Origin of the sequence: Pseudomonas sp. B3G-3 (assembly GCF_028640915.1) — a bacterium.
GTDB classification, from domain to species: domain Bacteria; phylum Pseudomonadota; class Gammaproteobacteria; order Pseudomonadales; family Pseudomonadaceae; genus Aquipseudomonas; species Aquipseudomonas chlororaphis_I.
Map to the genome: position 1 here is coordinate 1 of NZ_JAQZAB010000074.1, position 53,940 is coordinate 53,940.

The 53,940-nt window shown below is 63.1% G+C and carries 59 protein-coding genes (1 of these 59 only partly in view); 23 read left to right on the top strand and 36 right to left on the bottom strand.

Annotated features, from left to right (window positions below):
• The 6 genes from PVZ80_RS08085 to PVZ80_RS08110 all read left to right on the top strand — a co-directional run.
• The coding region (locus PVZ80_RS08085; RefSeq protein ID WP_273863645.1) for a pyocin S6 family toxin immunity protein at positions 1-302 on the top strand (302 nt) is incomplete at its 5' end.
• 515 nt (positions 303-817) lie between these two features.
• Entirely contained in the window at positions 818-1,246 is a 429-nt protein-coding gene (locus PVZ80_RS08090; RefSeq protein ID WP_200877291.1) for a PAAR domain-containing protein, read from the top strand.
• Positions 1,243-1,818 (top strand): PAAR domain-containing protein, encoded by a 576-nt coding sequence (locus tag PVZ80_RS08095; protein ID WP_268746784.1) that lies wholly within the window; start codon positions 1,243-1,245, stop codon positions 1,816-1,818. Before PVZ80_RS08090 ends, PVZ80_RS08095 begins: the two co-directional genes overlap by 4 nt.
• On the top strand, positions 1,815-2,516 hold the full coding sequence (locus PVZ80_RS08100; protein ID WP_038631977.1) for a VRR-NUC domain-containing protein: 702 nt from the start codon (positions 1,815-1,817) through the stop codon (positions 2,514-2,516). Before PVZ80_RS08095 ends, PVZ80_RS08100 begins: the two co-directional genes overlap by 4 nt.
• A 15-nt stretch (positions 2,517-2,531) precedes the next feature.
• On the top strand, positions 2,532-3,620 hold the full coding sequence (locus tag PVZ80_RS08105; protein WP_038631978.1) for a DUF3396 domain-containing protein: 1,089 nt from the start codon (positions 2,532-2,534) through the stop codon (positions 3,618-3,620).
• A gap of 101 nt (positions 3,621-3,721) precedes the next feature.
• Positions 3,722-4,132: a hypothetical protein gene (locus tag PVZ80_RS08110; RefSeq protein ID WP_051673133.1), complete on the top strand. Its 411-nt coding sequence runs from the start codon at positions 3,722-3,724 to the stop codon at positions 4,130-4,132.
• Between the two features lie 422 nt (positions 4,133-4,554).
• Here PVZ80_RS08110 and PVZ80_RS08115 read toward each other — a convergent pair whose 3' ends face one another.
• From PVZ80_RS08115 to PVZ80_RS08125, 3 genes are all read right to left on the bottom strand, one after another.
• The gene (locus PVZ80_RS08115; protein ID WP_038631973.1) at positions 4,555-5,052 is read right to left on the bottom strand and encodes an RES family NAD+ phosphorylase; all 498 of its coding nucleotides are present in this window, start codon (positions 5,050-5,052) and stop codon (positions 4,555-4,557) included.
• Positions 5,052-5,648, bottom strand: coding sequence for a type II RES/Xre toxin-antitoxin system antitoxin (parS, locus tag PVZ80_RS08120; RefSeq protein ID WP_038636553.1), 597 nt, complete (start codon positions 5,646-5,648; stop codon positions 5,052-5,054). The genes PVZ80_RS08115 and parS overlap by 1 nt, the downstream gene beginning before the upstream one ends.
• A 126-nt stretch (positions 5,649-5,774) precedes the next feature.
• Positions 5,775-6,089: a hypothetical protein gene (locus PVZ80_RS08125; protein ID WP_016704588.1), complete on the bottom strand. Its 315-nt coding sequence runs from the start codon at positions 6,087-6,089 to the stop codon at positions 5,775-5,777.
• 341 nt (positions 6,090-6,430) lie between these two features.
• Between PVZ80_RS08125 and PVZ80_RS08130 the strand changes: the two genes are divergently transcribed.
• Positions 6,431-7,264 carry a DeoR/GlpR family DNA-binding transcription regulator gene (locus PVZ80_RS08130; RefSeq protein WP_007931857.1) on the top strand — a complete coding sequence of 278 codons (834 nt, stop codon included), beginning with the start codon at positions 6,431-6,433 and terminating at the stop codon, positions 7,262-7,264.
• A 21-nt stretch (positions 7,265-7,285) separates the two neighbouring features.
• On the opposite strand, the gene PVZ80_RS08135 is transcribed toward PVZ80_RS08130, so the two are convergent.
• From PVZ80_RS08135 to ltnD, 6 genes are all read right to left on the bottom strand, one after another.
• The gene (locus PVZ80_RS08135; RefSeq protein WP_009048635.1) at positions 7,286-7,699 is read right to left on the bottom strand and encodes a hypothetical protein; all 414 of its coding nucleotides are present in this window, start codon (positions 7,697-7,699) and stop codon (positions 7,286-7,288) included.
• Positions 7,700-7,864: 165 nt separating this feature from the next.
• Positions 7,865-8,647, bottom strand: coding sequence for a 2-oxo-tetronate isomerase (otnI, locus tag PVZ80_RS08140; protein ID WP_038631970.1), 783 nt, complete (start codon positions 8,645-8,647; stop codon positions 7,865-7,867).
• A 19-nt stretch (positions 8,648-8,666) separates the two neighbouring features.
• The gene (locus tag PVZ80_RS08145) at positions 8,667-10,127 is read right to left on the bottom strand and encodes a GntP family transporter (RefSeq protein ID WP_009048633.1); all 1,461 of its coding nucleotides are present in this window, start codon (positions 10,125-10,127) and stop codon (positions 8,667-8,669) included.
• Between the two features lie 191 nt (positions 10,128-10,318).
• A complete protein-coding gene (gene otnC, locus PVZ80_RS08150) occupies positions 10,319-10,966 on the bottom strand; it encodes a 3-oxo-tetronate 4-phosphate decarboxylase (protein WP_038631967.1) in 648 nt (215 codons plus the stop codon).
• Entirely contained in the window at positions 10,963-12,255 is a 1,293-nt protein-coding gene (gene otnK / locus PVZ80_RS08155; protein ID WP_038631966.1) for a 3-oxo-tetronate kinase, read from the bottom strand. The genes otnC and otnK overlap by 4 nt, the downstream gene beginning before the upstream one ends.
• A gap of 10 nt (positions 12,256-12,265) precedes the next feature.
• Positions 12,266-13,171: an L-threonate dehydrogenase gene (gene ltnD, locus PVZ80_RS08160; RefSeq protein WP_009048630.1), complete on the bottom strand. Its 906-nt coding sequence runs from the start codon at positions 13,169-13,171 to the stop codon at positions 12,266-12,268.
• A gap of 480 nt (positions 13,172-13,651) precedes the next feature.
• Here ltnD and PVZ80_RS08165 point away from each other — a divergent pair, with 480 nt between their 5' ends.
• The gene (locus PVZ80_RS08165) at positions 13,652-14,005 is read left to right on the top strand and encodes a hypothetical protein (RefSeq protein ID WP_009048629.1); all 354 of its coding nucleotides are present in this window, start codon (positions 13,652-13,654) and stop codon (positions 14,003-14,005) included.
• Positions 14,006-14,064: 59 nt separating this feature from the next.
• Here the strand turns inward: PVZ80_RS08165 and PVZ80_RS08170 are convergent, their stop codons facing one another.
• The 4 genes from PVZ80_RS08170 to PVZ80_RS08185 form a co-directional block, all read right to left on the bottom strand.
• Entirely contained in the window at positions 14,065-15,102 is a 1,038-nt protein-coding gene (locus PVZ80_RS08170) for a hypothetical protein (RefSeq protein ID WP_053268863.1), read from the bottom strand.
• On the bottom strand, positions 15,099-16,088 hold the full coding sequence (locus tag PVZ80_RS08175) for a DUF2157 domain-containing protein (RefSeq protein ID WP_273863646.1): 990 nt from the start codon (positions 16,086-16,088) through the stop codon (positions 15,099-15,101). Before PVZ80_RS08175 ends, PVZ80_RS08170 begins: the two co-directional genes overlap by 4 nt.
• Positions 16,089-16,309: 221 nt before the next feature.
• A complete protein-coding gene (locus tag PVZ80_RS08180; RefSeq protein WP_009048626.1) occupies positions 16,310-16,582 on the bottom strand; it encodes a DUF4242 domain-containing protein in 273 nt (90 codons plus the stop codon).
• A gap of 61 nt (positions 16,583-16,643) precedes the next feature.
• Positions 16,644-16,925: a DUF3303 domain-containing protein gene (locus tag PVZ80_RS08185; RefSeq protein WP_016704577.1), complete on the bottom strand. Its 282-nt coding sequence runs from the start codon at positions 16,923-16,925 to the stop codon at positions 16,644-16,646.
• A gap of 340 nt (positions 16,926-17,265) precedes the next feature.
• Between PVZ80_RS08185 and PVZ80_RS08190 the strand changes: the two genes are divergently transcribed.
• Positions 17,266-17,751, top strand: a complete 486-nt coding sequence (locus PVZ80_RS08190; RefSeq protein WP_009048623.1) for an adenosine-specific kinase — start codon at positions 17,266-17,268, stop codon at positions 17,749-17,751.
• 16 nt (positions 17,752-17,767) lie between these two features.
• Here the strand turns inward: PVZ80_RS08190 and PVZ80_RS08195 are convergent, their stop codons facing one another.
• Positions 17,768-17,959 carry a hypothetical protein gene (locus tag PVZ80_RS08195; protein WP_273863647.1) on the bottom strand — a complete coding sequence of 64 codons (192 nt, stop codon included), beginning with the start codon at positions 17,957-17,959 and terminating at the stop codon, positions 17,768-17,770.
• A 101-nt stretch (positions 17,960-18,060) separates the two neighbouring features.
• On the bottom strand, positions 18,061-18,606 hold the full coding sequence (gene thpR, locus PVZ80_RS08200; protein ID WP_273863648.1) for an RNA 2',3'-cyclic phosphodiesterase: 546 nt from the start codon (positions 18,604-18,606) through the stop codon (positions 18,061-18,063).
• A gap of 216 nt (positions 18,607-18,822) precedes the next feature.
• Here thpR and PVZ80_RS08205 point away from each other — a divergent pair, with 216 nt between their 5' ends.
• Complete coding sequence (locus tag PVZ80_RS08205; protein WP_124338188.1) at positions 18,823-19,935, top strand: endonuclease/exonuclease/phosphatase family protein; 1,113 nt, start codon at positions 18,823-18,825, stop codon at positions 19,933-19,935.
• A gap of 45 nt (positions 19,936-19,980) precedes the next feature.
• Here PVZ80_RS08205 and PVZ80_RS08210 read toward each other — a convergent pair whose 3' ends face one another.
• A complete protein-coding gene (locus tag PVZ80_RS08210) occupies positions 19,981-20,679 on the bottom strand; it encodes an alpha/beta hydrolase (protein ID WP_124340044.1) in 699 nt (232 codons plus the stop codon).
• A gap of 171 nt (positions 20,680-20,850) precedes the next feature.
• Here PVZ80_RS08210 and PVZ80_RS08215 point away from each other — a divergent pair, with 171 nt between their 5' ends.
• Positions 20,851-21,792: a helix-turn-helix transcriptional regulator gene (locus PVZ80_RS08215; RefSeq protein WP_273863649.1), complete on the top strand. Its 942-nt coding sequence runs from the start codon at positions 20,851-20,853 to the stop codon at positions 21,790-21,792.
• Positions 21,793-21,821: 29 nt separating this feature from the next.
• Here the strand turns inward: PVZ80_RS08215 and PVZ80_RS08220 are convergent, their stop codons facing one another.
• A complete protein-coding gene (locus tag PVZ80_RS08220) occupies positions 21,822-23,024 on the bottom strand; it encodes a PrpF domain-containing protein (protein ID WP_273863650.1) in 1,203 nt (400 codons plus the stop codon).
• Between the two features lie 233 nt (positions 23,025-23,257).
• On the opposite strand from PVZ80_RS08220, the gene PVZ80_RS08225 reads away from it, so the two are divergent.
• Positions 23,258-23,611 (top strand): DUF3302 domain-containing protein, encoded by a 354-nt coding sequence (locus tag PVZ80_RS08225; protein WP_016704572.1) that lies wholly within the window; start codon positions 23,258-23,260, stop codon positions 23,609-23,611.
• Positions 23,612-23,614: 3 nt separating this feature from the next.
• Complete coding sequence (locus PVZ80_RS08230) at positions 23,615-24,574, top strand: HlyD family secretion protein (protein WP_009048615.1); 960 nt, start codon at positions 23,615-23,617, stop codon at positions 24,572-24,574.
• Positions 24,575-24,584: 10 nt separating this feature from the next.
• On the opposite strand, the gene PVZ80_RS08235 is transcribed toward PVZ80_RS08230, so the two are convergent.
• Complete coding sequence (locus PVZ80_RS08235; protein WP_273863667.1) at positions 24,585-24,761, bottom strand: hypothetical protein; 177 nt, start codon at positions 24,759-24,761, stop codon at positions 24,585-24,587.
• On the opposite strand from PVZ80_RS08235, the gene PVZ80_RS08240 reads away from it, so the two are divergent.
• On the top strand, positions 24,727-25,209 hold the full coding sequence (locus tag PVZ80_RS08240; RefSeq protein WP_081363224.1) for a GNAT family N-acetyltransferase: 483 nt from the start codon (positions 24,727-24,729) through the stop codon (positions 25,207-25,209). The genes PVZ80_RS08235 and PVZ80_RS08240 overlap by 35 nt on opposite strands.
• Positions 25,210-25,369: 160 nt before the next feature.
• Positions 25,370-25,981, top strand: a complete 612-nt coding sequence (locus tag PVZ80_RS08245) for a LysE family translocator (RefSeq protein WP_198918745.1) — start codon at positions 25,370-25,372, stop codon at positions 25,979-25,981.
• Positions 25,982-26,072: 91 nt separating this feature from the next.
• Here the strand turns inward: PVZ80_RS08245 and PVZ80_RS08250 are convergent, their stop codons facing one another.
• The 7 genes from PVZ80_RS08250 to PVZ80_RS08280 form a co-directional block, all read right to left on the bottom strand.
• Positions 26,073-26,546, bottom strand: a complete 474-nt coding sequence (locus PVZ80_RS08250) for a GNAT family N-acetyltransferase (protein WP_233146644.1) — start codon at positions 26,544-26,546, stop codon at positions 26,073-26,075.
• A gap of 303 nt (positions 26,547-26,849) precedes the next feature.
• Entirely contained in the window at positions 26,850-27,362 is a 513-nt protein-coding gene (locus PVZ80_RS08255; RefSeq protein ID WP_038631947.1) for a hypothetical protein, read from the bottom strand.
• A gap of 878 nt (positions 27,363-28,240) precedes the next feature.
• A complete protein-coding gene (locus tag PVZ80_RS08260) occupies positions 28,241-28,861 on the bottom strand; it encodes a LysE family translocator (RefSeq protein WP_009048606.1) in 621 nt (206 codons plus the stop codon).
• Positions 28,862-28,977: 116 nt separating this feature from the next.
• A complete protein-coding gene (locus PVZ80_RS08265; protein WP_273863651.1) occupies positions 28,978-31,227 on the bottom strand; it encodes a xanthine dehydrogenase family protein molybdopterin-binding subunit in 2,250 nt (749 codons plus the stop codon).
• On the bottom strand, positions 31,224-32,219 hold the full coding sequence (locus PVZ80_RS08270; RefSeq protein WP_273863652.1) for an FAD binding domain-containing protein: 996 nt from the start codon (positions 32,217-32,219) through the stop codon (positions 31,224-31,226). The genes PVZ80_RS08265 and PVZ80_RS08270 overlap by 4 nt, the downstream gene beginning before the upstream one ends.
• 4 nt (positions 32,220-32,223) lie before the next feature.
• Positions 32,224-32,874, bottom strand: a complete 651-nt coding sequence (locus PVZ80_RS08275; protein WP_038631939.1) for a 2Fe-2S iron-sulfur cluster-binding protein — start codon at positions 32,872-32,874, stop codon at positions 32,224-32,226.
• Between the two features lie 67 nt (positions 32,875-32,941).
• Positions 32,942-33,856, bottom strand: a complete 915-nt coding sequence (locus PVZ80_RS08280) for a helix-turn-helix domain-containing protein (protein ID WP_101282311.1) — start codon at positions 33,854-33,856, stop codon at positions 32,942-32,944.
• Positions 33,857-34,007: 151 nt separating this feature from the next.
• Between PVZ80_RS08280 and PVZ80_RS08285 the strand changes: the two genes are divergently transcribed.
• Positions 34,008-35,036: a sterol desaturase family protein gene (locus PVZ80_RS08285; protein WP_273863653.1), complete on the top strand. Its 1,029-nt coding sequence runs from the start codon at positions 34,008-34,010 to the stop codon at positions 35,034-35,036.
• A 13-nt stretch (positions 35,037-35,049) separates the two neighbouring features.
• On the opposite strand, the gene PVZ80_RS08290 is transcribed toward PVZ80_RS08285, so the two are convergent.
• The 3 genes from PVZ80_RS08290 to PVZ80_RS08300 form a co-directional block, all read right to left on the bottom strand.
• Positions 35,050-35,442, bottom strand: a complete 393-nt coding sequence (locus PVZ80_RS08290) for a GFA family protein (RefSeq protein WP_273863654.1) — start codon at positions 35,440-35,442, stop codon at positions 35,050-35,052.
• Between the two features lie 51 nt (positions 35,443-35,493).
• Positions 35,494-37,233 carry a SulP family inorganic anion transporter gene (locus PVZ80_RS08295; protein ID WP_273863655.1) on the bottom strand — a complete coding sequence of 580 codons (1,740 nt, stop codon included), beginning with the start codon at positions 37,231-37,233 and terminating at the stop codon, positions 35,494-35,496.
• A gap of 361 nt (positions 37,234-37,594) precedes the next feature.
• Positions 37,595-38,077: a cupin domain-containing protein gene (locus PVZ80_RS08300; protein WP_101282309.1), complete on the bottom strand. Its 483-nt coding sequence runs from the start codon at positions 38,075-38,077 to the stop codon at positions 37,595-37,597.
• A 300-nt stretch (positions 38,078-38,377) separates the two neighbouring features.
• On the opposite strand from PVZ80_RS08300, the gene PVZ80_RS08305 reads away from it, so the two are divergent.
• The gene (locus tag PVZ80_RS08305) at positions 38,378-40,504 is read left to right on the top strand and encodes a TonB-dependent receptor family protein (RefSeq protein ID WP_101282308.1); all 2,127 of its coding nucleotides are present in this window, start codon (positions 38,378-38,380) and stop codon (positions 40,502-40,504) included.
• Between the two features lie 75 nt (positions 40,505-40,579).
• Here PVZ80_RS08305 and PVZ80_RS08310 read toward each other — a convergent pair whose 3' ends face one another.
• Entirely contained in the window at positions 40,580-40,738 is a 159-nt protein-coding gene (locus tag PVZ80_RS08310) for a DUF2986 domain-containing protein (protein ID WP_009048596.1), read from the bottom strand.
• 207 nt (positions 40,739-40,945) lie between these two features.
• Positions 40,946-42,031 carry a DUF3616 domain-containing protein gene (locus PVZ80_RS08315; protein WP_041989507.1) on the bottom strand — a complete coding sequence of 362 codons (1,086 nt, stop codon included), beginning with the start codon at positions 42,029-42,031 and terminating at the stop codon, positions 40,946-40,948.
• A gap of 647 nt (positions 42,032-42,678) precedes the next feature.
• Here PVZ80_RS08315 and PVZ80_RS08320 point away from each other — a divergent pair.
• From PVZ80_RS08320 to PVZ80_RS08335, 4 genes are all read left to right on the top strand, one after another.
• Positions 42,679-43,236 (top strand): hypothetical protein, encoded by a 558-nt coding sequence (locus PVZ80_RS08320; RefSeq protein ID WP_273863656.1) that lies wholly within the window; start codon positions 42,679-42,681, stop codon positions 43,234-43,236.
• A 50-nt stretch (positions 43,237-43,286) separates the two neighbouring features.
• Entirely contained in the window at positions 43,287-43,961 is a 675-nt protein-coding gene (locus tag PVZ80_RS08325) for a MarC family NAAT transporter (RefSeq protein WP_038631927.1), read from the top strand.
• 134 nt (positions 43,962-44,095) lie between these two features.
• Entirely contained in the window at positions 44,096-45,562 is a 1,467-nt protein-coding gene (locus tag PVZ80_RS08330; RefSeq protein ID WP_273863657.1) for a DUF3300 domain-containing protein, read from the top strand.
• Positions 45,563-45,588: 26 nt separating this feature from the next.
• On the top strand, positions 45,589-46,479 hold the full coding sequence (locus PVZ80_RS08335; RefSeq protein ID WP_038631924.1) for a DUF2950 domain-containing protein: 891 nt from the start codon (positions 45,589-45,591) through the stop codon (positions 46,477-46,479).
• Positions 46,480-46,565: 86 nt separating this feature from the next.
• Here PVZ80_RS08335 and PVZ80_RS08340 read toward each other — a convergent pair whose 3' ends face one another.
• Together PVZ80_RS08340 and PVZ80_RS08345 are read right to left on the bottom strand one after the other, a co-directional pair.
• Entirely contained in the window at positions 46,566-47,465 is a 900-nt protein-coding gene (locus PVZ80_RS08340) for a DMT family transporter (RefSeq protein ID WP_273863658.1), read from the bottom strand.
• 152 nt (positions 47,466-47,617) lie between these two features.
• Positions 47,618-48,697, bottom strand: a complete 1,080-nt coding sequence (locus PVZ80_RS08345) for an SDR family oxidoreductase (RefSeq protein WP_273863659.1) — start codon at positions 48,695-48,697, stop codon at positions 47,618-47,620.
• Positions 48,698-48,771: 74 nt separating this feature from the next.
• On the opposite strand from PVZ80_RS08345, the gene PVZ80_RS08350 reads away from it, so the two are divergent.
• Positions 48,772-49,161, top strand: a complete 390-nt coding sequence (locus PVZ80_RS08350) for a MerR family transcriptional regulator (protein ID WP_273863660.1) — start codon at positions 48,772-48,774, stop codon at positions 49,159-49,161.
• An 84-nt stretch (positions 49,162-49,245) separates the two neighbouring features.
• Here the strand turns inward: PVZ80_RS08350 and PVZ80_RS08355 are convergent, their stop codons facing one another.
• Positions 49,246-49,941 (bottom strand): tRNA (adenine(22)-N(1))-methyltransferase, encoded by a 696-nt coding sequence (locus PVZ80_RS08355; RefSeq protein ID WP_124354920.1) that lies wholly within the window; start codon positions 49,939-49,941, stop codon positions 49,246-49,248.
• Between the two features lie 382 nt (positions 49,942-50,323).
• Here PVZ80_RS08355 and PVZ80_RS08360 point away from each other — a divergent pair, with 382 nt between their 5' ends.
• Positions 50,324-51,364: an alpha/beta fold hydrolase gene (locus tag PVZ80_RS08360; RefSeq protein ID WP_273863661.1), complete on the top strand. Its 1,041-nt coding sequence runs from the start codon at positions 50,324-50,326 to the stop codon at positions 51,362-51,364.
• A 93-nt stretch (positions 51,365-51,457) separates the two neighbouring features.
• Here PVZ80_RS08360 and PVZ80_RS08365 read toward each other — a convergent pair whose 3' ends face one another.
• From PVZ80_RS08365 to PVZ80_RS08375, 3 genes are all read right to left on the bottom strand, one after another.
• Positions 51,458-51,910 (bottom strand): hypothetical protein, encoded by a 453-nt coding sequence (locus PVZ80_RS08365; RefSeq protein WP_016704540.1) that lies wholly within the window; start codon positions 51,908-51,910, stop codon positions 51,458-51,460.
• A 104-nt stretch (positions 51,911-52,014) separates the two neighbouring features.
• Complete coding sequence (locus PVZ80_RS08370) at positions 52,015-52,371, bottom strand: copper-binding protein (RefSeq protein WP_257374004.1); 357 nt, start codon at positions 52,369-52,371, stop codon at positions 52,015-52,017.
• On the bottom strand, positions 52,368-53,940 hold the final stretch of the coding sequence (locus tag PVZ80_RS08375) for an efflux RND transporter permease subunit (RefSeq protein WP_273863662.1). 1,583 nt of this gene lie beyond the right edge of the window; 1,573 of the gene's 3,156 nt are visible here — the last part of the coding sequence; the start codon falls outside the window, past its right edge; the stop codon is at positions 52,368-52,370. Before PVZ80_RS08375 ends, PVZ80_RS08370 begins: the two co-directional genes overlap by 4 nt.

The following is a 53,940-nucleotide window of genomic DNA, read 5'->3' on the forward strand; positions in this document are numbered from 1 at the left end:
AGCGAATTCTTTTTCATGAAGATCAAGAGCGTCTTTCCCGGTATTCCGTGAAGAACCTTATGTTTTTATGTGTCGCAGGCTTTTTCCCCGATGGTCACGAAAATGAATGTGTGCAATTTGAACTGGACGTAGCACCGGAATTCAATCAGGCCGTACTTGATCGGGTCGGCTGGAGCTCCCTCGAAGAGGGCGTAAGACATGGCGTTGTAGCGTTAACCGCAACGCAAGTCAGGCAGATTGAAAGTGTGCTTGGGCAACCCATACCGAGTGATCTGGATATCTGCATTAGCGTTTTTGCCTAGAAATCGGGATACGGCCTATGCACCTGCACCTCACCGGCTTTTTACCTGATGGCTTTGATGACACTCATTAAAATATGAGTTGGACGTTGCTGCAGAACTTGAACAGAAGGTCATGGATATTTTGGGCTGGCATCCCCCTCATCCAGGCCTCTTTCTGGTACTGGACGTGACTCCCATATTTGTCTGCTGACAAAGGAGGATTTTTTGTTTCGCAAGCTCGCACTGCCGTAACCCTCTGCGTCTGACGCTGCAAAGAGACTTTTGGGGTCTTCAGTTCAGAACTGTCCTACAGCCTGTTTGTAGCCATTTGGCGTAACGTTCCACCGCCAACTACTGACAATTTGCCTCCATCCTGATGGGGGCATTTTTTTGGCAATGTGGAAGCGGACAGGATCCCAATGAAACTGTTCACGCACTACGTCTGGCCAGCGGGGGGCGCTCACTGACCTCACTCGATACGCAGGCCAACTCACGCTGCTCTTAGGCGGCATGTACAACTTCAAGGACGGCCCATAGTGAAATACACCGTAGAAGAAGGGCAGCACCTGGCTGCCCAATTCATGGCGAAGCACGCTGCACGCCCCATAAAAGCCACTTACGACCTTGCCACGCTAGGTGCCAGAACCCGTCTGGGGGGCGAAGTCGCCACGGCCAGCTCCAGCGTAACAGTCAGCGGCCATCGAATCGCCTGTGTGGGCGACTGGGTACGTTACCCGGACGGCACCGAAAGCAAGATTGTCTCCGGTGCCGGCGCTGCGCTGACTCACCAGGGGCGCCCGATGGCCATTGTGGGCAGTGCCACCGACAACGGCGACACCATTATCAGCAGCCTGCAAAACTCCGCGCAGATTCGGGAATACGCCGATGGCAATGGCATCCCCGGTTTGCTCCAACCCGGCTTTGAGGTGCCATTCACCTCTAGCGAAAGCAAGACTTCTCGCTGAGGCCTCCAGCCTATCTCTCGGCGCTTCATCATGCTCAGGCAAGGAACTGCACAATGAGTGGAAAACCCGCCGCCCGCGTCACCGATCCAACGGCCTGTCCTCTGCCGGGCCATGGCACCAACCCCATCGTCAGTGGTTCTCCCGACGTCATTTTCGACGGCCTGTCCGCCGCCCGAAAAAACGATGTATCCGCGTGTGGCAGCCTGATCGTATCCGGGGTTTCATCGAGCGTTTTCATCAACGGCCAACCCGCCGCCACCCAGGGCAGCATCGGTGCGCACGGTAACGTGATCATCGGCGGCTCAGGCACGGTGATCATCGGGGATACGTTCGTACCGGCCACCGTCTCTCCCATCGCATCGCTGGGCACTAGTACCGCACCTTATTCCGGACGCTTCCAGCTCATTGACCAGGAAACGGGCAAACCGGTTGCTGGGCGCAAGGTCAAGGTTTGGTCCAGTGGCGGTTGGAGCACGCTTGACACCACGGATGCCGAAGGCATGACGTTGTGGGTCCATCACGTTGCATCGGAGTCCATCCATATCGGCCTGGTGCAGGGAGGCGAAGCGTGATCGATCAACCCGGCCTCTCTCAGGGTGGTATGAGCCCGGAAGGCAAGATCAACCCCGTGGGCATTCTGGAACCCAAGCTCGATCCGCAGGACAAGCAGGTGTTGTGTTCGGCAATCTGCTATTGCAGCGCCACGCCCAACGTCAGCCACGGTGGCAAGAACCTCAAACAGGCGTGCGTTGCCCAGCGCCTGGGCGAACTGGATGAAATCCTCCAAGGCCGCAGCCCCTACAAGCCCGAGGTCAGCTACGACATGACCAAGAACCCGCCGCAGCCGATTCTGGACAGCCAGACCGGTAATAGCCCGCATGGCTGGATTCCGGGTTGGATCAGTAAGTATTGGGACGAAGACCCGGAGCATCCGCCGTTCAAACCGGGCCGAGGTATGATTCGCCGGCCTGATGTGGTGATCGTTAAAGACCCGAACACGCCGCCGACCCAAGACAATATCAAGCAGGTGGTGGAGATGAAGTTTCCGCCTGATCCACCTAATGAAATCCAGACAGGTGCATATGCAACGATTGCCGGAACCAAGAGCAAGGTCGTCGAAATGCAAGCTACTGACTGTGACTGTAACCAGGGAAGCCAACAGTCTAAGATTCCCGTGGAACAACTGGGATGGGCTGCGGCTATCGCGGGTGGAGTGATGTTTATCCTGACGCGCGGTCGCTCCCCTCGACCAATGATCCCGGCCTATTAATTCGGAGGAAGTCATATGGAACAGGAGTTCAATTTGGCTGAGGAGCTGGCCAAGCAGCCCCATCTGCTGGAGATTCCCGGCAACCTGCTGATGAAGGGCGGCCCTGAGGGCTATATCGGCGCCGCGCTTTGCCTGCGAGGCACGCTCTACTTCAAGGAGGCCCATACCCCTCTGGTGCGCGAGGCACTGTGTCAGTGCTTCGACGAGTTCAAGCGACTGGCCGAGCCCCATCTCACTTGGCTTTGGCGTGAGGAACCGCCAGAGGGCAAGCCGTTGACAACGTACAGTGATGCAAAGCCATTGCGCGACATGCTGGCCAGCATGGATGAGGATTACCCGCTGAGCTTCTACTACACCAATGGCAAGCAATCTAACGATGCGAGTGCTTGGCTCTTCAAGATTTTCGGCAAGTCGGCATGGGAAGCGAAGATTGGGCGCAATCTAAGTGTTCTGGAGTTCTCCGTACCGCTGCTGTACCAGGAGCAGAATCCGCTGAGTTTCCTACGTCTGTTCCTCGACTTCTCACGTCGATTGGCTCCGGAGCAGGGCTATGCCGGGCATGCCTTCAATCTTTCGGTAACAAACCGGGACAACAACGAGCCCACCGAAGCCTTTATGGCTGCGCGTATGCCAGGTTTGGATGTGGGAACAGCGGGCCTGTTGGCAAATATCCCGGAGTTCAAACCCACTAAGATCAAGACGGTCAGTTGGCTGACCGTACTCGACCAGGCGCACCTGGACTTAGTTGGGGGGCTGGACGCTTTGCGTGCCCAACTGCCCTCCAGCCATTTCGCTTTCTACGACTACGGTGCCGGCGTGGTGATCCAGGCCGGAGCCTACCCCTACCTCTGCGGTGATGCCGAAGACCCGCGACCAGCCCCCTACGTACTGCTGAACCATGTCCTCAAGGGCATCCGCTACGAGACCGTGGGCTCGTTGCACGGCGGCTCTCACGACGGCGAACTGCGCCTGGTCGGCTGGTCGGCCGATCAGTGGCTCAAACGCCTGGATGTGGATGAGAGTGAGATAGCTGGCTGGCGTGCCAGGCTGCTTGCTGACGAACCCAGCCTGGACGCTGCGAACACCCTGGTAGAACGCCTTTAGTTTTGCTCAGGATGCCTTGCCGGCGTGGCCTCTTATGCTACGGGGAAGGCCGGAGAGAAAGGGGGTGAAATCATGGGTGAGATCATTTACGAGGCTGACAAGTGAGTTTGCTGAGTACGATGGCAACGGTATTGGCCTTTTTGTTTGCCGGGATACTTGCCGCCGCTTTTATCCTGATGGGTGTTTTTCTGTATGTCGGGTATTCACGTATGGAGGAAATACTGGGCCATCTTGAGAATTGCCAAGCAATACAGCAAAGAAGGTTTCTTATGCACGTCGGGCCGTGGGGGACAGTCATGCTCACGGCGTCGATTGCGGGAATCATGACGTTTCCCGGAGTTTATCTTCGTCACGGCGGAGTCAGTCAGGCGGACTTGGACGCTTTTCCACCGCCCCTGAAGCGCAAGCTGATCCTGTTGCATATCGTGAATATTGCGTTGGTCGTGGCTGGGGTGTTGGTCGGTGGAGCAATGGCCGTGTGTTGGAGCTATGTAAAAAAAGGCGGCCTTTAAGGCCCCGAGGTTCGGACTGTGTTTCCAGCTGCAACCATGGCCGGATAGGCCGACACCTCGATACCCCGCGCAGAGTGCGACCCGCCCTGACTTACCGCACTCCAGATATTTCCAAGACGATGGGTTAGACATAAACTGCCACGCCTTTGTCGTTGCTCCGTATCGAGCCCGGGACTAGCCTTTGATCGTCGCTGCCAATTCAGCGATCGGGCTTGGTAACCCATTTTGATACAGGCGCAACAGCGCCCCGTTTCACAACTGCAGGCGCTTTTTTGTGGTTCTTCACGGAATTCCGGGAAGAACCATAAAAAAGCCCCCATCAAGATGGGGGCAAGTTTTAGCAGTTGGCGACAGGACATTACCCGAAATGACCACGAGCAGGTCGTAGGACAATTCTGAATTTGATGTGCGTTGCGTCTCTCTCACCGCTCCGGCGGACTCAACCGCCCATCCAGCGCAAAGCGCTCCTGCAACACCAGCTCATACAACCCCGTGGCCAGCAAGGGGTTGATCAGCAGGTTCCAGCTATGGCGCGACACGCTGGAGGGGATCAGTACGAAGGGGTGCTGTTCCAGCAGGCTGGCGCCGAAGGCTTGTTGGCTGTGGCTGGGGGTGCCGGGGATCAGCCAGTTGGGGTTGGGGATGTCTTCGGGACGGACGATGTGGACCTTTGAGGGGTCCAGCACCCGGGCCGCGGTCAGGGTGTGGGGCAGGCAGTCGAGGGCCTTGAAGCCCTTGTGCACCGCCACTTCCAGGATGGCGGTCGAGGCGTCCAGGCTGGCGTACACCACTTGCAGCCCCTTGGGGTTCCAGCGGCCGCCGCTGCCTTCGGCGCCGATGCCGCTGTTCCAGGTCGAGGCATGCCGGGCCTGGTCGAGGCGCCAGAAATGCAGGGACGGGGCCAGGGGGTCGGTGAGCATCAGTAGACCCCGAACTCGAGCCGATGCAGAAAGTCCGTCACCAGTTCATAGCCCACCGGGTTGGCCAGCAGGTCGATGGGGACTTCGCCATCCAGGCCCAGGGCCGGCTGGGTCATCCAGTCTTCGGCCAGCGCCCGCGAGCCCAGCACCGCCTCGGCCTTTTCCAGCACTTGCGCGTAGTGCAAGGCGCGGGCGCTCTGTTCGGGGGTCAGGGCCTGGTCCTGGTTCTTCAGCCGTCGCGCCAGGGTGCGCTCGGAAAAGCCGACGATCTTCGACAGCACGTTGTAGCGCTTGAAGGCCTCGACCGACTCCACCAGCTCGATCACCGCGCCGAGGGAGAACCCCAGCTGGGTGGCCCTGAAGACCGCCATGGGGTCATCGGCGTTGGTGCCCGGCAGCAGCCCGCGCACCATGGGCGAAGGCAGCGCATAGACCGCCGCCTCTTCGCTCAGCAGGTTCACCTTGGCCTTGGGGCTGCGGCTTGCGGAGGGCTTGCGCGGTTCGACCTTGGCGATGGCCTTGGGCGCAACGCCCTTGACCTTCTCGGCCTTGGCTGAAGGTTTCACGGTGGCGGTATTCTTGGCGGCGGCGGTCATGCTCATCTCCCTGCCTGATGACAGATGGCATTAATAATAATGCCATTTGGCAAAAGAAAGAACCGCCAGCTTACCAACGGTCGCCAGGGCCCGGTGACGCTTCGCCGGCATGCGCCACGGCGCAGCTCAGCCCTGCGCCCGCTCCAGCGCCCGTTCGATATCCTCGGCGGCAACCGCAGTGCCCTCCAGCCATAGGCTGTTGTCGGCCAGGCGAATGCTCAGGCAGATCGCTTCACGATCTCCGGGGTATTTGCGCAACAGCAGTTCCACCGCCGCCGTCGATGGCGAGCTGGATACCAGGTCCCAGGGCCCGCCGCTCAGGTCCAGCAGCACCCGGCCATTGCGCCCATCCACCACCTTCGGGGCGTATACCCAATGGCTCATGCGCATTTCATGGGGCTCGACGCTGATTGTCAGGTGTTCATAACGTTTGGGGTCCATGACCGCTCCTTGGTAACCGCTCGTACGCGTAATTCTGTAGGAGCGAGGCTTGCCCGCGATAGTCGTCACGCGCAATACCGGGATACCGCGTCATCGTTCATCGCGAGCAAGCTGCGCTCCTACAGAAGAAGCACGCGCCATTCTGTAGGAGCGGCCGGTCGACGCTCGATTGCCCGCGATAGCCGTCACGCGCAATACCGGGATACCGCGTTATCGTTCATCGCGGGCAAGCCTCGCTCCTACGGAAGAAGCCGGTGTGCACCGCTTCTCGTCCACACCTCGCGGATTCGCTACTATGTCCGCCAGTTACCCGCCTTCTGCCCAACCACTGCGGAGCCTCAATGCCCAACCCCAAGGACATCGCCAGCGATAGCGGCGCCCCGATGATTCCCGAGCAGCGTCGCGAGCTGATTCTGCGCCAGTTGCGCAAGCATCAGGTGTTGAGCGTGCATCAGTTGATGGAGATGTTCGACTGTTCGCACATGACGGTGCGCCGCGATATCGCGCTGCTGGAACAGGAAGGCCGGGCCTATTCGGTGACCGGTGGGGTGCGTATCGCCAGCCAGTTGCACAGCGAGCCGAGCCACCAGAGCAAGGCGGTGGTCGAGCTGCCGCAGAAGCAGGCCATGGCCCGGCTGGCGGCGCGCCTGCTGCACGCGGACATGACGGTGTACCTGGACGCCGGCACCAGCACCCTGGAGATCGTGCCGTACATCAAGGCGCTGTCGGGCATGACGGTGGTGACCAACGACTTCGGTATCGTCCAGGCGCTGATGGAGGCGCCGCAGGTGACGGTGATCCACACCGGCGGCCAGCTCGACCACGACAACCATTCCTGCGTCGGCGGGCTGGCGGTGGCGACCCTGCGTCAGGTAGTGACCGATATCGCCTTTATGTCCACCAGCTCCTGGGACCTGCGCCGCGGCATCACCACGCCGTCGGCGTTGAAGGTCGAGGTCAAGCAGGTGGCGATGCAGTCGGCGTCCCAGGTGGTGCTGGTGGCCAGCAGTTCGAAGTACGGCACCTTCAGCATGTACCGCATCGCCGGGCTGGAGCAGTTCGACGTGATCATCAGCGACGACGACCTGGCCCAGGCCGCGGCGGACGGGATTCGCAAGCAAGGGGTGGAATTGTTGCTGCCGTCCGACTCGCAAGCGGTTGCAGCGAAAGACTGACAGCCGCAGCGCGGGTGCGGCTCACTGGTGCTGTTTTCTGAACCACAGCACGCAGGCGATATCCCGCAGGTCTTCGCCCAAGCCGTCGAGGGCGACCCGGGTGGTACGGCGAATGCGCCGCAGCCACTCCACCACCGCGCACAGGCTGGCGAAAAAGAACAGCAGCACGAACAGTTGCCGCAGGCCGAAGCCCTGGTCCAGCCCCTGGGCGCGGAAGTGGTTCCACAGCCAGAGGCCGCAGGCGGCGCTCAGCACCACCAGCAGCACGCTGGCGATATTGATCCACTGGCCAAGAATGGTGGTGCGCCGGGCGCGGCGGTATTCGCGCTCGATGCGCTCCAGGGTCACGGTGGGGATCTGTTCCCAATGCAGATCGCGCGGGCGGCAAGGCGCATCGTCCAGGCCCGACTGATCGACGAATATCGACTTTTCCATGTTCCCCGCTCCCATTGATGGCACCAGTGATGGCCCTGGCGACAGGGAGCCAATGTACCCGCAGGTGGGAGGCGAAGGCCGACACCTTCAGAAATGTTCAGATTCGCGCAGAATCACGCTTCGCGGGCGGCAGGCACTGACCAGTGCAGCCGCCCTGCCCGCCCCTCAGAAGGCTTTCCAGTCCCGCAGCCATTGCAGGCCAGCCGAGGTATCGCCGCGCGGCCGGTACTCGCAACCGACCCAGCCGTCGTATCCCAACTGGTCCATAAGCGCGAACAGGTAGGGGTAGTTCAGCTCGCCCAGGTCCGGCTCGTGGCGGTCCGGCACGCCGGCGATCTGGATATGGCCGATGCCGGCGAAGTCGCGGCGCAGCTTGGTCGCCAGGTCGCCCTCGACGATCTGGCAGTGGTAGCAGTCGAACTGCACCTTGAGGTTGCTTGCGCCGACCTCCTTGCAGATCGCCTGGGCCTGGTCCTGGCGGTTGAGGAAGAAGCCCGGCATGTCGCGGGTGTTGATCGGCTCCAGCAGCACGGTGACGCCGACCTTGGCCGCCTGGGCGGTGGCGTAGGCCAGGTTCTCCAGGTACACCGCGTGATGGCGTTCGCGCAGGCTTTCCGAGGGCAGCAGGCCGGCCATCACATGGATCCGCGAGTTGCCCAGCACCGCGGCGTATTCCAGGGCGCGGTCGAAGCCGGCGCGGAATTCCGCCTCGCGCCCGGGCAGGGTCACGGTGCCCCGCTCGCCCGCCGCCCAGTCGCCGGGCGGCGCGTTGAACAGGGCCTGGACCAGGCCGTTGTCGCTCAGGCGCTGCTTGAGCTCCTCGGCGCTGTAGTCGTAGGGGAACAGGTATTCCACCGCTTCGAAACCGTCGGCCGCCGCCGCGGCGAAACGATCGAGAAACCCGTGTTGCGGGTAGAGCATGCTTAGGTTGGCAGCAAAACGAGGCATGTTGGCTCCTAAAAACGGCTCAGACAAAAGGCCAGATCAGCAAGGTAATACAGAAACCCAGGGTACCGAGCAAGGTGGTGATCAGGGTCCAGGTGCGCAGGCCGTCGGCCACGTTGAGCCCGGCGAGCTTGGTGAAGATCCAGTAGCCGGCGTCGTTGATATGCGACATCGCCAGCCCGCCACCGCCCATGGCCAGGCACAGCAGCGCCATGTGGTTGGGGGTCAGGTTCAGGGTGGCGATCAGCGGGCTGATGATCCCGGCAGTGGTCACCAGGGCCACGGTGGTCGAACCCTGCACCGCGCGCAGGAGCATGGTCAGCAAGAAGCCCAGGGCCAGCACCGGCAGGCCGGTGGTGCGCAGCAGGTCGGAGACCACCGCGCCGATCCCGGTGTCCACCAGCACCTTGCCGAACACCCCGCCGGCCCCGGCGATCAGGATCACCATGGCCACGCCCGGCAAGGCCGAGCCGATCACGTCCGACACCTGGCTACGGCTCCAGCCACGGCGCGAACCCAGCAGCCAGGCGCACAGCAAGGTATCGATCAGCAGCGCCACCAGCGGCGCGCCGAGCACGGTCATGACACCGCGCAAGGTCGATTCGGCCGGCAGCAGCGAAGTGGCCAGGGTGCCCAGCAGGATCAGCACGATCGGCAACAGGATCAGGCTGACGATCAGGCCGAAACCGGGCGCAGGCGCGGGCGGCAGCTTGGCGACTATGGCGCTGGTGGATTCTTCCAGGCCCATGTGGGACACCGCCACCGCGGCCTGTTGCGGGTCCTTGGCATTGCCGTTGGTCCAGGCCAGCAGGTCCTCGTTGGTCACGTGGGGACCATAGACTTCGGCGCGGATGTCGTCGGTCATCGGGTAGAAACGCCGGGTCATGCGCCCGGCCACGCGGTAGCCGACGTAACACAGGAAGGCGGTGATCGGCAGGCCGAACATCAGCACCCGGCCCAGGTCGGCGCCCAGCTGGCTGGCCGCGGCCACGGCGCCCGGATGGGGCGGCAGGAACGCATGCACGGTGAGCAGCGCCGCGCACATCGGCAAGGCGAACACCAGCAGCGGCTTGCGCGCCCGGCGGGCCACGCCATAGGCCAGCGGCATGAGGATGATCACCCCCACCTCGAAGAACACCGGCACGCCGATGATGAACCCGGCGATGGTCAGCGCCAACGGCGTGCGGCGGTTGCCGAAACGCTCGATCAGCGACTTGGCCAGGGCCTCGGCGCCGCCGGACAGTTCGATGATCCGCCCGATCATCGCGCCCAAGGCAATGATGATCGCGATATGGCCGAGGGTCTTGCCCATGCCGCCTTCGATGGTCGCCACCAGGTCGGCCGGTTTCACCCCGGCCACCAGCGCCACCAGGATGCTCACCAGCATCAGCGCGACAAAGGGCTGGAACTTGTACTTGAGCACCAGGAACAGCAGCAGCGCGATGCCCGCGCCGGCCGTCAACATCAGGATAAGCGGGCTCATTGCGCGGCACCTCCCTCATAAGAGAAAGAAGCGCTGGTGAAACCAAAACAGCTGCAGTCAGGGAACGTCATGCGGGATGTCCTGTTGTTATTGTTTTTTCAGGCAAGCCGGGGCCCTCGAGAGCCTGACGACGACTCCCGGGCAGTGCTTGCAATGTCGGTTTACAGTTTCGAGTTGCAGCGGCGCGCTACCTACCAGTGCGCGCCGAAGGTCTCGCGCAGCTCATCCAGGGCTGCCTGATCCAGTGGCGCGGGCTTGGGATTGCTCATCAGCCAGAGTCGCGCGGTTTCTTCCAGTTCTTCCAGGGCGTAGCTGGCCTTGGCCACCGAGCTTTCCCAGACCACCGGCCCCAGGCGCTCGAGCATCACCCCGCGCACGCTGTTGGCCAGTTGCGCCACCTGCTCGGCGACCTTGGGCGAACCCGGGCGCTGGTAGCCGATCAGCGGAATGTGCCCGACCTTCATCACCTGGTACGGCGTCAGCGGCGGCAGGATGTCGTCCGGCCGCCATACGCCGGCCAGGGTCAGCGCCACCAGGTGGGTGGAATGGGTGTGCACCACGCCACCGACGCTCGGGTTGCGGTCATAGACCTGGCGATGCAGGGCCAGGGTCTTGGACGGCTTGTTGCCGGACACCCACTCCCCCGCCAGGTTGACCTTGGCGATGGCCGCCGGATCGAGGCGACCGAGGCAGACGTCGGTCGGGGTGATCAGCCAGCCATCGTCGAGGCGCGCGCTGATATTGCCGGCGCTGCCCACGGTGTAGCCACGCTGGTAGAGGCTACGACCGACGTCGCAGATCTCTTCGCGCAGGGCCTGTTCCCTTGCCGCGGCGCTCATTGGTCACCTCCGGCCAGTTGCCTGAGGGCCTTGGCGAAGAAGTCGCGGCTACCGAAGTTGCCGGACTTCAGGGCCAGCGCCAGCGGCTCGGCGGAGTTGCTGAGGGTGGCCGGCACGCCCGGGTCGATCTGCGCGCCGATCTGCAACAGGTTGACCCCAAGCGCCTTGACCACCGCGCCGGAGGTTTCGCCACCGGCAATCACGAAGCGGCGCACGCCGTTCTGGCGCAGGCCCTGGGCAATCTCGCCCAGGGCGTTCTCCACCAGCGTGCCGGCGCGCTCGACGCCGAGTTGCTGTTGCACCGCCTTGACCTCGGCCGGGGTGCTGGTGGCGTAGATCAGTACGGTTTCGTCACTGTCGCGGGCAAAGGCCAGGGCCTGCTCCACCACCGGTTCGCCCGCGGCCAGGGCCATGGGGTCGATGCGCAGGGCCGGACGGTCGGCCTCCAGCCAGGCCGCGACCTGGCCGATGGTGGCCACCGAGGCGCTGCCGGCCAGTACCACTTCGCCGCCTTCGACGGTCGGCAGCGACGCCGCGTCGAAGTCGCGCAGCTTGCCGGCACGGCGGAAGTTGCCCGGCAGGCCCAGGGCCAGGCCCGAGCCGCCGGTCAGCAGCGGCAGGTCGGCACAGGCGCTGCCGAGGGTGTAGAGGTCCTGGTCGGACAGCGCATCGGCGATGGCCATGCCGATCCCCTGCTGGCGCAGTTCGGCGATCTTCGCCCGCACCGCCTCGACGCCCCCGGCGATGCTGTCGTAGCGCAGCAGGCCGACTTTCAGCTGGGTCTGGGCCTGCAGCACGCGCACCAGGTTGGCGTCGCTCATCGGCGTCAGCGGGTGATGCTGCATGCCCGATTCGCTGAGCAACTGGTCCTGGACGAACAGGTGGCCGCGGAAGATGGTCCGGCCGTTTTCCGGGAACGCCGGGCAAGCCAGGGTGAAATCGCTGCCCAGGGCCTTGAGCAAGGCCTCGCTGACCTGTCCGATATTGCCGGCGGCGGTGGAATCGAAGGTCGAGCAGTACTTGAAGAAGATCTGCTCGCAGCCCTGCTCGCGCAGCCAGTCCAGGGCCGCGAGGGACTCCTCGACCGCCTCGGCAACCGGCGTGGTGCGCGACTTGAGGGCGATGACGATAGCGTCGGCATCCAGCCCGGCCGCCACTTCGCGGCTCGGGATGCCGATGCTTTGCACCGTGCGCATGCCGCCGCGCACCAGCATGTTGGCCAGGTCGGTGGCGCCGGTGAAATCGTCGGCGATGCAGCCCAGCAGCGGGCGTGCAGTGGAATCGGTCATGAAAGCTTCCTCAGACAGGCTCGGGCTTGGCGGTCGGCAGGTCGATGCCCGGGAAAATCTTGATCACCGCCGAGTCGTCCTCGCGGCCGAAGCCGGCGCTGGAGGCCTGCATGAACATCTGGTGCGCGGTGGCCGACAGCGGCAGGGGGAATTTGCTGGCACGGGCGGTATCCAGCACCAGGCCCAGGTCCTTGACGAAGATGTCCACCGCCGACAGCGGCGTGTAGTCGGCCTTGAGGATGTGCGGCACACGGTTCTCGAACATCCAGGAGTTGCCGGCGCTGTGGGTGATCACTTCGTACAGGGCATCGGCGTCCACCCCTTCGCGCAGGCCCAGGGCCATGGCTTCGGCGGACGCGGCGATATGCACCCCGGCCAGCAGCTGGTTGATGATCTTGACCTTGGAACCCAGGCCGTGGGCGTCGCCCAGGCGATAGACCTTGCCCGCCATGCCGGCCAGGATCGCTTCGGCCTTGGCGTAGGCGGCAGCCGGGCCGGAGGTCATCATGGTCATCTCACCGGCGGCGGCCTTGGCCGCGCCACCGGAGATCGGCGCGTCGAGGTACAGCAGGCCCTGCTCGGCCAGGCGCTCGCCCAACTCCACGGCGTAGGTCGGCGCCACGGTGGCGCAACCGATCACCAGGCTGCCGGCACCCAAGGCCGACACCGCGCCCTCTCCACCGAACAGCACGGTTTCGGTCTGCTCGGCGTTGACCACCACCGTGATGATCACATCGCAGGCTTCGGCCATTCGCGCCGGCGACGCACAGGCCACCCCGCCTTCGCTGGCGAACTGTTGGGTGACCGCTTCACGCACGTCACAGGCATGCACATTGAAACCCGCGCGCAGCAGCGAGCGGGCAATGCCCAGGCCCATCGCGCCCAGGCCGACAACACCGACATTCTTGTTATTCATGGGGTACTCCAGAGAAGACAGCAGCCTGGTCCACGCCGGCAAGGCGCGGGCGGCGGGCCGCGGGATAAATGGGAGCACGGGCGGCGGGGGCGACAGGGTCGCTTGGCAGGTAAATCGAGACCTTGTCGGACATCGAGGGGCCGTCCTGTGATTTGTTGTTATCAGGTTGTGGCCGATCATCTACCAATGAACAGATTATGTGAAGTATTTTTTCAATCTAACATTTATTAACATTGCCGAACACGGACGCCAGGCACCCCGCGACAGCCTTGCAGCCCGCGCAGAGTCAAACAGACGAGCGGTAGCCCATTGCGACCAGCGCACTGATCTGCGTCAACCAGGCGTCTACACTCGAGACCGATGCTGTTAGGCGCAACATCAACGATCAGCGGTACCGCCCTTCATCGTCCACCCATTGACGGTGGGCGCCGGACAGCGCTGTATGGTCAATTCCGCAATGCTTGAACAAGGATATTCAACATGGCAAAGATCAATGTATTGGCTGGTGATTTTCTACAAGGGAATGGTGAGTACCGTCAGGGAGTCTTCAGGTTGGCCACAGCCACCAACCCCTCGCCGGGGGTCGAGGTCAAAGCCTCCGCATTCAAACATCTGGAAATCGCGACACAGGACAGCATCACCAACAGGGACGCCATTGGCTACGGCATTGCCGGGGCCATGCTGCTGGGTCCGGTGGGTGCTCTGGCGGGCTACCTGATAGCCGGCAAGGAAACCGAGGTGACCTTCATCGCCACCTTCAAGGATGGCCGCAAACTGCTGGCGGCCACAGACAGCGAGACCTACCGGGATATTGAAAAACGACTGACGGCCTGACGCCCGTCGTCTGTCGTCCGCCCATGCCCGCAACCTCGGGCATGGGCTACTCCCCTGCCCTACGCCGATTCCGCTTCGCCCGGCCCAGCCCGGCGCTTCTGCCGTTCGCCTTCCAGCCAGACCACCAGCCCCAGCAGGCTGCCGCCGGCGATCAGCAGGCTGACGAACCAGCCCAGGGTTTCCGCCAGCTGGGTGAAGAACAGCGTGTACAGCTGGATGATGAAGAAGGTCGCGCCATAACCCACCAGCATGGAAAAGCGCAGGCGAATGCCCAGTGCCAACAGGCCCAGGCTGAACGCCGCCCACAGCCCGTTGAACAACACCAGCTCGCCGGATTCGGCCAGGTGCCAGGGGCCGTCGATCAGGTCGTAGCTGCCGAACAGCGACAACAGCCACAACGACATCTGCGCCATGAACAGCCCGGCGGAAATCCACACCTTGGCAAAGCCGCGATAACGGGCAAGCGTTGACGCCTCGCCCCACAGATGAACAAAACCGAACAGCGCCATGGCCAGGGCCGCGCCGAGGAAACGCAGCGGATAGTTCATGCCGAACCAGTAGGCGCCCCAGCCCGACTCGTAACCGCTGCGCCCGCCGAACCAGACGAAGAACAGCACGCTGCACAGGGTCAGCAGCAAGGCGTTGTTCAGCACGTAGCTGAGCGCCAGCAACAGCAGCAAGTCCACCAACAACAGCGCCGGCCAGTTGCCCGAGCCGTCGGAGTAGATCATGCCCAGCACCAGGCTCAGGCCGATCAGGGCAAAGCCGCCGAGCAACTCCAGGGTCGCGCCGAGCAGCTTCAACTGCTTGCCCAGCAGCCAGCGCCCGGCGGCAAACAGCCCGACCATCAATACGCCCAGGCCACCGGCCAGTTTCGGCAAGGTGAACGTCAGGTGTTCATGCAGCAGGATCAGCAGCCCAGCCGCCAGGCTGATGGCGCCGAAGGTCAGGAACCAGCGCCCCAGGGAACGCCAGTCCCAGCGGGTCAGCGGGTACAGCTCGGCGATCCGCGCGTGGGCCTGGGTGTCGATCAGGCCGTCGCGCAGCCATTGGTCCAGGGCGTTGTGCACCTGGCGATTACGGCGATCCGGGTTCATTGGCCAGCCTCCCCGGCGCGCAGCGCGGTGCGTTCGAACAACCAGCCCAGGAGCATGCCCACTGCGCCGGCGACGGCAAAAAACACCGCGGCGCTCAGCTGTTCCCAGGCGTACTCATAAAAGCGCGTGTACAGGTCGATGCCGAGGAACACCACGCCGAAACCGGTGAAGCTGGGGTGCTTGAAGCGCGCGCCGAGCACCAGTTGGGCGATGGCGCCGAGGGTAAACAGCAGGGTCCAGGTCAGGGTCTGGCGGTACGGGTCTTCCAGGCTGAGGAACCACAGCGAGCAGTTGAAGTACAGCAGCCCGAAGATCACATACAGCCGCCCGAAGCCGCTGAAACGGCGCAGGGCGTGATCCTCGGCGCGCTGGTGCCACAGCCCCAGGAGCGCGACCAGCGCGGCGATCACGGCCATGGAGCGCGGGTCCTGGATGCCAAAATAGTAAGTGCCGGAACCGCCATACCACTCCCACGAACCCAAACCGTGGAAGACGCAGAGCAGGCCCAGCAGCAGCGGCCAGCGCAGGCGATAGCCATAGGCGGTGGCGATGCTCAGGGCGGCGGTGACCAGCAGCGCCAGCGGCAGGTTGCCGAACTCGCCGGTCTCGCTGTCGGAGCTGCCGAGCAACAGGCTGGCGCCCATCAGGATCAGGCCGATGGTCAGGATCGCCACCCCGGTGACCGGCATGCGCCGCGCCGGGTCGCGGGCCAGGCGCGCGCCGATCAGCCACAGCCCGACACCGGCGGCGAAAAACAGCACCGCCCCCACCAGCACCGACTCGGCCAGCAGGCCAATGCCGCCCAGCACCGCCATGCCGATCAGCAGCACCGCGCCGATGCCCAGCCATTGCAGGACCGTGGACAAGCGGTGTTCGGGACGTTCATACAAGGCGCCGAGCCGCTGCTGCGCCTCGGCATCGATCAGGCCACGGTGGCGCCAGTCGGCGATTTCGTGGAGCAACATCTGCTGGGTGGTTTTTCTCATGGCGCTCTTGGTTCAAGGTGTGGACATCGGCCGCCAACCGGCCGTCGACTGTGCAGCATAGCCGAGCCTGTGCCTGGCAAGACGCCTCGCAACGCTAACGCGGCACGCCGCGCCGATGAAAAAGGCCGCCCCGAGGGCGGCCTGGTTTTCCTGCCAGCGGCATCACCTCGCCCTGAGGCAAGGGTATGCCGAGCCAGGCGCGCGCCTGTCACCGCAAGGCACTACTCCGCTGTCGTCGGATCGATGATCGAGGTCACCCGCGATACCCGGTCCGCCGGAAAACCGCCTTGCCGGGCATGCTCCCGGATGAGCTCCTCGCCTGGCGCGATATAGACGCAGTAGATTTTGTCGCCGGTGACGTAGCTGTGCAGCCACTGCACCTGCGGCCCCAGTTCATCGAGCACCTTGCAGGACTTTTGCGCGATCCCTTGCAGATCCTGCGCCGACAGCGCTCCAGCGCCCGGGAAATCGCGTTCAATCACAAATTTAGGCATGACAACCTCCAGTTCTGTCCCGCTCTTGCCGAAGCAACAGCTTCAGGCCGATCGCCAACGGCTATTGCTTGCCGATCACCGCCGCCAGCAACGGCGCGGCCTGTTCATCGGTCAGCGCCGGGTGCACGTCCATCCTGAGCAGGTCGCTCCACTCCAGCACCCATTTCTGCATCAGCGTGAGATCGTCGGTCTGTGCGATACCAAACCCCGTCATGCCACCGACGGCATGCCAGCGCCCCAGCATGCTCACCCCTGCGGGTGGCGCCCCACCCGTCTTGAGAAATCGCTCGATCGCACTGTTACGACGTTCGGGGCTGATTGACCAACTGACAATGAATAACATCTGCCACCTCCTGCGAAACGGGCGCCCGTTGTTCATTGCGTGCGCCAGGCAGGCACCGTGACCACGGCCACGCATCGGCATCGCCCCGCCTCTCGGCCGGCCCGAAACCATTGCCCCCTAGGGAAGGCATAGCAGCCTTGCGCGGTCGGCGCATGACCGCCGATCCTGTTTCCAGGACGCTCCCGCCCCAAGCGCGAACGAGCGAAGCCGCGGCCAATGAATGGCTATGCTTGATCTGTTGCTGGAAGCAATCCCGTCGCCCCGATAACGGCTGCGACGGGCCCACCCTTTCCGCCAACGCCCCCTAGCGCCGCGCGACACCGGCAAGGAGCGGTTCGAGATGCAACTGATCAGCGTGAACATCGACAAGCCGGAAGCCACCAACTTCATTTTCGGCCAGACCCACTTCATCAAGTCCGTCGAGGACATCCACGAAGCCCTGGTCGGCGCCGTGCCGAACATCGCCTTTGGCCTGGCCTTTTGCGAAGCCTCCGGCCAATGCCTGGTGCGCTGGTCCGGCAGCGATCCGACGATGATCGCGCTGGCGCAAAAGAACGCCCAGGCGATCGCCGCCGGCCATAGTTTCATCGTGTTTCTCGGCGACGGTTTTTATCCGTTGAACGTGCTCAACACCCTGAAGATGGTGCCTGAGGTGTGCCGCATCTTCTGCGCGACCGCCAACCCGACCCAGGTGATTCTCGCGGAAACGGCGCAGGGCCGGGCGGTGCTGGGGGTGGTGGATGGCTTCTGCGCCAAGGGCCTGGAAGGCGACGACGACATCCTGTGGCGCAAGAACCTGCTGCGGCAGATCGGCTACAAGCAGTAAGCGCTGCGCCGACAGGCTACTCGGACGGCGTGGTCCGGCAACTCTTGCGCTGACGGATCTCCTGCTCCGAAGGACGCTCCTTGACGAACTCGAAGCGCGGCTCGCCCTCGCTGTAGGTGACCAGCCAGCCCCACTCCAGCTCGGACTCATCCTGGCCCGGTTTCGGCGGCGCGGCCCACCAGGGATCTTTGCTGACGATCTGGCGCATGTCCTCCTCCCATTGATTCGGCCCCTTCAACTATAACGTTCAGGCCTTGAGGCACGCGGATTTCGGCTGATCGGCGAACTGTCGACAGGCGCCCACCACCGTCACCGCGCCAGCGCCCATTCGGCCAGTGGCCGGTAACGGCCTTTATGCGACTCGAACAGGGCGAAGTGCCGGGCACTCAGGTGAAAGTCCGCAGGGATCTGGGACTCGGGCACCGGCGCCCGATAGTCGCGCATCAAGGTCAAGTGCGGACGAAACTCCCGCGGCGAATCGACCAGCCCCAGTGGCAGCAGCGCTTCCTGCAAGGCATACACCAGCTGGCGCAACTCCAGCGGCGCCTGTGTCGGCGCCAGCAACAAGACCCCGGCCCGGCGCCAGACCTCCAGGCGGTCGAGCGGGACGTCCAGCGGCTCGCCACAGGTGCGCACGCTCGCCGCCGCGGCGCAGATCCGCGGAATCTGCGCCACCGCGACCGAGCCCAGGAACATCAGGGTCAAATGAAAGTTTTCCGCCGCCACCGGCCGGCCGCTCCTGAGGCCCAGCGCGCCGCGCCACTGGGCGATGGCCCGGCGTTGGGCGACGGTGCAGGGCAAGGCGAAGAACAGCCGCTTGAACGGCTCGCCCTGCTCGCGGGACTCATCATTCATGCCCTGTCCTCCGGTTCGGTTCGGACGAAGTGCTGTCTGTCAGGCCGTTCCCCCACCGGCCCTCTGCGACTCGCCCACCGGGAATCTCAGGCCGGTTTAGCCCTTTCTTGAGTTCAGCATAAAGAAGGCAACAAGACGCCGCGCCTGTCGGCATTCGGTCATTTTTATCGGTTGTAATGCTCATTGACGTCCGCCCCCTTTCACAGGAAGAGCACGATGAGACTCGCGTCCTACAACGTTGAAAACCTGTTCAACCGCGCCAAGGCCATGAACCTGGAAGGCTGGGCCGAGGGCCGGCCTGTGCTGGAGCGTTTCGCCCGGCTCAACCAGTTGCTGGGCGAGCCCATCTACACGGACCAGGACAAGGCGCAGATGGTCAAGCTGCTGACCGAGCTGGGGCTGAGCAAGTCGGACCAGGGCCCCTTCGTGATCCTGCGGCAGAACCGCGGCAGCCTGGTCAAGCGGCCCAAGGCCGGCGGCCTGGAGATTGTCGCCAATGGGCGCACCGAGTGGGTCGGCTCGCTGGAGCTGATCGAGGCCCCGGTGGACCTGGAAGCCATGCGCAATACCGCGCGGGTGATGATCGACCTGCAAGCCGATGTGCTGGCGGTGGTCGAGGCGGAAAGCCGCCCGGCCCTGCGCGACTTCAATACGGAGATCATCGGTGCCCTGGGCGGCCCGTTGTTCCGGCATGTGATGCTGATCGACGGCAACGATACGCGGGGCATCGACGTCGGCCTGATGACCGCCGAGGGCTACCCCATCGGCCAGCTGCGCAGCCATGTCGACGACACCGCGGCCAACGGCGAGCTGATCTTTTCCCGCGATTGCGCGCAGTTCCAGATCCCGCTATCTGACGGCAAGCAGCTAATCGTCCTGGTCAACCATCTGAAGAGCAAAGGCTTCGGCAGCCTCGCGGCTTCGGCGAAAAAGCGCCTGGCCCAGGCCGAGCGGATCAAGCTTATCTACCAGGCGCTGGTGGCCCAGGGCGAGACCTATATCGCAGTGGTCGGCGACTTCAACGACACCCCGGACAGCGCGCCGCTGGAGCCTTTGCTCAAGGGCACCGACCTCAAGGATGCCTTTGTCCATCCGGCCTTCGATGACGGCGGTTACCCCGGCACCTTCGACACCTGCAAGGCGGCGAACAAGATCGACTACCTGCTGCTGTCGCCGGCACTGTTCGCCACCGTCACCGCCGGCGGCGTATGGCGCAAGGGCATGTGGCCGGGCAGCAAGCCCAAGCGCTGGGAGGTCTACCCGCAGCTGGACAAGAAGGAAAACGCCGGTTCGGATCATGCGGCGGTGTGGGTCGACCTGGACCTGTGAGCCGAACCGGCCCCGCTCCCGAGCGGGGCCTGAAGCACGGCCTTGTCAGCCCTGGACGCTGGCGCTGGCGGCCTCGTGGATAAAGGCCGCGACCTCCGCCGCCCGCGAGGCCAGCGAGGCATGGGAGCTGGCCAGGGTCAGGGTTTTCCGGGGGTTGAGCCGGGCGGCCATCAGTTGCTGGTTGCGCGGGTGGATCATGCGGTCGTCGCTGGAGATCTGGTACCAGGACGGCTTGTTCTTCCAGGCCGGGGCGCTGATGGTGTCGCCGAAGGTGCTGGCCAGCGGCGCCTTCTGGGTCACCGCCATGACCAGCGCTTCGTCGGCGCCCAGGTCCTGGCAGAAGCTCTCATGGAAGGCCTGCGGCTTGAGCCACAGGTAGCCATCGCTGTCGGGCTCGAGGTTGGCCGCCGCCGCAGGCAGGTGCTGCTGGGTGATCGAGCCCGGGCTTTCCCCGGCATCCGGGGCGAAGGCCGCGATATACACCAGCCCGACCACGTTGGGCTGGTCACCCACTTCGGTAATCACCGCGCCGCCGTAGGAATGCCCCACCAGCAACACCGGGCCATCGACCTGGGCAATCATCTTGCGGGTGCGCTCGACGTCATCGGCCAGCGACGTCAAGGGCATTTCCACCGCGCGGATCGCGCTGTAACCCTTGCGCGAAAGCTCGATGATCACCTTGCTCCAATGGGCCGCATCGCCCCAAAAACCATGCACCAACACAATCGTAGGCTGACCACTCATGACCTTGAATCCTCTGTCTGGATAAAGACCGCTCGCCGCTGGCGGCGGTACTGCCGGGCCCAGGGCATTGCGGGGCAGGTCGCTCGTCAAGTGACAGGCAGGAGACGCCCTCCCCCGTGCTGGCTTATGCTCGGGCACGCTCATTATCGAAGGGGACGGTGCCGACCGACCATGACCGAAAAGCCGAAGACTGTGCAGAGACACCTGACCCCGGCCGCCTCGCCATCCGACCTCAGGCACCCGGCCGCCGATGTGTTTTTCGAAGTGTTCAGCCTGGCGCGGATGCGTGGCGAGCTGCTGGGCGAGACGCTGCTGCAACCCGGCCAGCTGTTGCAGCAAGCGGCGGGCGGCGCCTGTTTCCATGTGATCCAGGACGCCGGCTGCCAGCTCAGGCTCAACGGCACTGACGAAACCACCCACTTGGTGCCCGGGGACATCCTGTTCGTGCCCCACGGCCAGGCTCATCAACTGCACAGCGCTGCGGATGCCAGCCCGGAGCTGCCGGCGCGCATCACCAGCGGCGTCTTCCGGTTCGAGGGCGGGTGTGGCCAGGCCTTGATCCAGGGCTTGCCCGGGGTGCTGCAAGTCAGTTGCCAGGGCGAGGACCCGAGCGACCTGATCGGCTCCCGTGAATGGCTGTCGCTGACGGTGGCGGCGATGCAGAAGGAAGTGCGCAACCCTTCGATCGGCAGCACCATCATGCTGTCGCGGATCATCGACCTGATGTTTATCTGGGCCGTGCGCCATTGGCTGGCCCATGCCCCGCAAGGGATCAGCGGCTGGATCGCCGCCCTGCGCGACCCGCTGATCGGCCAGGCACTGGCGCTGTTGCACGCCGAGCCGGGCGCGGCGTGGAGCGTCGAGCGCCTGGCCGGCCTGGTCAACCAGTCGCGCTCCAACCTGGCGCAACGTTTCACCCACCTGGTGGGCCAATCGCCGATGCGCTACCTGATGCACTGGCGCATGCAACTGGCCGGTCAGCGCCTGCAGACCTCCAGCCTGCGCATTTCGCAGATCGCCGAACAGCTGGGTTATGAATCCGAGGCGGCTTTCAGCCGGGCCTTTCGCCGCGAGTTCGGGGTCGCTCCCAGCGAATACCGCTCACAGGCTTGAGCGGATTTGCTGCCTGCTGGATGCGGGATTCAGCCCCGCCCTTGCAACGCCTCGAACAACGCCGCCGAGGCGTTGTACAGCGGCACCCGGCCCTTGAGCAGGATCTGCGCGCTGCGCCGGTAGGCGGCCGCGTCGATGCGCATCGAACCGCCCTCCTCGCGCGCGGTGATCAAGGTGTCCAGCACCCCTGCCGGATTTTCGATCGACACCGGGTATTCCGCCGTGGTGGCGCCCAGGGGCTTAGGTGTCTTGAGCAGTTCATGGGCCACGGTGCCTGGCACCAGGCAGGCGGCGGCCAGGCAGCAGCCACCGGAGACGGCCAATGAAGGATGGGCATTCTGCGGGGTGAAATAACGGGTATTGATATCGCCCGCGCCCTGGGCCGGGCTGACGATGCAGATCTTCGGCAGGGTTTCGCTGCGTTGCAGCTCTTCGGCGCTCATCAGAGCGCCGCTGCGGTTGCGCAATTGCATGCGCAGGCCGCCCTGCACCATCAGGCTGATCAGCCGCGCCTTGAATTCGGCATCGGCATCCAGCTGCGCCGGGGTTTCCAGGCCGGTCTTGCCCAGGTCCGCGGCCTGGACGATGACCATCGGCACCGCCACGTCGAGGCAGGTGGCGCGCACACCATCGAGCAGGTCGATGCGCTGCCCGGTGGGAAACAGCTGGCCGGTCTTGGCCCCCACCGGGTCGCTGAGAAACAGATCGACCCCGGGGAACACCCCGTTGACCCCGGGAATCCGCGTATCGCTCAGCAGGCGACCGTCGCGGAACGCCAGGCGCGCGAGCATGGTGGTCTGGGTATTGCTGTTGAAGATCTCGATCTGCGCGCTGTCCTCGTCCGGGCTCAGCCAGCCACGCTCCAGGGCATACAGGGGCAAGGCCGCGGACATGTTGCCGCAGTTGACGCTCCAGTCGATCGCGCTTTTACCCGCCGCCAGCTGCGCCAGGGTGCTGACCAGACGCGACTCGCCGGGCCGCCGCTCAGCGATGAACACCTTGTTGCTGGTGGGCCCGCCACGGCCCAGGCCGGTGATCTGGTTATTGCCCGGCAGGTCGCCGCTCAGCGGCACGCCCATCAAGTGCCGCAGCAACTCCTCGACCAGCGCCGGGTCCTCGGGCAGGGTCTCGCGAGCCAGGATCAGCCCGGTGGACGTACCACCGCGCGCATGCCAGACCGGAAATTCAAGGATGCCGGCGCGGATTTCGGGAAGGTCCAGTTCAAAAGGCATGATCGGACTCGCAGTGATGGACGACAGGCAAGGATCATAAACCGCTGCCCGCGCGAGCGCAGCTTTCCAGGTTCAGGGCTGCGCGCGCGCCCTGGAAGGCAGCCCGGCAGATGAACGAACTTGAACTAGTATGGATTGCAAGGCCCGCGCCATCGAGCTGTCCCATGGCCGAGGCTGACCAAGGTGCTTCATAAGCGGTTGCGTGCGGGCTGAAGGCTTCCGGGAGGCGAATCATGCTCGATCAGATTGCGCTGGGCATGCTTATCTTCGCCGGAATAGTCCTGTTCTACGGAATCATCGTCCTGCACGACATTCCCTACGAAATTGCCGTCCATCGGAACCACCCCCACCAGGACGCCATTCACGCGGCAGGCTGGGTCAGCCTGTTCACGCTCCATGCCCTGTGGCCGTTCCTGTGGATCTGGGCCATGTTGTACCGCGAGGATCGGGGCTGGGGCTTTGCCACCGACAAGGCGCGAATGCAGGGCGAAAAGGCTCTGGCGCAAGAGCTGGCCGAGCTGCGGCAGCGGGTCGAGCGACTGGAAGGACAAGCCCAGGCCGGGTCCCGCCCGGAAGGGAAAATGTGACCCATGGACCTGTTACTGATCCTGACCTACACCGCCATCTGCGTGGCCATCTTCAAGATCTTCCGTATCCCGCTGAACAAATGGACGGTGCCCACCGCCGTGCTGGGCGGCGTGGTGTTGATCGGCGCGCTGATTTTCCTGATGAACTACAACCACCCCTATTCGGAAGTGGCGCGCTCCTACTTCGTCTCGGTGCCGGTGATTCCGGTCGTCACCGGCCGGGTGATCGAGGTGCCGGTCCAGGGCAACACGCCGCTGGAGCCAGGCGACGTGCTGTTTCGCATCGACCCCGAACCTTTCGAGAACCGGCTCAAGTCGCTCAAGGCCCAGCAACTGGCGGCGCGGGGCGACCTGTACCGGATCAACGAGTTGATCAAGCGCAACTTCGGCACCCGCCGCGAGCAGGAAGCCGCGATTGCCCGGGTCGACGACCTGCAGGCTCAGATCGACAACGCCCAGTTCGAGCTGGACAGCACCGTGGTCCGCGCCCCGAGCCGAGGCTTCGTCACCCATGTGTCGCTGCGCCCGGGGATGATGGCGAGCAAGCTGCCGCTGCGCCCGTCGATGGTGTTCATTCCCGACGAGGGCCATTATTTTTCCGCCTGGATGCGCCAGAACAGCCTGCTGCGCCTGGTCCCGGGGGACGAGGCGGAAGTGGCGTTCGACGGTATCCCCGGCAGGGTGTTCAAGGGCCGGGTCAAGAACGTCATCACGGTGATCGGCGAAGGACAGGTACAACCGTCCGGCACCCTGCTGAGCTACACCGGCTCCCCGCCGCCGGGGCGGGTGCCGGTGGTCATCGAAATCACCGACCCGGACTACCTGCCCTACGCCAAACTCATGCCCGGTGGCGCCTATGGCCAGGCGGCGCTCTACAGCCAGCACTTCCACCATGTGGCGATCATGCGCAAGATCCTCCTGCGCATGTCGGCCTGGATGAACTACATCTTTCCGTTCCATTGATGAGATGGGGTCAGGCCTGATATTCGGTGCGTGGCAAGCCCGGCTTGATTTCAGCGGCTTTCGCCTGTTGGCCTCGACAGAAAAAGCGGGTGGGCCGCTTGTTTCCATTCTCTCTATACTCGCTGCCCAGGATGACAGTCAGAGCGCAGATGATGCCCGCCACACCCGATAAAAAATCCCAAGTCATTTTGGTCCCGGCTCGACAAAGCGACTTGGACACTCTTGTAGCCATTCGAATCGAGGCCATGCGCGAAAGCCTGGAACGGGTTGGGCGATTTGATCCGGTACGCGCGCGCGAACGCTTTCTTAGCGGCTTTGAAGCCCGCAATACACGCTACATCGAGGTATCTGGAGAGAGGGTTGGTTTTGTCGTGGTCAAGCACCGGCACCCTGAACTCTTGCTCGACCACTTGTATGTGAGGCCAAGCGCGCAGGGATCAGGGATCGGCTCTGCTGTTCTCGCGCAGATTTTCAAAGAGGCGGATATGGCTGGGCTCCCGATTAGAGTGGGTGCTCTCAAAGAAAGCGCTTCGAATCGTTTTTATACCCGCCATGGTTTCCAATTCATCGAAAGCGGTGAGTTCGACAATTACTATGTTCGCCAGTGTGTTCCGGTGGTTGGCCCAGCTTGCTAGCCGGAACTCATGCACCTCGACATAGTTTTCTACACACTCTGGACTCAACGCGGGAATTCACCACTGCGTGCCTTGGGGAGCAAGCGACCGTACTGTCTTCCCTGCTCACCCAGTGCGAACATGCCGTTCGATATACCAAGACAACAGGGAGGCTTCACCCATGAGCGCTACTTCTTCGCTCTGGTTTTTTGTCGTGCCATTCGCGATTGCGGCTGCAATCCCCGGCCCCGCTCAGGGAGCCCTGCTAGGGCAAGTGGTGTCACGTGGCGCGAGGGCGACGCTGCCCTTCATCGCAGGCATGGTGCTGGGCAATGCTGTCTGGCTGGTGGTCGCCACCCTCGGTCTTGCGGCACTGGCGCTGCAGTTCGAGCAGGTGTTCATTGCCGTGAAGTGGCTGGGTGTCGCCTTTATTCTGTTCATCGCATGGAACTTGTGGTCGAAGAACACCGAGCACCTTCAAGCCCCTCCAAAGCGCTCGGCAAGCCGAGGTCTGCTTGCAGGCGCAGTGCTGACGCTGAGCAATCCAAAGGCCGTGGTATTTTTCGGTGCGGTGTTGCCTCACGCATTCGATCTGACGGCACTGTCCTGGCCAGAAGTCATCCTGATTACCGCGCTCGGCATCGGGATCGATCTCACCGTCCAATTGGCGTACCTCGTTACGGCATCACGCATCAAGAACGCCATACAGTCTCCGAAGGCAATGAAGCGTCTGAACAGAACCTCAGCTGGGGTAATGACGGGATGTGCGGGCTGGATGGCCGTTTCGCGCTGATGGCCTCTGCAGCAAGGCTTTGCAAGCCTGCAAAGCCTTCACTCTTCGCCGTTGACCGGCTATGCCAACCATCTGCCCTTCAATGAGCGGGTTACCTGGCATCGGCTAATGACTTCACATGAGTCGCAAAATCATCCTCTATCGGTTGGAACCCGCAGCGCAGGTAAAATGCGGCGCCCTCCGGAGTATCCGTGGATAGGCGCACGACACGAAATCGCTGAGCCGCATAGGCCAAAAGCTGCTGCACCAGAGCCTTACCCACACTCTGCCCCCTTGCTGCTCGCGCGACGTATACCCTCCGCAGCCTGCCGATGCCCGGCCCGGTATATGGATCATAGGAAAGACCGCCGATGGCAATCAGTTGCCCGTCGCGGAAAGCGCCCAAAAGACACTCACCGGGTTGATCGAATCGATTGGCCCCGCTTTTCCAATCCGCAACCAGGCGCGTGAGAAACCTGAAACCTTCTGCAACGGCCTCCGCTTCCAGTTCCAGGATTTCCGGAGCAAGCACTGAGATCTGACGTATCGCCAGTTCGCCTGTTGACGTAACCACTCGATATCCCATGTTTGCTTTGGCACCCTGCCTGACTCATCTGTGCGGACAGCACGTCCGGTCTTCAAGATTAACTCTCAGGTGTTTCTTACAAGCTCTGGCCCCAAAGGGGCATCCACGAAAGACAGTAATCAGCCAATGACTGCCGGTTGTATCAGGCAACAGTCGACCCAAAGCGGAAGTAGCTGTATCCCGATAGCAGACGTTGAGAAAGCCTGTCGACTCGGCGGTGGCTAACGTGTCCGTGCTGGTGCCGGATCCTCTGTTTTCGCTAGACATTGAACTCAGTGATTCCGCCTCTTTCAGACAAGCCGCCTAGAGGGGCCAGTGTGCTCGTAGCCTGGCTAGTTCTCGCTCTAATGCACACAACTCTTTGTTGAACGCGGCCAACTCCGCAAGGTTGTATTCAACGCATCGCTGCGCACCGGAGGGAAGTCCAATGACATTGACGATCTTGTGACGGTGCGCCTCGACGCCCCATCGACCGTGTACCATCTCATTGCGCCGCAACCGAGCGGCATGCACACGCTTAATCCAGCGTTCATAGGCCGCACGGTGTTTGGAGCCAGCCGGTAACCTCTCTGCGACTCGGGTCGAAAGCGCTTCGAGCTTCGTATGGATGTTCTGCCCTTCGATCGATTTCGATAAGGTTTCCAAATTTGTGCCGTTGTCCAACCACGCCAAGCAGAGCCCTAAATTCACATCGACGGACGAGAACGCGAAGAGCATCTGTCCGAGTAACGATGCAGCCTCAGCTTGCATCGCCTCTCGACGAGCCATCAGTTGTCCCGCCGTTTCGTCCGGGTCAGGCGTTGAATTAGGTTCCATGGCTTTCTCGCATTTGTAGCCTGGGTGGTACAGAGTTCAGCACATTATTCCGTAGGTCTGCTCCTAGCCGAAAGCAGCCTGTCAGAAAGGCAGCTTTTAACTGTGGATTCAACCCTTTACGGTCGTTCACTGCTGAGGGCTACCTGCCATCGCCCATGAACGACTGGCCCGTTACGCGAACTACGGAGTGGCTAGGTCGAGCAAGTCCAACACCGGCCAGATATACGAATGCAATCGCCCTGACGGCATTACTCACCACTTGTGGGGAGAGTCCATATACGATTTGTTAGCCGCTTTAGAGCCCCCCGAAACCGATAAACCAAGGAAGCATAGCCCCGCCTCTATGCCCTTCATACTCCGATTTCCTTCTAAGCTGCTTTCGGCAATAGAACAAACTGATCGTTGCTGGGATAAATAACAAGTTAAACAACCATTGAAATGCATCTGTTGACTTCAAGATAATCGCGACAAGTAAATTAATTAAAACCAAGCCAGTTATTAAAAAGTTATATCTAATATGTCGGCGTTTGATTAAAGCAAAGCTTTCCCAATCATAAATCAGCCAATCGTGGGAAAATTCGTCGCATTTAGGACACTTATGACTTGGCGGAAGGTTGTCTGCGATATAACCACAGCTAGGGCACCGAAATTTCATGGCGCTATCCACTATTAGGTGACATGCCATGTCGCGATCTTGTCGAGGTAAACGCCAGATCTATAGAGGGAAACGCGACTGGGGTGGCAGCAAGACTGACTACGGTAAAGAGGCTAGCAGGACACCACCTATTTTCCACTAGTCTGCCCACCGACTGCTTCTGGCCGCAAAACAGCCCTTGACTACCGAGTGTCCATAATCTTGGCGCAACCTACCAACCGACTCACACCCGCCGCGCCAACAGCAACACCGAAGCCGCCCCCGACAACAGCACCGCGCAGCAACGGTTGAAGAGCTTCTTGCCCCGCGGCTCGGCGAACCAGCGGCGCATGTGCAGGCCCATGTAGGCGTAGGCGCTGATGGCGATCCATTCCAGGATCAGGAACAGCGCGCCCAGCACCAGGAACTGGGTGGACACCGGTGCTTGAGGGTCGACGAACTGCGGCAGGAAGGCGGTGAAGATGAGGATGGCTTTGGGGTTGCCAATGGCCACCAAAAACTCCTGCCGGGCCAAGGCCAGCAGGCCCAGTGGCGCGGTCTTGTTCTCGGCCTCGACCTGGGTATCCGCGGTCCACAGCTGGTACGCCAGGTACAGCAGGTAGCCAGCGCCGAGAATCTTGATCCCGTGGAACAGCAGTTCCGAGGCTTGCAGCACCACCGCCAGCCCGGCCGCGGCCAGGGCGATCATCACCGCGAAGGCGGCCAGCCGCCCTGCTCCCGCCAGGCAGGAGGCGCGAAAGCCATAGGTGGTGGCATTGCGGATCGACAACAGATTGTTCGGCCCTGGCGCCATGTTCAGGGCGAAACAGGCCGGGAGGAAGAGCATCAGGGTGGCAAGGTTCATGGAGGCGTCCGTCGGCTGATGGCTTGAGTTCCACAGCAGCCGACCGGGCTGCTGCGGCCCCACAAGCCTGCCCAATCCAGCGCAGGCCGTCGAGATTTTTGTCGATGCGGCCGCGCCTAGCCCTCCATGGCGGCCAGCCCGGGCAGCAGTTTGTCCAGCGTCAATGGAAACTCGCGCACGCGAATGCCGGTAGCGTTGTAGACAGCATTGGCCAGGGCCGCCCCGGCCCCGCACACGCCCAGCTCGCCCAGGCCCTTGACGCCCAGGGGGTTGGCCCTGGTATCGGGTTCTTCGAGAAACAGCACATCCATCGCCGCGATATCGGCATTGACCGGCACCAGGTACTCGGCCAGGTCATGGTTGACGAAGTGCCCGTGGCGGGTGTCGAGCAGGGTCTGCTCCATCAGCGCCGCGCCGACGCCCCAGGTCATGCCGCCGAGGATCTGCGAGCGCGCGGTCTTGGGGTTGAGGATGCGCCCGGCGCCGATCACCGCGAGCATGCGCCGCAAACGGACTTCGCCGGTGTCGATGTCCACCGCGACTTCGGCGAAATGCGCGCCATTGGAAATCTGGGAAAACTGCTTGTAGTCCTCTCCCATCGGCCCGACGCTGCCTTCGGCCTGCAACCCCGCGGGGGCCACCCGTAGCAGCAGGTCGCTGAGGCGTTCCGAGCGCTCGCCGGTGCTGATACGGCCGTCGGCGAAGCGTACCGGCGCTTGGTTGTAAGGCGCGCCGGCAGCCTGGATGATCCGCTGCTTCAAGGCCTGGCAGGCGGCCTCCACCGCCGAGCTGGAACTGGCCGCCCCCCAGGAACCGCCGGAGCCCGAGGTCTGCGGGAAACGGCTATCGCCCAACTGCACCTGCACCGCCGACATCGGCACGCCCAGGCTGTGGGCGGCGACCTGGGTCAGGATGGTGTAGGTGCCGGTGCCGATATCGGTCATGTCCAGGCGCACCAGCACCCGCCCGGTCGGGCCCAGGCTCACCAGGGCCCTGGACAGCCCCAGGTAGTTGGGCCGGATCGCCGCGGCCATGCCCATGCCGATCAGCTTGCGGCCCTCGCGCACGCTGCCGGGCTTGGGCTGGCGGCGGCTCCAGCCGAAGCGCTCGGCGCCGGTCTGCATACAGGCCAGCAGATTGCGCGAGGCGAAGGGCACACCCAACTCGGGGTCCAGTTCCGGCTCATTGCGCACCCGCAATTCGATGGGGTCCAGGCCCAGGCGTTCGGCCAGCTCGTCCATGGCGCTTTCGAAGGCGAGCATGCCCGGCGCCTCGCCCGGCGAGCGCATCCACTCGCCGCGGTTGAGGTCGACCGGTACCAGGCGATGGCGGGTCAGGCGGTTCGGCGCGGCATACAGCGAGCGGGCAAACACCGCGGTCTGCTCGCAGTACTCTTCGAAGCGCGAGGTGCTCGACCAGACGTCATGCCCCAGGGCCGTCAGCTTGCCGCTGTGCTCCGCCGCCAGCCGCACCCGATGCTGCATGGCCGGGCGATAGCCGGCGTTGGCGAATATCTGCTGGCGAGTCAGGGCGACCTTCACCGGGCGCTTGAGCACCCGGGCGGCGAGCGCCGCCAGCACCGCGTCGGGATGAATGATCAGCTTGGAGCCGAAACCGCCGCCGATATAAGGGCTGACGATGCGCACCCGCGCCGGCTCGATGCCCAGGGTACTGGCCAGGCCGGCGCGGAAGTTCGCCAGGGTTTGCGCCGAGGTATAGAGGGTCAGGTCGTCCCCGGACCAGACCGCGATGGAGGCATGGGGCTCCATCGCCACGTGGCTCTGGTACGGGGTGCTGTAGGTGCTGTCGAGCTTGACCGGCGCATTGGCGAACCCCAACTCGAAATCGCCGACGGTACTGTCGGTCTGGAGACCGGCGTTGGTCCGCGGCGGGATGTAGGCCTGGGCCAGGCGTGAAGCGAGCTCGAAGTCGCCCTGCTCGGGGGTGTAGCTCACGCGAATCAGGCGCGCCGCCGCTCGCGCGGCCTCGAAGGATGCAGCGACCACCAGCGCCACCGGCTCGTCGTAGTAACGCACAGCATCGGTCGCCAACACCGGACGCGATCGGCTGAACACCTCGGCCGTGGTCGGCGTCACCGCGGGGCCGAATGCCACCTGGGCGGGGGCGTTGCGATGGGTCATGACATAGAGCACGCCCGGCGTCCGTTCGGCCTCGCGGGTGTCGATCGCGCTGATGCGGCCCCGGGCGATGGTCGCCCCGAGGATGTAGCCATAGGCGGTGTCGCCCATTTCCCGCTGCTCGTAGGCGTAGGTTGCGCGGCCGGTGACTTTCAGCCGGCCATCGACCCGGTCCAGCGGTTGGCCGATAGGGCCGTCGGCGACTTGGGTTGGTATTGATGTGCTCATGCCGATGCTCGCTCTTGGGTGGCGCTGGCCAGCATCTGGCGCAGGGTGCGTTTGGCCAGGGGGATCTTGAAATCGTTGCCGCCCTGCCCGCGCGCGTCGGCCAGGGCGATGTCGGCGGCGTGCTGGTAAACCGCCATAGCGGACGGCTGGCCGAGCAACGCCTGCTCCGCCGCCGTGGCCCGCCAGGGTTTGGCAGCGACGCCGCCGAGGGCGATGCGGGCCGTGCGGACCTGCCCCGCGCGAACCTCGACCACCAGCGCCACGGCGACCAGGGCGAAAGCATAGGAAGAGCGATCGCGCACCTTGCGATACAGCTGCCGCCCCGGTGGTGGCGGCGGCAATGTAATAGCCACGATCATCTCGCCATGGGCCAGCCGGGTTTCGACCTCGGGCGTCGTTCCGGGCAGGCGGTACAGCTGATCCAGGGCCAGGGAGCGGCGCTGGCCGCCGGGCTGGACCGTCTCCACCCGCGCCTCCAGGGCGGCCATGGCCACCGCCATGTCCGAGGGATGCACCGCGATGCAGGCTTCGCTGGCGCCGAGAATCGCGTGCATGCGGTTGTGCCCCTGCTGGGCCGAGCAGCCGCTGCCGGGTTCGCGCTTGTTGCAGGCCATGCCCGGGTCGTAGAAGTACGGGCAGCGCGTGCGTTGCAGCAGATTGCCCGCGGCCGAGGCCTTGTTGCGGATCTGCCCCGAGGCACCGGCCAACAGCGCCTGGGACAGCAACGGGTAGCGCTCGCGGACACGGCTGTCGGCGGCCAGGTCGCTGTTGCGCACCTGGGCGCCGATGCGCAGGCCGCCGTCGGCGCTGTCCTCGATCGTGGCCAGGGGCAAGCGGCTGATATCGATCAGGTGCGTGGGCCGCTCGATGCCCAGCTTCATCAAATCGATCAGGTTGGTGCCGCCGGCGATAAAACGCGCCTGAGGCTGCGCGGCCATCAGGCTGACGGCCTGCTGTACGTCGCTCGCGCGCTCATAACTGAAAGGCAGCATGGGTTCAGGCCTCCTCGGCGGCGTCGCGGATGGCGGCGACGATGTTCGGATAGGCGGCGCAGCGGCACAGGTTGCCGCTCATGCGCTCACGGATCTCCCCGTCGCTCAGGGCGACGGGCTGGCTCGTCAGGTCCTCGGTGACATGACTGGGCCAGCCGGCGCGCACCTCCTGCAGCATGCCGACCGCCGAGCAGATCTGCCCCGGCGTGCAGTACCCGCACTGGAAGGCGTCGCGGGCAATAAAGGCCGCCTGCAGGGGGTGCAGCAGGTCGCCATTGGCCAGCCCCTCGATGGTGGTGATCTCGTCGCCGTCATGCATGACCGCCAGGCTCAGGCAGGCGTTGATCCGGCGGCCATTCACCAGCACCGTGCAGGCGCCGCACTGGCCGTGGTCGCAGCCCTTCTTCGAGCCGGTCATGCCCAGTTGATGGCGCAGTGCGTCGAGCAACGTGGTGCGTGGGTCGAGGTCCAGCAACTGGTCGCTGGCGTTGATGCGCAGAGTGATCGCCTGGGATGGCAACGGGCGAACGGGTTCAGATAGCCCCGGGGCGGACTGGGGCTGTGCCCTGCCAACGCCTACCCACAACAGGCTGGCGGCGGCCCCGGCTTGCAGCAGCGCGCGACGCGACGGACGCGGTGAGTCCAGGTCTTGCATGGTGCTCTCCTGAAATGAACGGCTGGACCCGAGTATCGCCAAGGGCGTGGCGCCGTTCTTTCAGGTATCAGGACGAGCTTGTCAGGATTCGGGAAGCCTGCTGGCGGTAGCTGCTCGGGGTGGTCCCGGTGATGCGCCTGAAGGTCGAGGTGAAGTGGCTCTGGCTGGAGAACCCCAGCTCCAGCGCCATGGCGCTGATCGGCATGCTGCCGGCCCGCAGCAGGCTTTCGGCGCGGCGCACCCGGCGCTCGATCACGTAGGCATAGGGCGCCATGCCGGTCTCGGCCTTGAAGTGACGGGCGAAGGTGTCGACAGGCATGCCAGCGATCCGCGCCAGTTCGGTCAGCGAGAGGCTGCCGTCGATGCGCGCATCGACGTAGTCGCGCAAGCGCTTGAGCAACTGCGGCCCCAGGCGCCCGTGGCCAGCGCTGGCGGTATCGCCCCGTCCCAGGCGCAGCCCCACCAGCGCCACCAGGTGTTCTATGTAGCTGGCTTCCAGGACCTGCCCGCTGACCATCTCGGCGCTGAGGGCGGCGAGCAGCGAGTGGATCACCCCATCGCCGCTGTTGATGCGCATGGGCAGCTCGGCCAGTTGCGGGCAGCCAGGGAAATCCAGGGTTGTGTCGATCCACAGGGCGGTATAGATCAGGTCGGCCTCGCGAAAATAGCCCTGGCGCTCGACGCCAGCCGGCACGAAGCTGATCGACCCGGGGCGGTCGCAGCCCTGGTAATTGAGCGTGGAACTGCTGCGGATGTGAGTCTTGGCCGTGGCTCCGCGCTCGGTGAGGATCACCACGTGCTGCGGCGCCGTCCAGCTGAGCTCGGCCTCGCGGCAGGCCCAGCGGCGGTGATCGATAGTCACCAGGCCATCGAACAGCGATGCCGATTGCAGCACCGCGCCCTCGGCGCCCCGCGCCCGGATGCAGCCCGCGCCGACCCGGGGCTCCAGCGACAGGTTTGCGGATTCCCTTGATACGCTCATAAACCAGGCACCTCCCCGTGGGATACAGCGAGCGGCCAGCGTACCCCAGGATCACTGGCAACTTCCAAGCGAAAAAGAAGCGACCTGGGGCAATCCCCGGCCAAACCGAACTGATTTACAATGCCATCCCTTTGCCTGAGGCTGGCGTTTCGTGGATGCTCTGTCGCTTATCTATAAGCACCTGATCGACTGGGTGATCGCCCCTGTTACCCAACAGTTTCTCGGTATTTTCAATCTGAACGGCCGGCTCGGGCTGTTGTTCCTGTGCGTGTCCTACGGCGTCGCCTATGGCCTGTTCCGCTTCAGGAAGCGCCGCGGCCTGAGCGACGCCCACTCGTTCTGGCACTTCATCGGCGGCAGCCGGGTGCACTTGCACCGCTCGGCGCTGCTGGATTATCGCTACTACTTCGTGCGCGCCATCCTCAAGGTCGCGCTGGTGCTGCCCATCGTCCATCTGGTCGACCCTTACATCCTGCGCTCCGGGGATTACCTGGCCTTTTTCAGCAACCTCTGGGGCGAGCGCCCGCGCCTGGGGCAGAACCTCGGGCTGTCGCTGCTCTACGGGCTGGGGCTGTTCCTGCTCAAGGACTTCATCCATTACTGGGCGCACCGGGCCTTTCACTCGCGCTGGCTGTGGGAATTCCACAAGGTCCATCATTCGGCGCCGGTGCTGGTCCCGGCGACGGCGAGCCGGGTGCACTTCGTGGAAAAGATCGTCGAGAAACTGAGCATTGGCCTGTGCCTGGGCCTCTACGCCGGTGGCTTCTGGTACGCCTGCGGCGGCGAGATCAGCCGCTATACCCTGTTCGGCGTGACCTACCTGGTGTTCATCTTCAACAGCCTGGCGGCCAACCTGCGGCACAGCCATGTCTGGCTGTCGTTCGGCCCGCGGCTCGAGCATGTGCTGAACAGCCCGGCCCAGCACCAGATCCATCACAGTGACGCGCCCCGCCACTTCAACCGCAACTTCGGCACCAACCTGTCCCTGTGGGACTGGATGTTCGGCACGCTCTACGTCACCTGCTCGACACCCGAGCCGCTGCGCTTCGGCACCGGGGAGCAGGACTCGCAACGTTACCTGACGGTCTACAGCCTGATCGTCACGCCCTTCATCGAGACCGCCCGCAAGCTCCTGGCCAAACGCCCGCGCGGGGTGGCGCCGCAAACGCCCTATTCATAAGCCGGGGCGCCCGCTATTCCTCGAAGCGACTGCTGGCATCACGATCGCGCGCGTAGCGCCTGGCGAGTGGAAACGCCGGCAACCAGGACTCGCGCCGAACAGTCCAGCTTTCGTAAGTGGGCTTGAGTTGGTCGGGGGCGTCCAGGGCGCCCAGGTTCACTTCGACTTCATCGGCCGTGCGGGCAAACACCGACGAGCCGCAGCAGGGGCAGAAAAACCGCCCGGCGTAATCGCGGGTTTCGCCCTCGATGGTCACCGCGTCCTCGGGGAAGATCGCCGAGGCATGGAACAGCGCGCCATGGTGCTTGCGGCAATCGAGGCAGTGGCACAGGCCGACCCGGTACGGGCGCCCCGCCGCCACGATCCGCACCTTGCCGCACAGGCAACCGCCGGTGAATCGTTCCATGCTGCACCTCCTCTTGAATCAAGCATTGCTGGTGGCTGGCCAAGGCCGCGTTCAGTCATGGGACGGCTGTTGCGCGGCGCCGGCCCGGCCTGGTTCTTTCGGCGCCTCACGCTGCAGCTGATTGCGCCAGACTCGATAAGCACGAATGCCAGCGCGTACCGAGGAAAACAACAATTTCTGCTCCAGCTCGCGCGCCAGGCCCGAACGCACCAGCATCCGCAGGAATGTCCCGTGCGGCCGGGCAATGCCCAGGACGATACCGCGGGCCAGCAGGGTGTCGCGCACCTCCCTGAGGGCCACGATGCCGCTGACGTCGATCGAGGTCACCGCCTCGGCGACGAACAGCACGGCACGGGGATCGGGCTCGCGCTCGACCGCTTCCAGCAGGCGCGCCTTGAAGTAGTCGGCGTTGAAAAACAGGATCGCGTCATCGAAGCGGTACACCACCAGCCCCGCCAGCGTGCGCGCCTGCGGGTATTGGCTGATATCGACCTGGCCTTCGATCCCGCGTACCCAGCCCAGCACCGCGTCGGTGGGCTGGTAGATGCTTTTGAGCAGCCGCAGGATCGCCAGCAGCACCGCGACGATGATGCCCGGCAGCACCCCCACGCCAATCACGCCCAGGGTGGTCAGCACACACAGCCAGAACTCGAAACGGCTGAGCTTGCGGATAACCCGCATCGCCTGGATGTCGATCAGCCCCCAGCCCGCCATCAACAGCACCGCCCCCAGCGCCGCCTGGGGGATCCAGGCCATGGGCGCGGTGAAGAACAGCAGGATCAGGGCAATCACCAGGGCAGCGATAATCCCCACCAACTGGCTCTTGCCCCCCACCATGCTGTTGACCGCGGTGCGCGAATCGGCGCCGCTGATGGCGAAGCCACTGGAGACCCCGGCGGCGATATTGGACACGCCCAGCGCCAGGAACTCATGGTTGGCATTGACCGTGTAGCCGTTCCTGGCGGCGAAGCTGCGGGCCGTCAGCATCGCACTGCAAAAACTCACCGTGGCGATACCCAGCGCATCGCGCAGCAGGCTTTTCAGTTCGGCCATATTGGTCTGCGGCCAGCTCAACTGCGGCATGCCCGAAGGGATCGGGCCCAGTACGGAGACGCCGTAGCTGTCCAGGCGCAGAAAGCCGACGCACAGGGTGGCGATGGCCACCGTCACCAGCGCCGCCGGCAACCTCGCAAAGCGCCGCGGCAGCCAGATCAGCAGCGCCAGGGCGCCCACGCCGATGGCCAGGGTCGGCAGATGGGTTTCGCCAAGCCGCTGCAGCATGTTCAGCAGGCTGAGAATGAAACCCTCGCCTTCGATTTTGTAGCCCAGCACCTTGCCCAGTTGCCCGGCCAGCAGGCTCAAGCCGATGCCGTTCAGATAGCCGATCAGGATGGGCCGCGAGAAAAAACTGGCAATGAACCCCGCCCGGGCGATGCCGGCGCCGATCAGCATCAGGCCGACCAGCACCGTGACAATCACAGCCAGTTGCGCCAGACGCTCGGGATCGCCCAGCGCCAGGGGCGCGATCGCCCCAGCGACCATGGCGCAGGTGGCCGCATCCGGCCCGACCATCAACTGCCGCGAACTGCCCACCAGGGCATAGACCATCATCGGCAACACGCAGGCATACAAGCCGTACTGCGGCGGCAGCCCGACAATCTGGGCGTAGGCGATGGCAATCGGGATCTGCACGGCCGCCACCGACAACCCGGCCTGCAGGTCGAACCTGAACCATTCGCGGCGGTATTGCAGGAGATTGGCCAAGCCTGGCAGCCAACGGGCGAGCAGCATGGAGGTACCTTTGATCAGGGGCTTTGACGAGGGGTATGGCGGGCGCGAAAGCTCGTGCCCTGGATGAGAGATAAGCAGAGTCGGTTTTTCTTTGCAGGCTTTTCAACAAAATATCGGCGGATCGAGCGTCCTCTGATTCGGCAGACACCGTGACAGACCGCGGCCGGTCCTCCGTCGCCAGCCCTCCCCCCAAACGACAGCACGGCTGGCAACCAATGTCCTCCCGCGGTATTGGCCCGGTAGTCGCCAGCCAATTCAGCCAATGCTCACCCTGGCCGGGTGCAAACCCGGTTCCCCTTTTCCAGGTGACCACCGCGTTAACGAGGTCAGGCCCGATGGATGCACCGCCAGGCTCTGCTCGCTACTGCTTGCTGTTCCTGGGGTCGTCCGCCGGGTTGAGGTAGGTGATCCCCCAGGGGCCCGTGCCGTGGAGCTGGAGCACGGTTTCCTGTTTTTGAGTGGCGGCGTACATCGGTGTACCGACGGGAATGATCAGGGTGTCGCCCGGGTGATAGGCCTTGGCCTTGGCCGCGTCGAAGCTGTCGCCGGTGGCGAAGTAGAAGGTGCCCGAGATCACGGTGACACGTTCGGTCACGGGATGGGTATGCACCCCGACTTTCGTGTTGGCCGGCAGCATCAGGCGCATGGTGAAGGGCTCTGGCTTTTTCAGGTCGCCTTCGATCACCGAAATCATCACCCCGGGCCCTACCGAGGGCGCGGGTGTCCATTTCAGTTCGGCGGGGGTGGCGGCAATCAACCCTGTGCCCTCGGCCAGAGCGGCAGAGGCCAGGAAGGCCGCGCCGAGCAGGGCCAGTGAAACAGCGACAGCTTTGTGGGCGCTCATCGTGATGTCCTCGCGTTTGAGAGCGGTGGGTGAATCGCAGCGGCCAACAGAGCATCAACGCAAAAGCACAGCGGCTGCGCGATCGAGTCATATAGGGTGACGATAGCCGAACGCCGATGCGCGGATATATCCATTGCGAACAGCCTTGATAGCGCACGGGTATTGCCGCACAGGCAACCGCCGGCCAATCGGCCGAGGCCCGTCGACCTGGCAAACAAGCCAAATTGCCATGTGTTTCCTTCGTTCTTTCATACGTCGCAGTTCTCACTGCCCGTTCCCCCATGCCTGGAGTTCCCCCCGATGCCTTCGCCCCGTCCCCTGCCCTCTGCCTTGCTGGGCCTGGCCCTTGTCTGTCCGGCCCTGGCCGAAGCCCAGGGCCTGGAGCTGGGACAAGTGCTGATCGGCGCCGAGGAGCGCAGCGGCGAAGACGCATCGATCGAGGAAGCCAAGGCGCGGCTGGCCCAGGTGCCCGGCGGCAGCAATGTGGTGGACCTGCGCCGTCCGCTGCAGGGCCGGGTGGCCAGCAACCAGGATGTGCTGGCGTACCAGCCGGGGGTCTATGCCCAGTCCGCGGGCAACGAGGGGGTGAAGATCTCGATCCGCGGCTCGGGCATCAATCGCGCGCCGGGCGCCCATGCCTCGGGGCTGTACACGATGCTCGACGGCCTGCCGCTGACCGGCCCCGGCGGCACGCCCTATGAGTTGCTGGAGCCGCTGTGGCTCGACCGCGTGGAAGTGCTGCGCGGCGCCAACGGTTTCGACCGCGGCGCCCTGGCCCTGGGCGGCGCCATCGACTACATCAGCCACACCGGCTACGACGCCCCGAAGTTGCAGGTGCGCTACGCCACGGGCAGCCACGGCTATCAGCAGCGCCAGGTCAGCTCCGGGCAGGTGCTGGGCGACTTCGACTACTACCTGTCCATGACCGACGCGCGCTCCGATGGCTACCAGGACCACAGCGCCAGCAAGAGCCAGGGGGTCATCGCCAACTTCGGCTATCGCTTCAACCCGAACCTGGAAACCCGCTTCTACATCCGCCATCGCCAGACCGACAACGACCTCGCCGGGCGGGTCACCCAACGCTCCATCGAGCACGACCCACGGGCGGCCAACCCGGCCTACGTGACGCGCAACGACAGCCGCGACCAGCCGGGCAGCACCTTTATCGGCAACAAGACCACCTGGTACATCGACGACGATTCGAGCCTCCAGACCGGCCTGGTCTACCACGACTACCCCATGGACCTGCGCGAAGGCCCCAACCGCCTCAAGGTGGCCTACACCGATGTCAGCGGCACCTTCGACTACAAGCGTCGCGACACCCTCTGGGGCCTGGAAAGCCACAGCACCCTGGGCCTGCGGGTGACCAAGCACCTGCCCAACTCAGGGGCCAGCGAGCGGGTGCGTATTCCCAGCGGCAACACCGCGGGTTTCGCGCCGGGCACCCACATGCGCAACTTCACCTACCAGGGTTCGGACAGCGTCCTGCATGTCGGCAATGACCTGGAGATCGCCGACGACCTGTGGCTGACCACCGGCCTGGCCGCCATCTACACTCGCCGCGAAAGCGCCGTGACCTATCCCGAAGGCGGCGGCAAGACCAGCCTCGGCGACTGGGACTATGCGCCGCGCCTGGGCCTGCGCTACCAGCTGACCCCCGACCTGCAACTGTTCGGCAACCTCAGCCGCTCGGTCGAGGCGCCGCATCCCTGGTCGCTGATCTACAGCTCCAACCTGCGCTTCCCGGCCGGCAGCGGCGCGGCCACCGGCACCCAGCGCGACCCGATCAAGTTGCAAAACCAGACCGCCACCACCCTGGAACTCGGCGGCCGTGGCGACAGCGCCATCGGCCAATGGAGCCTGGCCTGGTACTACGCCCAGGTGCGCCACGAACTGCTCTCGGTATTGCCGGACGCCAACGCCACCACGCCCTACGAACTCAACGCCAGCCCCACCGTGCACCAGGGCGTGGAAGCCAGCCTGCAGAGCACCCTGTGGTCGCGGGACGACGGCGGCCAGTTGAGCCTGCGCCAGAGCTACACCTTCAGCGACTTCCATTACCGCGACGATGAGCGCTTCGGCGACAACCGCCTGCCGGGCCTGCCGATGCACTACTACCAGGGCGAGTTGCGCTACGACTGGCCCCAGGGTTTCTTCGCCGCGCTCAACACGCAACTGGTGTCCAAGGTGGCGGTGGACTACGCCAACAGTTACTACGCCGATCCCTATGCGCTGTTTGGCGCCACCCTGGGCTACAACGCGCCCAAGGGCGACTGGCAGACCTGGCTCGACCTGCGCAACCTGACCGACCAGCACTACGCCGCCACCGTTACCCCGGGCTACGACGACAAAGGGCTGGACGCGGCGCGATCCACACCGGGGGAAGGCATGGCGATGTATGTCGGGGTGTCGTGGAGCCTGCGTTAAGGCCTGGGACGGCCAGATGTGAGCAGGCGATCCCGTTTGGCGGGCAGCATGAAGCCACCCGGGAAAGCAGCGGTATCAGCTCTCGGAGGAAACCACGGACTCGGGAGTGGATTCGGCATCCAGCTTCAAGCGGTCGGCCTTGCTGATGTATTTGGGCTTTCGCGGTGCCAGCTTGGCACTGGCCTTTTTCGCGTGAGCCTTCAGTAGCTGGTTGATTTTCTTGCGACGGTTCATGTTCTTCTGCTCGGCCGGTAAGTGTTCGAATGATATCAGCTACTGAGTGCATGACCTTGGAGCCCCTGGGCTCCCATCAGCAATAACTTTTTGTAAGTGCTATTCGACATCACCTTGCGCCGGCCGACCAAACCGCCGGTGATAGCGCCCGCAACCATAAGCTCGCCTGGGTTGCCATTGAAGTGCCCGATCAGGCCAGATGCGTGACTACTTCAGGATAAACAGGTCCCCTTCCACACTCAGATCGCCCTGTTTACGACGCGGCGCGACAGCGTCGTAAACGATTAGCAGACCTTCCCCGGCCTCCTCAGCCACGTCAAACAGACACATACCCTCGGCATGGTCGTCACCTTGCCCGAAAGGCACCTCCAGAACCCTCTCCAATTGCTCCGCAAAGACCACAAGCTCCTCATCAGATGCGAAGCCGCCACGCCAACGGAACACCGTTACCGGTCCGTCCAGGTCCATGGTCGGCCCCGCCAGAATCAACAGATCGTCGCCGCTGACGCACAGGTCTCGCACCCCCAGGCCATTGAGCGCGAAGAAGTGCTTGCGGTAGCGGCGCCCCTGCGGCCCGATCTTCTTGAGCACCAAGGTTTCGCTGGGGTCGTCATTGAGTTCAGGCTCGATCTCCAGCAGCACGGCCCATCCGCGCAGGACCGGCCCACGCAACCCCAACAACAGCCGCGAGCCAATGACCGCCATCCCTTCGATATCGAAACCGTTGTCTTTACCCGGGATGGGCAGGAAGTCCCGTAACTGATCGTCTTTGGCAATTTCCCAGGTCAAGTCGTTGCCAAGCGCGTTGCCACGCAGCTGCGCCGCCGTACGCCCATCGGCATCCACCGCCCTGGCAAGTTCATAGCTGTCGCTCTGCCGTACTACCGGAATGCGGGCCAACAAAAAGCGATTGCCGTCTGCCTCTACCGTCGATAGCCGCTTGATGTTCTTTTGCGCCGGCTTGTCGGGCTCGGCCTTCCTGCGCTTGAGGCTATGGGAGCCCACCACCCAGAGGTAACCATCGTCATAGGCCAACCCCTCGATATCGATCTCGGTGTCTGGCTCCGGTATGGGCAGGTCCAGGTATTCCATGAGCGAGAACGATTGGTGCTCAGCGCAGATCACCGCGCCGCCTGGTGCAGCGCCCTGGATTTTCAGACGCTCCAGGCTTGTGGCTTCATCGTTGGCCACCCACAGTGTGTCGCCAATCCGCTGAGCGACCGAAAGGCCATCGCGCAACGCTGCAAACGCCGGGGCAAAGCTCAGTATCACCACATTGATTCGTTCGCTCATGAGCACTCTCCTGCCAGACGGGGTGAAGCGAACAGGCTGTTGTCGAGGCTAGTGGCTAGCCAACGACAAGCAAGATTATTGTCTAGCACGTTTTTTCACAGGCGCTAGAGCGCTGTTGTTCACCTTGAGAAGCTGGCCGCACGTGAAAAGGCGCGCTTTGGCGATCGCATCGCACCCGGTGGCGATATGCATGACATACACGTGGTCTTTCGCGAATGGGCTTCGCAATATGACAACCCGGATTTCTCCGGACGCACAGGGCGCGACACGAGGCGGGGCGGGGCGGGGCGGGGCGGGGATAGCGGAGCAAACAGCGCAGGTTTTGCGCGTTGACGGGGCGAGTATTGTTGAAGATATGGCCGCGCACCCCCTTCACTCCGTGATGCGATCATGTTGCTTCGGGTCGTTTACAGACCTTCGCATCAAGCTGCAATCGGCCCAAGAACTGCTACACGCCTTCAAGACGAGGACAGAAAGTTCAACTCCAACCTGCTGATCGAAGACCTGACAAAACAGGTGAACAACCCAATCGACACTGTGACCGGGCATCTCGGTAATCAATGACTATGCTTTGACCTAATGTGCAAACCGCTCCGACCGGTAATCCATAGCGCTGTTCTACCAGCCAACACCAGAAAAACAGGCCCATGAAACCGATGCCCTCCCTTGCCGTTGTTGCCCTTGCCTCAATCATGGCCCATGCAGCCGAGGTGCCGTTGGGTAGCCGTTCCCTGGAAGGTCACATCATTACGCGGGTGCTGGCCGTTGATCCGGTGAATCATCAAGTCACCATAGAAGACACCAACAAAAGCCCGGTATCCATCCAGCTCACGGAAAAAGCCAAGGCCCTGGGCAACCTGAAGGTCGGCGACAAGGTCGATATCCACGTTGTTCGCTCAGTCGCCTATGTGCTCGACACGAATGTCGAAGCTGCACCAGGGGTTAGCGACGAATCAATGACTATCCGTGCCACACAGGACAATCCTGACCCAGGTGGCGAGGCGGTTCGCAAGGTCAAGGTCACGTCAAAGATCACTCGCATTGACTTGGAAAAGCATGAAGTGACCTTGCTACCTCCAGAGGGCGAACTGACCGTCCTGAAGGTCGAGGACCCACAGCTTCAGGCCCGAATGAAGAAGCTCCAGGTGGGTCAGACGATCAACGCCATTTACACCGAGGTAATGAAAGTCAAAACCTCGCGCTGATATGGCTGACAAGCAGAGACCTTGATGAAGGCTACTCCGGACGCTTGGATATGACAGAACTATTGAATGCTATAGCGCTGGGACTACTGGCCTTGCTACCCCTGATCAATCCGCCTACAACAGTGGCTTTATTTATTGCCCTGAGCAAAGGCCTTAGCCAAAAAGAAAAAAACAAACAGGCGCTTTCGACTTCGCTTTATGTCTTTCTTATCATGGCACTTACCTATTACGTAGGTGAGTTTGTTATGGACGCCTTTAACATTTCCATTCCGGGCTTGCGCATGGCAGGCGGTGGTATTCTCATAATAATGGGCTTGAAGATGCTCTTCCCGCAGCCTGTCCATGTTTCTCCTGTCGTCAACAGCGCAAAGGAACAGGCCAGTTTTGCCTTCATTCCGCTGGCCATGCCCAGTACTGCCGGGCCAGGAACGATCGCGATGATTATCAGCTCCTCCGCGACCATTAAACACAGCACGTTATTTCCAACCTGGGTTCTATTAACCGCGCCTCCATTAATCTTCTTGTTTACTTCCATTATTCTCTGGATCTGCTTACGCAGTTCAGGCCCCATAATGAAACTAACAGGGGAGTCAGGCATTGATGCAATATCACGCTTGATGGGTTTTCTACTCGTATGTATGGGGGCTCAGTTCGCCATAAATGGGTCGATAGAAATAGTACAAACCATCATTGACAATAATTTTCATTTACCCCGCCCTCAATAATTCAATCTCCACGCTGCGGGAGGCTAAAGCATGGGTGTCTGCTACCCTTTAGCGGAGTCATCGAGGTCGGCCGTTCTCACTCCCTGACATTGATCCAGTCCTCTCAAGCCTGCCTGACCACATGAGGTGGGGCGATGCGCATTTCATTACTTTACGCGGTGTCAGCTGTACTGGTTCTAAGTGGGTTTTCTTGCCTGGCGCAAACCCAGAATGCGCCTGCAAACGCTGCGGCTACAGCGCCCCTGACGGCACCGGCCAAAGATGTCGTGTTCACCCAAGAGCAGCTGGATCAGATGCTGGCTCCCATTGCGCTATACCCGGATCCACTGTTGGCACAGGTATTGATGGCCAGTACCTACCCCGGGGAAATCGCCGAGGCGGTCACCTGGTCCAAAGCGCATCCGGGCGCCAAGGGCGATGATGCGGTCAAACAAGTGTCGAGCCAGACCTGGGACCCGAGCGTACAGGCGCTGGTTGCCTTCCCACAGGTCCTGGCAACACTGGGACAAGACCCGGTCTGGGTACAGCGTCTGGGCGATGCCTTTCTGGCGCAACCCGACGATGTCATGGACGGCGTGCAACGCTTGCGGCATCAGGCGCAAGCAGCAGGCAACCTGCAGAGCAACCAATATCAGAACGTGACGGTTCAGGCTGCACCGGCACCGGCAGCCCCTGCCCCTGCCCCTGCCCCTGCCCCTGCCCCTGCCAACAGCTCCACTACCATCGTCATCGAGCCTGCCGACCCGCAAGTGGTCTACGTCCCCACGTACAATCCGACCACTACCTATGGCACCTGGGCCTACCCTGCTTCGCCGCCCGTCTACTATCCACCGCCCCCCGCCTATTACCCCGGATCGGCCTTGATGGCCGGGCTGGCGTTCGGGACCGGCGTGGCGATCGTCGCCTCGCTGTGGGGCGACTGTGACTGGGACAACAACGACATCGACATCGACGTCGACCGCTACAACAACATCAATCGCAACACCCAGATCAACAGGAACCAGAACAAGTGGCAGCACAACTCCCTTCATCGCGATGGCGTTCCCTATCGAGACAGCAGGAGCCGTGAACAGTACGGTCGACAACTGGACGGTGCCAATCAGCGTGAGGCCTTTCGAGGGGATAATGCCCAACGCGCCCAGGCGCGTGAAAAAGCCCGCAGTTCAATGGACAGGCACGGTATCGAACGACCAGCCACCACTAACCTCCAGGCCCGTGATCAAGCGCGCAGAGCGCAGGTCGATAATCGCATGCAAGCCGGGGCAGACAGACCGAGAGCCTCTGACAGGAACCAAGGTACTGACAGAAACATCCGGGAAAATCAGCAGCCCAGACAACAGAACGCTCAGACGAATCAGCGCCGCCAGGAACTCTCCCAAACACGCCAGGGAACGCCAAAACGCCCGACCGCCAGCCCCGGCAGTGCACGCAATAATGCTTTTGCCGGCGCGCGCTCGCCGTCCCAGTCCAACGCCCAGGCCCTCCGTGGCCGAACCAGCCAGGCATCCGCCACGCGCCCCAGTGCTGCGCGATCCGCCGGCCATCAGATCAGCAGGCCGTCCGGTGCCTCCATGCGACAAAGAGGGGGGGGCCGGCGTTGAACACACTTCCTCGAGTGAAAGCATTCATGGGCTCGCTCCCTCGTCTCCTGATGATCAGCGCCAGCCTGGCATGGTCATGCACGGCTATGGCACAGCAGGCATTTCCAACCCCGGAACAGGCCGCTCAGGCGTTCGTCGAAGCCCTGGGCACACAACAGGCCGATCAGGCACGCCTGATGCAGCTGCTGGGTGAAGACTGGCGCAGTTTCATCCCGCGAGGTGGCGTCCAGCGCAGTGACGTGGATGCGTTTTTGAAGCTCTACCGCGAGCGACATTCCATCGAAAAAACCAGTGACCGCAACGCTGTCCTGTCGGTCGGCAGTGACCACTGGACACTGCCGATACCCCTGGTAAAAGCCGAAAAGGGTTGGCGCTTCGACATCAAGGCCGGTAGCGCCGAAATCCGTATGCGGCGAATCGGCAGCAACGAACTGGCCGCGGTGCAATCGGTGCTGACCTATCACGACGCCCAGATGGACTATGCATCAGTGGATCATGACGGTGACGGCGCCCTCGAATATGCGCAGAAAATCTTCAGCACTCCCGGCAAGCACGACGGACTCTATTGGGCGGATGACGATAGCGGTCAACTCAGCCCCTTGGGTCCGCTGTTCGGCAATGCCATCGCCGATGAAGATTGGCATGGCTACCACTTCCGCATCCTCGAGGGACAAGGTCCCTCGGCACCGGGTGGCGCCTACAGCTACCTCATCGGTGACAAGATGAGCCGTGGCTTTGCCCTCATCGCCTGGCCGGCGAAATACGAGGACACCGGGGTGATGAGTTTCATGATCAGCCATGAGGGCCAAGTGTTCGAGAAAGACCTGGGACCCGAGGGTTATAAATTGGCGCAGTCGATGAAGCGGTTCGATCCCGATGACAGCTGGCAGGAGGTCACCCTGGATCAGAAGCCGTAACAGTTGCCTGGCTTCAATCACCCGTCAGCGGATCGTAGAGGGCATGCTTCGCCTCTCATTTCAACAGGCGGTAATCGGCTGTGGATTCAACCGGTCGAAGAGACGGATGCTTTGCTGCCCAAGCGGATGAGTTCATTGGAGAAACACAGGCCGACGATGATCAGTGCCGCGCCCGCGTACAGGCTTTCGCGCGGTACTTCATTGAGCACCACAAATGCCAGCAGCGCAGCGAACAGTGGCTCGGTCAGCTCCAGCGCTTGCACTTGGGATGGCTTGAGATACTCGATGGCCTTGGTGGTGCAGAAGAAGCCCAGGATTGTCGGCAGCGTGGCCAGCGCCAGCAGCGCGGCGATCACCAGCGGCGACAACTCGCCCATCGCGAAACCGTCGGCCGCCGCCGGCATCAGCAGGTACAGGCTGCCAAAGAACAACAATTGTCGAGTGAAGTGCAGCCCCCCCGACACCCCCATACGCTTCATGGCAACCGAAAAGGCCCCATAGCCGCAGCCGGCCATGGAGGCGAGCGCAGCACCTTGCAGGGTAAAGCCCTGCTGCAGGTCGCCGCCGAAGATCACCGAGATCCCAGCGATAGCCAGTGCGGCGCCAACGGTAGCGTTCGCGGTGATGGCATCCTTGAGGAAAATGCGCCCCAGAATGATCGAGGAAATTGAGGCACTGGCCATCAGCACCACCACCACACCTGCCGCAGCGTAATGTTGATAGGCGGACGTTTCGAAATAGAACAGCACAAAGATGCCAAGGAATGCGCAGATAGCCGCCTGAGTCCATTGGGTCGACGCCGCCGGGCGCTTGAGGAAAAACAGTAGGATCGAGAGAAGCACGCAACCCAGTAGGGTCTTGATGACAGCGACACTGCTGGCGGTGAAACCATTACTCATTAGTACTTTGCTGAGTACACCGATCGTTGCGTTCAGTGCCGCAGCGGAGAGTGCAAATATGACGCCTTTGCTGAAAGTGGATTGCATTGATGACGATCCCTGTCGCTGAATGGTCGTTCGATAGAATGCCGCCCTACATCGACGGCGCAAAGTTTGAGGATACGAAGATCCCACCAACACTTACCTTAGGAAAGTCCATTTAATCGGGACTAACGACTTTGTCGCCCCCAAGGAAGAAGTCAGAGGGCCTGGCCCTTGGCTAGGCAATATGAGTTGACGAACGTCGCAGTGTGCTGCAAGGACTGGCGTATATCCGGTTTGGCTATTCCATGCCTGTTGGCAAATTGCTCGACCGCCGCTGTATCAAAACGAGTGGTCTGGATAAAGTCCAAGGCCTCGGGTTTTGTATTCAAAAGCCGCGCGACGGGGGGAATACTCAGTAGCCACTTCAGCAAGCGGAGTGGAATGTAATGCTTGGGAGCCTTTAAACCCAAAGGTTGTGCCGCCTGTACCAGCAGTTCTCGCAAGTTGGGAGTCTGGTCATCAAGCGCCAGCAGTTCCTGGCCCGCCATGGCAGGATCAAAAGCACAGACCGCCACCAGCTCAACCAGGTAATCCACGGTGACCAGTGGCAGCCAGTGCTCGGCGGTACCGGGCACTGCAGTCAGCTTTCCCTGCACAAGGTTGCGGATCAGCTCCACCAGCGGCTGACCGTCAAGGATATGCCCCGTGCGGCTGTGGCCACAGACCGTCGCGGGGTGGACAACGGTAATCTCCCCGCCCTTGGCGGACATGACCTCCAGGGTCGCAAAATGCGCCTCCAGCTTGCTCCCCTCGTAACCACCGACCTGTCGGTAGACGGCAGGCCAATTCGTCAGCTCCGGATAACGCGGATCAATTCCGATGCGTTGCAGATGTTCATGATTTTTCAGCATGTAGCCGCCGATCATCACTAATCGGCTTTTTTGCTCAGCCGCCAACCGCGCCACGCGCTTTGCCCCTTCCACATTCACCGCACGAGAATGCTCCACTGAAAGCCCCCATGCGAAGTGGGCGCCCAGGTGGAATATGACTCTGGCATGCCTTAGCACTTCCCGGTCAGCAAGACTCAGCCCGAGGTTGTCCCGTTCCAGATCGCCAGCTACGGCAAATACCCGGGTTGCGCACCCTCCCAAATTGTCGACTTGCTCCCGCAGTGCAGCTAGTCGCTCCGGGCGACGCATCAACACCCGAATGGTGTGACCTTTTGCACTCAGGTACGCCACCAGATGTTGACCGATGAAGCCGGTACCCCCCGTGACAAAGCACTCCACGCTCATTTCCCTGTTCCTTGTTTAAGGTGAGAAATCAAGCGTAAACTATCGACCCAACTCTACAGTCAAGCGGTGTTTTCATGAAAATCGGCGAACTCGAGGCCCGCAGCGGCGCCAGCCGCCATACGCTGCGTTACTACGAGCAAATCGGCCTGATCTCACCGCTGCGGCAAACTAACAACTATCGCATTTACACAGAGCAGACTCTGCAGGATCTGGACTTTATCCAGCGTGCGCAGAGCATGGGGTTTGCCCTGGGGGAAATAGGCGAGATTCTGGATGCGCAGCGGAACAAGCTGATCGATTGTGCTGACGGCGCCAAGCTGATTGAAAAGAAGATGGCAGAAATCAAACAGAAAATTACTAACCTCCAAGGCATTTATCGGTATCTGGATCAAGAGCGTGCAAACCTCGAAGCCAGCGCTGCCAGGCAACTTGAGCTTCAGCAGCTGAACAACTCTTCCAACTGAACTTCCAGTTTCAAGCATCCGCTGTCTCTACGAATTCCAGGTTGACTCAGAGCCCTCTCGCCTCACGCAAATCCTGGACCACGCTCAAGCCAGCAACTCGCTGATCCACCGGGTCTGCCGGGCGATGTCCTGGACCTTCTCCTCGGGCACGGCCTGCCGTGCCCGGGCGAAGTGGGCCAGGGTCTTCTGTTTCAGGCGCAGCATGCGTTGCCACTTGGCCAGGAAGGCCGGGCTGCGGGCCTGCAGTTGCAGTGGGCCGAAGTACAGTTCCTCGGCGGTGTAGCTCACCGGCCCGGCGCGCTCGGCGACGATGATTTCGTAGAAAAAGCGGTTTTCCCGCAGCACTTCCTCGCAGAGGATGCGGTAGCCATGCTCCATCAGCCATTGGCGCAGGGGTTGCTCGCCGCCGTTGGGCTGCAGGATCAGGCGTTCCTTGCCATTCAGGCGCGCCTTGCCGCTGTCGAGGATGTCGCGAATGGTCTCGCCGCCCATGCCGCAAATGCTGATCGCCGTGATCCCGTCTTCCGGCTCGATCGCCGCCAGGCCGTTGGCCAGGCGCACGCTGATGGCCGAATCCAGGGCGTTTTCGCGCACGCTGCGCTGGGCCGCGTGGAACGGCGTCAATGCCACCTCGCCGGCCACCGCCGCGGCGATAAGGCCACGGCGCAGCAATGCCACCGGCAGATAACCGTGATCCGAGCCGATATCGGCCAGGCGCGCACCCGCTGGCACATGCGCCGCCACACGCTCCAGGCGCATGGACAATGTCTGTTGGTTCAACTGCCGCCCCTTTTCACCACGAACGTCCGGCGCCTGTGGCCGGATCGGGGCGCGATTCTGTCGGGCAATGCCGCGCATTTCAAATTTATGCGACCAGGGCCAGGGTTCGCGCCGTCCTGCCGCTCGCGTATCGGCGCCAAGGCAAGCCGGGGCATGAGCCGCTTTTGCCTCGATCTTTGCAGAGCCCGGGAAGCGGGAATGGGACTCTGCCCATCCCCTGTGTATCGCACTGTATCTACCGCCCTCCCCAGTACACACGCTTGCACCCGCCCCAGGATTCGGACACAGGCCAGATACGTCGCGGCCGTCAAATGCAACCCAGGTTGAAGGGGATCAGCCAGGTCCCCCGCCCCACGGCTTGCAATCCAATGGAGAGATCAGCATGAAGATGACACTGCGCAACCACACCATCGGCGCGTCGATCCTGGCCCTCAGCCTGTTCGGCCTCCTCGGCACGGCCCAGGCGCAGACGCCCGCAGCGGCGCAACCCGACGCGGGCAGCGGCACCACTTATGCCGCCCCTTCGCCGTTCGGCCCGCTGAAGCATGTCAACGCCGGGCTGCTGGACGTGGCCTACGCCGAAACCGGCCCCGCCGACGGCCCGGTGGTGATTCTGCTGCACGGCTGGCCGTACGACATTCACAGTTATGACGAGGTCGCGCCCTTGCTGGCGGCCAAGGGTTACCGGGTACTGATGCCCTATGCCCGCGGCTACGGCGATACCCGTTTCCTGTCGGCGAAAACCCTGCGCAATGGCCAGCCGGCCGCATTGGCCAGCGACGTCATCGATTTCATGGATGCACTGAAGATCAAGCAAGCGGTGCTCGGCGGTTATGACTGGGGCGCGCGTTCGGCGGACATCGTCTCGGCGCTGTGGCCGGAGCGGGTCAAGGCGCTGGTGTCGGTCAGCGGCTACCTGATCGGCAACCAGGCGGCCGGGCAGAACCCGCTGCAGCCCAAGGCGGAATTGCAGTGGTGGTACCAGTTCTATTTCGCCACCGAGCGCGGTCGCGCCGGCTATGAGAAAAACACCCACGACTTCGCCAAGCTGATCTGGCAGCTGGCCTCGCCGCAATGGAAGTTCGACGACGCCACCTTCGAGCGCAGCGCCAAGGCCCTGGACAACCCCGACCATGTCGACATCACGGTGTTCAACTACCGCTGGCGCCTGGGGCTGGTTCAAGGCGAAAGCCGCTACGCCGCGCTGGAGCAGAAACTGGCCACGGCACCGGCCATCGGCGTACCGACCATCACCCTGGAAGGCGATGCCAACGGCGCGCCGCACCCGAACCCCGCGGACTACGCCAAGCGTTTCACCGGCAAATACCAGTTCCGCCTGATCAGCGGCGGCATCGGCCACAACCTGCCGCAGGAAGACCCGCGGGCGTTCGCCCAGGCGGTGATCGATGCGGATCGTCTTTGAGGCTGGCCTGACCGTCCTCAGCGTCAGGGCATGCCCTGGAAAAACCAACCCGGCGACAGGAGGGCCGTGGGTCCTCCTGTCGCCGGCGAGGGGTCAAACCGTGACGATCATGCAGCCGATCGCGCCGGACTCATGGTAGATGGCATGGCCGTTGTTCTGCCCAGTGAACCCGCGCAACGAGTGTTTGGCCACGTCGCTGTAGGCCAGGGAAACCACCCAGCGGGCATCGACCGGCTCGGTGTATTTGGCAATCTTCTCGATGTCCTTGCGGGTTTCCGCCAACAGCTTGTTGCCGGCATTGGTAGCGCTTTCGACTTTCACTTCGATGGCATAACTCTCGACGTTGTGCCGGGCCAGCACGTCGAGGTGCAAGGCCTGGTTCGGCGGTGGGTAAGGCACTTCGCGAGCGACCCCCAGGTGCGCTGCGCGCAGCAGCATCAGAAACTCGACCTGGAACCAGACTTCCCAGGCCGCGCCGGTACTGATGGCGGCCTCGATGCGCGAGTGGTCGCTGAGGATGAGGTGGCTGAGTTCGGTGTTGTTCATCGTGCGTTCCCTCTGTTGGATGGTAGAGAGAGGAACGAATCGACGGCGCTGCTGTGAATAATGAGCGCGAGGCCGGCATGCCTGCACATGCCGGCCTCACGGTTTTACTTCCTGATGGAAACGATAGTGGCCGCGCCGCCTTCCAGGTGGAATACGAAGGTCACCCGGTCGCCGATCGCCAGCCCTTGCAGCTGCTGCGCAGTCGCGGCAAAGGCCATGGTCATCGGCGGCCATTGCACGGCGGGGACGGCGCCGTGGGCGATGGTCACCCGCTGCTTCGCGGTATCGATGGCCTTGATCGTGCCCTCGGCAGTGGCCTGTCGAGCCTGCCGGGCTTCCTGCTTCATCGGCATGCCGTTCATGTTCATGTCGTCCATTTTCATGCCGGGCATGTCCTGCGCGTAGGCGGCGAGGGACAGCGTGGCCAGGGTGCCAGTGAATGCGATCTGGATCAGTTTCATAGGTTTTTTCCTTGAGTGTGGGAGACAACAGGAAGGTGCCGGCGGCGCATCAGGCGATAGGCCGCCGGGATGACGAACAGCGACAGCAAGGGCGCGGTGAGCATGCCGCCGACCATGGGCGCGGCGATGCGGCTCATCACTTCGCTGCCGGTGCCGCTGTCCAGCAGGATCGGCAACAGGCCAGCGATGATCACCGCCACGGTCATGGCCTTGGGGCGCACACGCTGCACCGCGCCTTCGCGAATCGCCGCGAGCAGCCCGCGCTCGCTGCCCTCGCCGGACTCCTGGCGTTCGGCCCAGGCGTTCTTCAGGTACAGCAGCATGATCACGCCGAACTCGGCGGACACCCCGGCCAGGGCGATAAAACCGACGCCGGTGGCCACCGACAGGTTGAACCCCAGCCAGTAGAGAAACCACGCCCCGCCCGTGAGGGCGAACGGCAGCGTGGCCATGATCAGCAAGGCCTCGTCGAAGCGGGCGAAGGTCAGGTACAGCAGCACGAAGATGATCAGCAAGGTGGCCGGCACCAGCCACGCGAGCCGGGCATTGGCCCGTTCGAGAAACTCGAACTGCCCGGAGTAGCCCAGGCTCATGCCCGGCTGCAAGCGCACCTGCTCGCTGACCGCCCGGCGCAGGTCGGCGACCACCGAGGCGAGATCCCGCCCCCGCACATCGACATACACCCAGCCCGAAGGCCGGGCGTTTTCGCTCTTGAGCATCGGCGGACCCTCGCTGACCCTGACCCTGGCCACGGTGCCGAGGGTGATCTGGCTGCCCAGCGGGGTGTAGATCGGCAACTGCTCCAGGGCCCCCAGCGAGTCCCGCCAGTCCCGGGGGTACCGCAGGCTGATCGGGAAGCGGGCCAGCCCTTCGATGGTCTCGCCGATGTTTTCCCCGCCGATGGCGCCGCTGACGATCGACTGCACATCGGCGATGTTCAGGCCGTAGCGCGCGGCCGCCTGGCGGTCGATATCCACGTCGATGTAACGCCCCCCCGTCAGGCGTTCGGCCAGCGCCGAACTGACCCCGGGCACGCCCCTGGCCACTCGCTCGACGGCCTGGGTCACGGCATCGATCTGCCGCAGGTCGCTGCCGGCCACCTTGACCCCGATCGGGCTCTTGATGCCGGTGGCGAGCATGTCCACGCGGTTGCGAATCGGCGGAATCCAGATATTGGTCAGCCCCGGGACCCGCACCACCCGGTCCAGCTCGGCCACCAGTTTTTCCGCGGTCATGCCGGGGCGCCACTGCTCATGGGGCTTGAACCGGATGATGGTTTCGAACATCTCCAGGGGCGCCGGATCGGTGGCGGTTTCCGCGCGGCCAGCCTTGCCGAACACATGTTCGACCTCGGGCACGCTCTTGATCAGCCGGTCGGTCTGTTGCAGCAGCTGCGCCGCCTTCTGCGCCGACAGCCCCGGCAGCGCCGAAGGCATGTACAGCAGGTCGCCCTCGTCCAGCGGCGGCAGGAACTCGCCCCCCAGGCGCGAGAGCGGCCATAGCGCGCTGAGGAACACCAGCAAGGCCAGCAGCAAGGTCGCCCTGGGCCTTTGCAATACCGCGTCCAGG

What these genes read in the sequence shown, in the direction of transcription:
- parS (WP_038636553.1), bottom strand. Translation starts at nt 5,648, where the DNA reads ATGACCGCCGCCGCCAAGAATACCGCCACCGTGAAACCTTCAGCCAAG.
- PVZ80_RS08165 (WP_009048629.1), top strand. Translation starts at nt 13,652, where the DNA reads ATGGCAAAGATCAATGTATTGGCTGGTGATTTTCTACAAGGGAATGGT.
- PVZ80_RS08135 (WP_009048635.1), bottom strand. Translation starts at nt 7,699, where the DNA reads ATGGAAAAGTCGATATTCGTCGATCAGTCGGGCCTGGACGATGCGCCT.
- ltnD (WP_009048630.1), bottom strand. Translation starts at nt 13,171, where the DNA reads ATGAATAACAAGAATGTCGGTGTTGTCGGCCTGGGCGCGATGGGCCTG.
- otnI (WP_038631970.1), bottom strand. Translation starts at nt 8,647, where the DNA reads ATGCCTCGTTTTGCTGCCAACCTAAGCATGCTCTACCCGCAACACGGG.
- PVZ80_RS08115 (WP_038631973.1), bottom strand. Translation starts at nt 5,052, where the DNA reads ATGCTCACCGACCCCCTGGCCCCGTCCCTGCATTTCTGGCGCCTCGAC.
- PVZ80_RS08125 (WP_016704588.1), bottom strand. Translation starts at nt 6,089, where the DNA reads ATGGACCCCAAACGTTATGAACACCTGACAATCAGCGTCGAGCCCCAT.
- otnC (WP_038631967.1), bottom strand. Translation starts at nt 10,966, where the DNA reads ATGAGCGCCGCGGCAAGGGAACAGGCCCTGCGCGAAGAGATCTGCGAC.
- PVZ80_RS08275 (WP_038631939.1), bottom strand. Translation starts at nt 32,874, where the DNA reads ATGCAAGACCTGGACTCACCGCGTCCGTCGCGTCGCGCGCTGCTGCAA.
- PVZ80_RS08320 (WP_273863656.1), top strand. Translation starts at nt 42,679, where the DNA reads ATGAAACCGATGCCCTCCCTTGCCGTTGTTGCCCTTGCCTCAATCATG.
- PVZ80_RS08225 (WP_016704572.1), top strand. Translation starts at nt 23,258, where the DNA reads ATGCTCGATCAGATTGCGCTGGGCATGCTTATCTTCGCCGGAATAGTC.
- PVZ80_RS08260 (WP_009048606.1), bottom strand. Translation starts at nt 28,861, where the DNA reads ATGAACCTTGCCACCCTGATGCTCTTCCTCCCGGCCTGTTTCGCCCTG.
- PVZ80_RS08210 (WP_124340044.1), bottom strand. Translation starts at nt 20,679, where the DNA reads ATGAGTGGTCAGCCTACGATTGTGTTGGTGCATGGTTTTTGGGGCGAT.
- thpR (WP_273863648.1), bottom strand. Translation starts at nt 18,606, where the DNA reads ATGAATGATGAGTCCCGCGAGCAGGGCGAGCCGTTCAAGCGGCTGTTC.
- PVZ80_RS08310 (WP_009048596.1), bottom strand. Translation starts at nt 40,738, where the DNA reads ATGAACCGTCGCAAGAAAATCAACCAGCTACTGAAGGCTCACGCGAAA.
- PVZ80_RS08315 (WP_041989507.1), bottom strand. Translation starts at nt 42,031, where the DNA reads ATGAGCGAACGAATCAATGTGGTGATACTGAGCTTTGCCCCGGCGTTT.
- PVZ80_RS08205 (WP_124338188.1), top strand. Translation starts at nt 18,823, where the DNA reads ATGAGACTCGCGTCCTACAACGTTGAAAACCTGTTCAACCGCGCCAAG.
- PVZ80_RS08230 (WP_009048615.1), top strand. Translation starts at nt 23,615, where the DNA reads ATGGACCTGTTACTGATCCTGACCTACACCGCCATCTGCGTGGCCATC.
- PVZ80_RS08335 (WP_038631924.1), top strand. Translation starts at nt 45,589, where the DNA reads ATGGGCTCGCTCCCTCGTCTCCTGATGATCAGCGCCAGCCTGGCATGG.
- PVZ80_RS08185 (WP_016704577.1), bottom strand. Translation starts at nt 16,925, where the DNA reads ATGTTATTCATTGTCAGTTGGTCAATCAGCCCCGAACGTCGTAACAGT.
- PVZ80_RS08215 (WP_273863649.1), top strand. Translation starts at nt 20,851, where the DNA reads ATGACCGAAAAGCCGAAGACTGTGCAGAGACACCTGACCCCGGCCGCC.
- PVZ80_RS08350 (WP_273863660.1), top strand. Translation starts at nt 48,772, where the DNA reads ATGAAAATCGGCGAACTCGAGGCCCGCAGCGGCGCCAGCCGCCATACG.
- PVZ80_RS08220 (WP_273863650.1), bottom strand. Translation starts at nt 23,024, where the DNA reads ATGCCTTTTGAACTGGACCTTCCCGAAATCCGCGCCGGCATCCTTGAA.
- PVZ80_RS08235 (WP_273863667.1), bottom strand. Translation starts at nt 24,761, where the DNA reads ATGACTTGGGATTTTTTATCGGGTGTGGCGGGCATCATCTGCGCTCTG.
- PVZ80_RS08265 (WP_273863651.1), bottom strand. Translation starts at nt 31,227, where the DNA reads ATGAGCACATCAATACCAACCCAAGTCGCCGACGGCCCTATCGGCCAA.
- PVZ80_RS08270 (WP_273863652.1), bottom strand. Translation starts at nt 32,219, where the DNA reads ATGCTGCCTTTCAGTTATGAGCGCGCGAGCGACGTACAGCAGGCCGTC.
- PVZ80_RS08255 (WP_038631947.1), bottom strand. Translation starts at nt 27,362, where the DNA reads ATGGAACCTAATTCAACGCCTGACCCGGACGAAACGGCGGGACAACTG.
- otnK (WP_038631966.1), bottom strand. Translation starts at nt 12,255, where the DNA reads ATGACCGATTCCACTGCACGCCCGCTGCTGGGCTGCATCGCCGACGAT.
- PVZ80_RS08325 (WP_038631927.1), top strand. Translation starts at nt 43,287, where the DNA reads ATGACAGAACTATTGAATGCTATAGCGCTGGGACTACTGGCCTTGCTA.
- PVZ80_RS08170 (WP_053268863.1), bottom strand. Translation starts at nt 15,102, where the DNA reads ATGAACCCGGATCGCCGTAATCGCCAGGTGCACAACGCCCTGGACCAA.
- PVZ80_RS08250 (WP_233146644.1), bottom strand. Translation starts at nt 26,546, where the DNA reads ATGGGATATCGAGTGGTTACGTCAACAGGCGAACTGGCGATACGTCAG.
- PVZ80_RS08305 (WP_101282308.1), top strand. Translation starts at nt 38,378, where the DNA reads ATGCCTTCGCCCCGTCCCCTGCCCTCTGCCTTGCTGGGCCTGGCCCTT.
- PVZ80_RS08360 (WP_273863661.1), top strand. Translation starts at nt 50,324, where the DNA reads ATGAAGATGACACTGCGCAACCACACCATCGGCGCGTCGATCCTGGCC.
- PVZ80_RS08245 (WP_198918745.1), top strand. Translation starts at nt 25,370, where the DNA reads ATGAGCGCTACTTCTTCGCTCTGGTTTTTTGTCGTGCCATTCGCGATT.
- PVZ80_RS08240 (WP_081363224.1), top strand. Translation starts at nt 24,727, where the DNA reads ATGCCCGCCACACCCGATAAAAAATCCCAAGTCATTTTGGTCCCGGCT.
- PVZ80_RS08290 (WP_273863654.1), bottom strand. Translation starts at nt 35,442, where the DNA reads ATGGAACGATTCACCGGCGGTTGCCTGTGCGGCAAGGTGCGGATCGTG.
- PVZ80_RS08330 (WP_273863657.1), top strand. Translation starts at nt 44,096, where the DNA reads ATGCGCATTTCATTACTTTACGCGGTGTCAGCTGTACTGGTTCTAAGT.
- PVZ80_RS08340 (WP_273863658.1), bottom strand. Translation starts at nt 47,465, where the DNA reads ATGCAATCCACTTTCAGCAAAGGCGTCATATTTGCACTCTCCGCTGCG.
- PVZ80_RS08175 (WP_273863646.1), bottom strand. Translation starts at nt 16,088, where the DNA reads ATGAGAAAAACCACCCAGCAGATGTTGCTCCACGAAATCGCCGACTGG.
- PVZ80_RS08105 (WP_038631978.1), top strand. Translation starts at nt 2,532, where the DNA reads ATGGAACAGGAGTTCAATTTGGCTGAGGAGCTGGCCAAGCAGCCCCAT.
- PVZ80_RS08295 (WP_273863655.1), bottom strand. Translation starts at nt 37,233, where the DNA reads ATGCTGCTCGCCCGTTGGCTGCCAGGCTTGGCCAATCTCCTGCAATAC.
- PVZ80_RS08370 (WP_257374004.1), bottom strand. Translation starts at nt 52,371, where the DNA reads ATGAAACTGATCCAGATCGCATTCACTGGCACCCTGGCCACGCTGTCC.
- PVZ80_RS08345 (WP_273863659.1), bottom strand. Translation starts at nt 48,697, where the DNA reads ATGAGCGTGGAGTGCTTTGTCACGGGGGGTACCGGCTTCATCGGTCAA.
- PVZ80_RS08180 (WP_009048626.1), bottom strand. Translation starts at nt 16,582, where the DNA reads ATGCCTAAATTTGTGATTGAACGCGATTTCCCGGGCGCTGGAGCGCTG.
- PVZ80_RS08365 (WP_016704540.1), bottom strand. Translation starts at nt 51,910, where the DNA reads ATGAACAACACCGAACTCAGCCACCTCATCCTCAGCGACCACTCGCGC.
- PVZ80_RS08190 (WP_009048623.1), top strand. Translation starts at nt 17,266, where the DNA reads ATGCAACTGATCAGCGTGAACATCGACAAGCCGGAAGCCACCAACTTC.
- PVZ80_RS08300 (WP_101282309.1), bottom strand. Translation starts at nt 38,077, where the DNA reads ATGAGCGCCCACAAAGCTGTCGCTGTTTCACTGGCCCTGCTCGGCGCG.
- PVZ80_RS08280 (WP_101282311.1), bottom strand. Translation starts at nt 33,856, where the DNA reads ATGAGCGTATCAAGGGAATCCGCAAACCTGTCGCTGGAGCCCCGGGTC.
- PVZ80_RS08145 (WP_009048633.1), bottom strand. Translation starts at nt 10,127, where the DNA reads ATGAGCCCGCTTATCCTGATGTTGACGGCCGGCGCGGGCATCGCGCTG.
- PVZ80_RS08130 (WP_007931857.1), top strand. Translation starts at nt 6,431, where the DNA reads ATGCCCAACCCCAAGGACATCGCCAGCGATAGCGGCGCCCCGATGATT.
- PVZ80_RS08195 (WP_273863647.1), bottom strand. Translation starts at nt 17,959, where the DNA reads ATGCGCCAGATCGTCAGCAAAGATCCCTGGTGGGCCGCGCCGCCGAAA.